Source organism: Amycolatopsis sp. CA-128772 (genome assembly GCF_002904295.1).
Lineage (GTDB): Bacteria > Actinomycetota > Actinomycetes > Mycobacteriales > Pseudonocardiaceae > Amycolatopsis.
Genome location: NZ_PPHG01000009.1, coordinates 53,588 through 109,924, shown reverse-complemented (window position 1 = coordinate 109,924; position 56,337 = coordinate 53,588). Strand labels below are relative to the sequence as shown.

49 protein-coding genes, 1 tRNA gene and 1 CRISPR repeat array (2 of these 51 only partly in view) are annotated in these 56,337 nt (G+C 70.7%); of the genes, 25 read left to right on the top strand and 25 right to left on the bottom strand.

Going from position 1 to position 56,337, the window contains the following annotated elements; all coding sequences use genetic code 11:
- Window positions 1–302, bottom strand: partial view of a MarR family winged helix-turn-helix transcriptional regulator gene (locus tag C2L59_RS04030; protein WP_103348147.1) — the 5' portion only. The gene continues 148 nt to the left of window position 1, outside the view; the window shows 302 of its 450 coding nt (coding positions 1–302); the start codon lies at window positions 300–302; the stop codon falls past the left edge of the window.
- A 24-nt stretch (window positions 303–326) separates the two neighbouring features.
- Here C2L59_RS04030 and C2L59_RS04025 point away from each other — a divergent pair, with 24 nt between their 5' ends.
- The 3 genes from C2L59_RS04025 (at window position 327) to C2L59_RS04015 (ending at window position 3,108) form a co-directional block, all read left to right on the top strand.
- On the top strand, window positions 327–1,685 hold the full coding sequence (locus C2L59_RS04025) for an MFS transporter (RefSeq protein ID WP_103348146.1): 1,359 nt from the start codon (window positions 327–329) through the stop codon (window positions 1,683–1,685).
- Window positions 1,686–1,707: 22 nt separating this feature from the next.
- Window positions 1,708–2,274, top strand: coding sequence for a carboxymuconolactone decarboxylase family protein (locus C2L59_RS04020; protein WP_103348145.1), 567 nt, complete (start codon window positions 1,708–1,710; stop codon window positions 2,272–2,274).
- Between the two features lie 63 nt (window positions 2,275–2,337).
- Complete coding sequence (locus C2L59_RS04015; RefSeq protein ID WP_103348144.1) at window positions 2,338–3,108, top strand: hypothetical protein; 771 nt, start codon at window positions 2,338–2,340, stop codon at window positions 3,106–3,108.
- Here the strand turns inward: C2L59_RS04015 and C2L59_RS04010 are convergent.
- A complete protein-coding gene (locus C2L59_RS04010; RefSeq protein ID WP_103348143.1) occupies window positions 3,089–4,033 on the bottom strand; it encodes a sigma-70 family RNA polymerase sigma factor in 945 nt (314 codons plus the stop codon). The two genes, C2L59_RS04015 and C2L59_RS04010, sit on opposite strands and share 20 nt — an antisense overlap.
- Before the next feature lie 32 nt (window positions 4,034–4,065).
- Here C2L59_RS04010 and dnaG point away from each other — a divergent pair, with 32 nt between their 5' ends.
- Genes dnaG through C2L59_RS03995 form a run of 3 tightly spaced genes read left to right on the top strand, consistent with a single transcriptional unit; the run spans window position 4,066 to window position 7,318 of the window.
- Window positions 4,066–5,979: a DNA primase gene (gene dnaG / locus C2L59_RS04005; RefSeq protein WP_103348142.1), complete on the top strand. Its 1,914-nt coding sequence runs from the start codon at window positions 4,066–4,068 to the stop codon at window positions 5,977–5,979.
- A gap of 1 nt (window position 5,980) precedes the next feature.
- Window positions 5,981–6,502: a hypothetical protein gene (locus C2L59_RS04000; protein ID WP_199198902.1), complete on the top strand. Its 522-nt coding sequence runs from the start codon at window positions 5,981–5,983 to the stop codon at window positions 6,500–6,502.
- A 48-nt stretch (window positions 6,503–6,550) separates the two neighbouring features.
- Entirely contained in the window at window positions 6,551–7,318 is a 768-nt protein-coding gene (locus C2L59_RS03995) for a trans-aconitate 2-methyltransferase (protein WP_103348141.1), read from the top strand.
- Here C2L59_RS03995 and C2L59_RS47745 read toward each other — a convergent pair.
- Window positions 7,308–7,478, bottom strand: coding sequence for a hypothetical protein (locus tag C2L59_RS47745; protein WP_003097798.1), 171 nt, complete (start codon window positions 7,476–7,478; stop codon window positions 7,308–7,310). The genes C2L59_RS03995 and C2L59_RS47745 overlap by 11 nt on opposite strands.
- 166 nt (window positions 7,479–7,644) lie before the next feature.
- Here C2L59_RS47745 and C2L59_RS03990 point away from each other — a divergent pair.
- Window positions 7,645–7,717 (top strand) — tRNA-Asn (locus C2L59_RS03990).
- Window positions 7,718–8,910: 1,193 nt separating this feature from the next.
- On the opposite strand, the gene C2L59_RS03985 is transcribed toward C2L59_RS03990, so the two are convergent.
- The gene (locus C2L59_RS03985; RefSeq protein WP_103348140.1) at window positions 8,911–10,602 is read right to left on the bottom strand and encodes a DUF2079 domain-containing protein; all 1,692 of its coding nucleotides are present in this window, start codon (window positions 10,600–10,602) and stop codon (window positions 8,911–8,913) included.
- Window positions 10,603–10,941: 339 nt separating this feature from the next.
- On the opposite strand from C2L59_RS03985, the gene C2L59_RS03980 reads away from it, so the two are divergent.
- Together C2L59_RS03980 and C2L59_RS03975 are read left to right on the top strand one after the other, a co-directional pair.
- Window positions 10,942–17,259, top strand: a complete 6,318-nt coding sequence (locus C2L59_RS03980; protein WP_233223263.1) for a PA14 domain-containing protein — start codon at window positions 10,942–10,944, stop codon at window positions 17,257–17,259.
- 15 nt (window positions 17,260–17,274) lie between these two features.
- On the top strand, window positions 17,275–17,625 hold the full coding sequence (locus C2L59_RS03975; protein ID WP_103348138.1) for a hypothetical protein: 351 nt from the start codon (window positions 17,275–17,277) through the stop codon (window positions 17,623–17,625).
- Window positions 17,626–17,766: 141 nt separating this feature from the next.
- On the opposite strand, the gene C2L59_RS47360 is transcribed toward C2L59_RS03975, so the two are convergent.
- From C2L59_RS47360 to C2L59_RS03960, 3 genes are all read right to left on the bottom strand, one after another.
- Entirely contained in the window at window positions 17,767–18,462 is a 696-nt protein-coding gene (locus C2L59_RS47360; RefSeq protein WP_158263023.1) for a hypothetical protein, read from the bottom strand.
- A 367-nt stretch (window positions 18,463–18,829) separates the two neighbouring features.
- Window positions 18,830–19,492, bottom strand: a complete 663-nt coding sequence (locus C2L59_RS03965) for a response regulator transcription factor (protein WP_103348137.1) — start codon at window positions 19,490–19,492, stop codon at window positions 18,830–18,832.
- Window positions 19,489–20,718, bottom strand: coding sequence for a sensor histidine kinase (locus C2L59_RS03960; RefSeq protein WP_158263022.1), 1,230 nt, complete (start codon window positions 20,716–20,718; stop codon window positions 19,489–19,491). Before C2L59_RS03960 ends, C2L59_RS03965 begins: the two co-directional genes overlap by 4 nt.
- Window positions 20,719–20,870: 152 nt before the next feature.
- Here C2L59_RS03960 and C2L59_RS03955 point away from each other — a divergent pair, with 152 nt between their 5' ends.
- The 3 genes from C2L59_RS03955 (at window position 20,871) to C2L59_RS03945 (ending at window position 23,700) form a co-directional block, all read left to right on the top strand.
- Window positions 20,871–21,611 carry an ABC transporter ATP-binding protein gene (locus tag C2L59_RS03955; protein ID WP_103348135.1) on the top strand — a complete coding sequence of 247 codons (741 nt, stop codon included), beginning with the start codon at window positions 20,871–20,873 and terminating at the stop codon, window positions 21,609–21,611.
- A gap of 1 nt (window position 21,612) precedes the next feature.
- The gene (locus C2L59_RS03950; RefSeq protein ID WP_103348134.1) at window positions 21,613–22,941 is read left to right on the top strand and encodes an FtsX-like permease family protein; all 1,329 of its coding nucleotides are present in this window, start codon (window positions 21,613–21,615) and stop codon (window positions 22,939–22,941) included.
- 81 nt (window positions 22,942–23,022) lie between these two features.
- Window positions 23,023–23,700, top strand: a complete 678-nt coding sequence (locus C2L59_RS03945; RefSeq protein ID WP_103348133.1) for a hemerythrin domain-containing protein — start codon at window positions 23,023–23,025, stop codon at window positions 23,698–23,700.
- Here the strand turns inward: C2L59_RS03945 and C2L59_RS03940 are convergent.
- From C2L59_RS03940 to C2L59_RS03920, 5 genes are read right to left on the bottom strand one after another with little or no spacing between them, the layout of a single operon-like run.
- Window positions 23,690–24,559, bottom strand: a complete 870-nt coding sequence (locus C2L59_RS03940; RefSeq protein ID WP_103348132.1) for an NAD(P)H-binding protein — start codon at window positions 24,557–24,559, stop codon at window positions 23,690–23,692. The two genes, C2L59_RS03945 and C2L59_RS03940, sit on opposite strands and share 11 nt — an antisense overlap.
- Before the next feature lie 11 nt (window positions 24,560–24,570).
- Window positions 24,571–26,682, bottom strand: a complete 2,112-nt coding sequence (locus C2L59_RS03935; protein ID WP_103348131.1) for a xanthine dehydrogenase family protein molybdopterin-binding subunit — start codon at window positions 26,680–26,682, stop codon at window positions 24,571–24,573.
- Window positions 26,679–27,689: a xanthine dehydrogenase family protein subunit M gene (locus tag C2L59_RS03930; RefSeq protein WP_103348130.1), complete on the bottom strand. Its 1,011-nt coding sequence runs from the start codon at window positions 27,687–27,689 to the stop codon at window positions 26,679–26,681. The genes C2L59_RS03935 and C2L59_RS03930 overlap by 4 nt, the downstream gene beginning before the upstream one ends.
- Window positions 27,686–28,234: a 2Fe-2S iron-sulfur cluster-binding protein gene (locus C2L59_RS03925; RefSeq protein WP_199198901.1), complete on the bottom strand. Its 549-nt coding sequence runs from the start codon at window positions 28,232–28,234 to the stop codon at window positions 27,686–27,688. Before C2L59_RS03925 ends, C2L59_RS03930 begins: the two co-directional genes overlap by 4 nt.
- A gap of 29 nt (window positions 28,235–28,263) precedes the next feature.
- Entirely contained in the window at window positions 28,264–29,370 is a 1,107-nt protein-coding gene (locus C2L59_RS03920) for an MFS transporter (protein ID WP_158263021.1), read from the bottom strand.
- Window positions 29,371–29,651: 281 nt separating this feature from the next.
- Between C2L59_RS03920 and C2L59_RS03915 the strand changes: the two genes are divergently transcribed.
- Window positions 29,652–30,329, top strand: coding sequence for an NADPH-dependent F420 reductase (locus C2L59_RS03915; RefSeq protein WP_103348128.1), 678 nt, complete (start codon window positions 29,652–29,654; stop codon window positions 30,327–30,329).
- Between the two features lie 100 nt (window positions 30,330–30,429).
- On the top strand, window positions 30,430–30,780 hold the full coding sequence (locus tag C2L59_RS03910; RefSeq protein WP_103348127.1) for a UBP-type zinc finger domain-containing protein: 351 nt from the start codon (window positions 30,430–30,432) through the stop codon (window positions 30,778–30,780).
- 4 nt (window positions 30,781–30,784) lie between these two features.
- Here C2L59_RS03910 and C2L59_RS03905 read toward each other — a convergent pair whose 3' ends face one another.
- Window positions 30,785–31,132: a helix-turn-helix transcriptional regulator gene (locus C2L59_RS03905; RefSeq protein ID WP_103348126.1), complete on the bottom strand. Its 348-nt coding sequence runs from the start codon at window positions 31,130–31,132 to the stop codon at window positions 30,785–30,787.
- A 29-nt stretch (window positions 31,133–31,161) separates the two neighbouring features.
- Between C2L59_RS03905 and C2L59_RS03900 the strand changes: the two genes are divergently transcribed.
- Window positions 31,162–31,770, top strand: a complete 609-nt coding sequence (locus C2L59_RS03900; RefSeq protein ID WP_103348125.1) for a type 1 glutamine amidotransferase domain-containing protein — start codon at window positions 31,162–31,164, stop codon at window positions 31,768–31,770.
- Window positions 31,767–32,747, top strand: a complete 981-nt coding sequence (locus tag C2L59_RS03895; RefSeq protein ID WP_370444714.1) for an aldo/keto reductase — start codon at window positions 31,767–31,769, stop codon at window positions 32,745–32,747. Before C2L59_RS03900 ends, C2L59_RS03895 begins: the two co-directional genes overlap by 4 nt.
- Here C2L59_RS03895 and C2L59_RS03890 read toward each other — a convergent pair whose 3' ends face one another.
- A complete protein-coding gene (locus C2L59_RS03890) occupies window positions 32,748–35,465 on the bottom strand; it encodes a LuxR family transcriptional regulator (protein WP_146060266.1) in 2,718 nt (905 codons plus the stop codon).
- A gap of 173 nt (window positions 35,466–35,638) precedes the next feature.
- Between C2L59_RS03890 and C2L59_RS03885 the strand changes: the two genes are divergently transcribed.
- Window positions 35,639–36,598, top strand: coding sequence for an alpha/beta hydrolase (locus C2L59_RS03885; RefSeq protein WP_103348123.1), 960 nt, complete (start codon window positions 35,639–35,641; stop codon window positions 36,596–36,598).
- 91 nt (window positions 36,599–36,689) lie between these two features.
- Here the strand turns inward: C2L59_RS03885 and C2L59_RS03880 are convergent, their stop codons facing one another.
- Window positions 36,690–39,428: a LuxR family transcriptional regulator gene (locus C2L59_RS03880; RefSeq protein WP_103348122.1), complete on the bottom strand. Its 2,739-nt coding sequence runs from the start codon at window positions 39,426–39,428 to the stop codon at window positions 36,690–36,692.
- 139 nt (window positions 39,429–39,567) lie between these two features.
- Between C2L59_RS03880 and C2L59_RS03875 the strand changes: the two genes are divergently transcribed.
- Window positions 39,568–40,194, top strand: a complete 627-nt coding sequence (locus C2L59_RS03875) for a TetR/AcrR family transcriptional regulator (RefSeq protein ID WP_103348121.1) — start codon at window positions 39,568–39,570, stop codon at window positions 40,192–40,194.
- 720 nt (window positions 40,195–40,914) lie between these two features.
- A CRISPR array of direct repeats spans window positions 40,915–41,186; the repeat unit is 28 nt; unit sequence GGACCAGCCCCGCGTGCGCGGGGACGAC.
- Between the two features lie 685 nt (window positions 41,187–41,871).
- On the opposite strand, the gene C2L59_RS03870 is transcribed toward C2L59_RS03875, so the two are convergent.
- On the bottom strand, window positions 41,872–42,201 hold the full coding sequence (locus tag C2L59_RS03870) for a helix-turn-helix domain-containing protein (protein ID WP_103348120.1): 330 nt from the start codon (window positions 42,199–42,201) through the stop codon (window positions 41,872–41,874).
- Window positions 42,202–42,920: 719 nt separating this feature from the next.
- On the opposite strand from C2L59_RS03870, the gene C2L59_RS03865 reads away from it, so the two are divergent.
- The gene (locus C2L59_RS03865) at window positions 42,921–43,172 is read left to right on the top strand and encodes a hypothetical protein (protein WP_103348119.1); all 252 of its coding nucleotides are present in this window, start codon (window positions 42,921–42,923) and stop codon (window positions 43,170–43,172) included.
- A 121-nt stretch (window positions 43,173–43,293) separates the two neighbouring features.
- On the opposite strand, the gene C2L59_RS03860 is transcribed toward C2L59_RS03865, so the two are convergent.
- The 5 genes from C2L59_RS03860 to C2L59_RS03835 form a co-directional block, all read right to left on the bottom strand.
- Entirely contained in the window at window positions 43,294–43,497 is a 204-nt protein-coding gene (locus tag C2L59_RS03860; protein ID WP_233223261.1) for a hypothetical protein, read from the bottom strand.
- Between the two features lie 85 nt (window positions 43,498–43,582).
- Window positions 43,583–44,014 (bottom strand): SpoIIE family protein phosphatase, encoded by a 432-nt coding sequence (locus tag C2L59_RS50220; RefSeq protein ID WP_370444713.1) that lies wholly within the window; start codon window positions 44,012–44,014, stop codon window positions 43,583–43,585.
- A gap of 417 nt (window positions 44,015–44,431) precedes the next feature.
- Window positions 44,432–45,730, bottom strand: a complete 1,299-nt coding sequence (locus tag C2L59_RS03845) for an FAD-binding oxidoreductase (RefSeq protein WP_103348118.1) — start codon at window positions 45,728–45,730, stop codon at window positions 44,432–44,434.
- Window positions 45,720–46,574, bottom strand: coding sequence for an alpha/beta hydrolase (locus C2L59_RS03840; protein ID WP_103348117.1), 855 nt, complete (start codon window positions 46,572–46,574; stop codon window positions 45,720–45,722). Before C2L59_RS03840 ends, C2L59_RS03845 begins: the two co-directional genes overlap by 11 nt.
- Window positions 46,571–47,797 (bottom strand): amidohydrolase family protein, encoded by a 1,227-nt coding sequence (locus C2L59_RS03835; RefSeq protein ID WP_103348116.1) that lies wholly within the window; start codon window positions 47,795–47,797, stop codon window positions 46,571–46,573. Before C2L59_RS03835 ends, C2L59_RS03840 begins: the two co-directional genes overlap by 4 nt.
- A gap of 87 nt (window positions 47,798–47,884) precedes the next feature.
- Here C2L59_RS03835 and C2L59_RS47735 point away from each other — a divergent pair, with 87 nt between their 5' ends.
- The 4 genes from C2L59_RS47735 to C2L59_RS03815 all read left to right on the top strand — a co-directional run bounded on the left by C2L59_RS47735 (window position 47,885) and on the right by C2L59_RS03815 (window position 50,472).
- Complete coding sequence (locus tag C2L59_RS47735; protein WP_199198900.1) at window positions 47,885–48,502, top strand: TetR/AcrR family transcriptional regulator; 618 nt, start codon at window positions 47,885–47,887, stop codon at window positions 48,500–48,502.
- Window positions 48,492–49,196: a hypothetical protein gene (locus C2L59_RS03825; RefSeq protein WP_103348115.1), complete on the top strand. Its 705-nt coding sequence runs from the start codon at window positions 48,492–48,494 to the stop codon at window positions 49,194–49,196. Before C2L59_RS47735 ends, C2L59_RS03825 begins: the two co-directional genes overlap by 11 nt.
- A gap of 32 nt (window positions 49,197–49,228) precedes the next feature.
- Entirely contained in the window at window positions 49,229–49,456 is a 228-nt protein-coding gene (locus C2L59_RS03820) for a hypothetical protein (RefSeq protein WP_199198899.1), read from the top strand.
- A gap of 167 nt (window positions 49,457–49,623) precedes the next feature.
- Window positions 49,624–50,472 carry a hypothetical protein gene (locus C2L59_RS03815; RefSeq protein ID WP_103348113.1) on the top strand — a complete coding sequence of 283 codons (849 nt, stop codon included), beginning with the start codon at window positions 49,624–49,626 and terminating at the stop codon, window positions 50,470–50,472.
- A 23-nt stretch (window positions 50,473–50,495) separates the two neighbouring features.
- Here the strand turns inward: C2L59_RS03815 and C2L59_RS03810 are convergent, their stop codons facing one another.
- Window positions 50,496–50,891 (bottom strand): HPF/RaiA family ribosome-associated protein, encoded by a 396-nt coding sequence (locus tag C2L59_RS03810; protein ID WP_233223259.1) that lies wholly within the window; start codon window positions 50,889–50,891, stop codon window positions 50,496–50,498.
- A 446-nt stretch (window positions 50,892–51,337) separates the two neighbouring features.
- On the opposite strand from C2L59_RS03810, the gene C2L59_RS03805 reads away from it, so the two are divergent.
- Complete coding sequence (locus tag C2L59_RS03805) at window positions 51,338–51,559, top strand: hypothetical protein (protein WP_103348112.1); 222 nt, start codon at window positions 51,338–51,340, stop codon at window positions 51,557–51,559.
- 199 nt (window positions 51,560–51,758) lie between these two features.
- Window positions 51,759–52,481, top strand: a complete 723-nt coding sequence (locus tag C2L59_RS03800) for a hypothetical protein (protein WP_233223258.1) — start codon at window positions 51,759–51,761, stop codon at window positions 52,479–52,481.
- Here the strand turns inward: C2L59_RS03800 and C2L59_RS03795 are convergent.
- The 3 genes from C2L59_RS03795 to C2L59_RS03785 form a co-directional block, all read right to left on the bottom strand.
- Window positions 52,463–53,881 (bottom strand): glycoside hydrolase family 43 protein, encoded by a 1,419-nt coding sequence (locus tag C2L59_RS03795; RefSeq protein ID WP_103348111.1) that lies wholly within the window; start codon window positions 53,879–53,881, stop codon window positions 52,463–52,465. The two genes, C2L59_RS03800 and C2L59_RS03795, sit on opposite strands and share 19 nt — an antisense overlap.
- A 56-nt stretch (window positions 53,882–53,937) precedes the next feature.
- A complete protein-coding gene (locus C2L59_RS03790; RefSeq protein ID WP_103348110.1) occupies window positions 53,938–55,701 on the bottom strand; it encodes a DUF1996 domain-containing protein in 1,764 nt (587 codons plus the stop codon).
- A gap of 273 nt (window positions 55,702–55,974) precedes the next feature.
- A protein-coding gene (locus C2L59_RS03785; protein WP_103348109.1) for a cupin domain-containing protein crosses the window boundary here: on the bottom strand, window positions 55,975–56,337 show its end. It continues 366 nt past the right edge of the window; only the last 363 of its 729 coding nucleotides appear in the window; its start codon lies off the right edge, out of view; its stop codon occupies window positions 55,975–55,977.

Here is a 56,337-nt window from a genome sequence, read left to right as displayed (position 1 = left end):
GTCAGCACCGCCCGTCGCGCGTCGCGGGTCGACGTCGAGCGCACGACGAAGCCGTCTCGCGCCGCTTCGGCGACCATCCGGCTGGCCACCGAGCGGTCGATGCCCAGCTGGCGCGCCACGTCCGCGACCGTCACCGCGTCGCCGGTAGCGCCGTCGATCGCCTGGATGACGAAGAGGTTCGGCACTGTCCACGACGGCGGCGCGTCGGCGGCGAAGCGCTCGACGACGTCCGGTGCCCACTGGCGCGCCCAGTGCCGGACCAGCCGGAAGAGCGCCGGGCCGCCTTCGCTTGATGCGTGCATAAGGCACACTATAATGTGTGCTTTATGCACGCATCTCGGAACCTCGCCTACGCCGGTCTCCTGCTTGGGATGGCCGTGGCCCAGCTCGACGGCCTGGTCCTCACCGCGGCCCTGCCCTCGATCGGCGCCGACCTGCACGCGCGCACCGGGCTCGTCGCGGTGACCGCCGCCGGCCTGCTGACGCTGACCGTCGCCACGCCGCTGCACGGCCGGCTGGGCGACCTGCACGGCCGCCGGGTGTCCTTCGCCGCGTCGGTCCTCGTGTTCGCCGCGGCCTCCGCGTGGTGCGCGGCCGCGCCCGACCTCGGCTCGCTGGTCGCCGCCCGCGCCCTGCAGGGGCTGGGCGGCAGCGGCCTGATCGTCACGGCGATGAGCGCGCTCGGCGAACTGTTCGACCGCGACGAGCTGCTGCGCCGCCAGGGCTGGCAGACGGCCGTCTTCGCGGCCGCCACCCTGGGCGGGCCGCCGCTGGGCGGCCTGCTCGCGGCCGGCCCCGGCTGGCGGTGGATCTTCCTGATCAACCTGCCCCTGTGCGGGCCCGCCCTGGTGCTCGGCTTGCGCGGGCTACCCGCGAAACCGCGTCGGAGCAGGGAAAAGTTCGACGTCCCGGGCAGCGCGCTGCTGACCGTCGCGGGTGCCGCCGTCGTCACGCTCGGCACCGTCGACGCGCTCGCCCGCAGTCCACTGTGGACGCCGTTGCTGGGCGGAACCGCCGTCGTGGCCGGCTTCCTGTTCGTCCGGCGTCAGCGCCGCACGCCGAACCCGCTGATCTCGCCGAAGGTGTTCGCCGACGCCGTCCTCAAGCGCGCGGTGGTGGTCAACGGCCTGGCCGGCGCCGCACTGTACGGCACCTTCACCTACGTCGCGCTGGTCGCCGCCCTGGGCGCGGGCGCCGCGGGCACGGGGGTGCTGCTCGTCGCCATGACCGCGGGACAGCTCGCCCTGTCGACGTCGTTCGCCGCGCTGGCGCGCCGGCACCCGGACATGACGGCGTGGGGCCGGTCCGGCTGCCTGCTCGGCACGGCCGGGCTCGCCACGATCGCCGTCGCCGCCGTTCTCGGGGGCTCGCCCTGGTTGCTCGGCCCGGGCCTGTTCGCGATCGGGGCCGCGTTCGCCGCCGGCACTTCCGCCTACACCGTGCTCGGCCAGACGCGGGCCGACCGGGCGCTGCTGGGCGTCACGCTGGGCTCGCTGACCTTCGCCCGGCAGGCCGGCGGCCTCGCCGGGGCCGCGGTGTTCGGCTGGCTCGCGCTGGCCACCACCGGCGAGCTGGCCGCGCCGGGCCTCGCCGTCGTGTTCGCCGCCGCGGCCGCGACGATGCTGGTGGCGTGGCTCACCGCGCCGGCTGGCACGTCTTCGGCCCCGGCCTCGTCCAGGCGGTAACACCGAGACGAAGGAGACCGAAATGCCGCGTATCCCCGCGAAGAAGACCGCCGAGGCCGGGCTCTTCCTCAAGCTCGTCTACCGGATCGCCGGCCGCCGCTACGGCGCGGTGCCCGAGCCGGTGGCCATCACCGCGCACCACCCCGGGCTGCTGCGGACCTCCGTGGTGCACGAGCTGCTGGCCGAGCGCGCGTCGAAGAAGATCCCGGCGAACGTGCGCGAGCTTGCCGTCTACCGGGTCGCGACGCGGATCGGCTGCTCGTGGTGCGTCGACTTCGGCACCATGCTGCAGAAGCACGACGGCCTGGACATCGAGCGGCTGAAGAAGATCGACGACTACGCGACCTCGCCCGCGTTCAGCCGGCCGGAGCGGCTCGCGATCGCCTACGCCGACGCGATGTCCGGCGAGGGGGTCACCGTGACCGACGAGCAGGTCGCCGAGCTCGAGCGCGAGTTCGGCCGCGACGGCGTCGTCGAGCTGACCTACCAGATCGCGCTGGAGAACTCCCGCGCCCGGATGAACAGCGCGCTCGGCGTCGTGGACCAGGGTTTCACCTCCGGCGCCGCCTGCCGGGTCCCGCTGCCGTAGGACCCCGCGAACCCGACCGCGGTGGGACGCGCCGGCGGGGTCCGCCGCGGGACCGTTCTGCGCATGCACCTCGTCGCCAGTGAACGGATCAAGCTCTTCAGCATCGCCACGCCCTGGGTGTGCGGCCTCGTCGCCCTGTTCGCGCTGGCCTTCCCGGCCGCGATCACCGCGCTCAGCGCCGGCGAATCCCGCCTGCCGCCCACCGTCGCGAGCACGCAGTTCGGCTACCAGCTCGCCCTGGTCGCCGTGCTCGTGCTGGCGGCGCTCGCGGTGACCGGCGAGTACCACTCCGGCACGATCCACGGCACCTTCCAGGCCGTGCCGAGCCGGACGCCGGTGCTGCTGGCCAAGGCCGCGCTCGTCGGCGGCTACGCGTTCCTGCTCGGCGAGGCCGGCGCGTTCGCCGCCTGGCTGGTGGCCCGGACCCTCGCCCCGGACGCCGACCTGGCCCTGGACAGCGCCGCGGACTGGCGGATCGTCGCCGGCACCGGCCCGGTGTTCGCGCTGGCCGCCGTCGGCGGGGTCGGCGCCGGCCTGCTCCTGCGGCACACCGCCGGTGCGGTCGCGCTGCTCGTCGGCTACCCGCTCATGGCGGAGAACGTCGTCCTGCTCATCCCGCGGGCCGGGCAGGCGATCCACCGGTGGCTGCCGCTGAACGCCGTCACGAAGTTCCTCAGCGGCCACGGCGAGGCGAACGCGGGACGGGACGGCGGCAACGCCACCGTCCTGTCCGACTCGCCGCTGAGCCCGGGCTGGGCGCTGGCCTACTTCGGGGCCTTCGCCGCCGTCCTGCTGGCCGCCGGGATCGTGCGGGTCAAGCGCCGGGACGCGTGATCCGGGCCAGCTTGTCGGGGTTGACGAGGTCGTAGATCGCCACGATCTTCCCGTCGCGGATGGTCATCGCCTGCACGTGCTCGTCGAGGGCGAAGAAGCCGTCCTGGCCCGGCTGCGGCGCGAGGTGCATCCCCAGGTCGCCGTTGACGAGCACCGGCGTGCCGCCGGTGAGCGTCCCGGGCGGGTACTTGCCGGCGAGGCCCAGGAAGAACCGGGCGATCTTGTCCGCGCCGACGATGAGCTGGCGGGTGGTCCGGCCCTTGCCGTTCGAGTCGCCGATCAGCACCACGTCCGGGGCGAGCAGCTCGGTCATCGCCCGGATGTCGCCGGCCTGCAGCGCGGTGACGAACATTTCGAGGATCTTGGCCTGGTCGTCCAGCGGCACGCGGGGCGCCGGATCCGCGTCGGCGAGGGCCTTGCGGCCGCGGGAGGCGTGCTGGCGCGCGGCCCCCACCGAGACGCCGAGCGCGTCCGCGATCTCGGAGAACGGCACCGAGAACGCGTCGTGCAGCACGAAGGCGACCCGCTGCTCCGGCGTCAGCTTGTCGAGCACGACCAGCGCCGCCATCCGGAGGCCGTCGTCGCGGACGGCGACGTCCAGCGGGTCCTCGCTCACCGGCCGCCCGAACGGCGTGACGACCGGCTCCGGCAGCCAGTTGCCGACGTACTTCTCGCGTTGCGCGGCGGCCGACTTGAGCCGGTCCAGGCAGATCCGGCCGACGACCGTGGTCAGCCAGCCGCGCAGGTCGCGGATCGCCGCGCGGCCGCCGTCGTCGAGCCCGGTGAGCCGGAACCAGGACTCCTGGACGGCGTCTTCGGCGTCGGCGCGGGTGCCGGTCAGCCGGTACGCCACCCCGATCAGGTGACTGCGGTGCTCCGCGAACTCCGCGGCGAGCGTGTCCTGGGCGGTGGGCGTGGTGGCCATGCCCCGAGTGTGCCGCAAAGGGCGAGACTAGAGTGGGCGGCGTGGCAGGACGGATTCGGGAGAGCGACATCGCGGAGGTGCGCGAGCGGAACCGGATCGACGAGGTCGTCGGGGAGTACGTGGCGCTGCGCCGCGCCGGTGGGGGCAGCCTGAAGGGCCTCTGCCCGTTCCACAACGAGAAGACCCCGTCGTTCAACGTCCGCCCGGCGCACGGCACCTTCCACTGCTTCGGCTGTGGCGAGGGCGGCGACGTGATCAAGTTCGTCCAGAAGATCGACCTGATCTCGTTCGTGGAGGCCGTCGAGCGGCTGGCCGACCGGGTCGGCATCCGGCTCACCTACGAGGGCGGCGGCGCGACGATCCAGCGCGACCGCGGCAGCCGCACCCGGCTGGTCGAGGCCCACCGGCTGGCCCAGGAGTTCTACGCCGAGCAGCTGGTCACCGACGAGGCGCGCCCGGCGCGGGACTTCCTGTCCGAGCGCGGGTTCGACGCCTCGATGGCCAAGACGTTCGGCTGCGGGTACGCACCCGGCGGCTGGGACAAGCTGACGAAGTTCCTGCTCAACCGGGGTTTCGAGGTCAAGGAGCTGCTCACCGCGGGGCTGTCCAAGGAGGGCCAGCGCGGCCCGATGGACCGCTTCCACCGGCGGCTGGTCTGGCCGATCCGCGACGTCGGCAACGACGTCGTCGGCTTCGGCGCGCGGCGGCTGTTCGACGACGACCGGATCTCGGCGAAGTACCTCAACACCGCCGAGTCGCCGATCTACAAGAAGTCCCAGGTCATGTTCGGCCTCGACCTGGCCAAGCGCGAGATCGCGAAGCGGCACCAAGTGGTCGTGGTCGAGGGCTACACCGACGTGATGGCGATGCACGCGTCGGGCGTGCCGACGGCGGTGGCGTCGTCGGGCACGGCGTTCGGCGAAGACCACATGAAGGTGCTTCGCCGGCTGATGATGGACGACGACGCCTTCCGCGGCGAAGTCATCTTCACCTTCGACGGTGACGAAGCGGGCCAGAAGGCGGCGCTGAAGGCGTTCGAAGGCGACCAGACCTTCGCCGGCCAGACGTACATCGCGGTCGCGCCGGACGGCATGGACCCGTGCGAGCTGCGGCTGGCCAAGGGCGACAGTGCGGTGAAGGACCTGGTCGCGCGGCGGACGCCGCTGTTCGAGTTCGTCATCCGCAGCACGCTCAAGAACTACGACCTCGACTCGGTCGACGGCCAGGTCGCGGCGCTGCAGAAGACCGTGCCGATGGTGGCGTCGATCAAGGACCGCGCGGCCCGCGACGGCTACGCGTCGAAGCTCGCCTGGTGGGTGGGCTGGCAGGACGTCGCCCAGGTGGTCAACCGGGTCCGCGGCAGCGCGGGCGCGACCGACAAACGCGGCGGGGCGCCGCTGCGGCAGCCGGCCCGGGCTCAGGCGGCGCCGGCCGCTCCCGCGCAGGACGTCGCCCGCCCGGCCCCGAAGGACCCGCGGTTCGCCGTGCAGCGCGAGGCCCTGAAGGCGGCGCTGCAGCAGCCCGCGATCGCCGGGCCGGAGTACGACGCGCTGCCCCTGGAGGCGTTCACGCACCCGGTGTACGTCGCGGTCCACGAGGCGGTGCTGAAGGCCGGCGGCGCGGGTTCGGGCCTGACCGGCCCGGCGCTGCTGGACGCGGCGGCCCCGCACTGTCCGGAAGGGACGGTCCGCCGGGTGCTGTCGGAACTGGCCGTGGAACCGTTGCAGGCCAAGGACGAGGTCGACTCCCGGTACATCTCGTCGATCCTGGCGAGGCTGCAGGAGGGCCTGGTCGGGCGGCAGATCGCGGAGATCAAGGGCAAGCTGCAGCGGCTGTCGCCGGTCGAGGCGCCGGACGACTACCGCGCGCTGTTCGGCGACCTGGTCGCGCTGGAGCAGTACAAGAAGTCCCTGGGCGAGCAGGCGGCCGCCGGCGCGTGGAGCTGAGATGAGCTTCCTGCGCCGCTTGCTGGGCGACCGCACGCCCGAGGGGTTCGCCGGTTCCCTCGCGCCGGGCGAAGACGTCGTGGACAGCGCCCCGGTCGAAGGCGGCGGCCACCTGGTCGTGACGGCGCTCGGCTTGTGGATCCCGGCCGGCGACGGGGCGCGCCGCGTCGGCTGGCACCTGATCGCCAAGGCGGCCTGGGCGGACGGCGTGTTCACGCTGACGGAGTCGGCCGAGGTGGCCACCGCGGGTTCGGCGGTCGTGCTGGCCGACCGGCCGCCGGTGCACTTCCGGCTGCCGGCGCCGGGCAAGGTGCCGCGCGAGGCCTACCAACGCGTCGAAGGCTCGATCCGCACGCGGCACCGGCAGGAGATCGGCGACGGCGGCGCGTGGTTCGTGCAGCGCAAGGTGCCCGGCCGGGACGGCAGCGTCCTGCAGGTCCGGCCGGACCCGGGTACCGACGTCACGCTGGTCGAGGCCATCGCCGAGCAGGTCGCGGCGAAGCTGGTCAACCCGGCGGAGTAGCAGTACGCTCGTACTCAGTACAGGCGTACTGTTAACCGGGAGGCCGCTGTGTGGGATCCGGACAAGTACCTCGACTACGCCGACCTGCGGGCCCGGCCGTTCCATGACCTCGTCGCCCGCATCGGCGCGTCGTCCCCGCGGCGCGTCACCGACCTGGGCTGCGGCCCGGGCAACCTGACGGCGTCGCTGCGCGACCGCTGGCCCGCGGCGGCGCTGGAGTGCAGCGACAGTTCACCCGAAATGGTGGCGGCGGCTCGCGCCCGCGGCCTCGACGCAACTCTCCTCGACGTCCGCGACTGGCAGCCGGCGCCGGACACCGACGTCGTGGTGTCCAACGCGGTCCTGCAATGGGTCCCGGACCACGCCGCGTTGCTGCGACGCTGGGCCGCTTCGCTGCCCGAGGGGGCCTGGCTGGCGGTCCAGGTGCCGGGCAACTTCAACGCCCCGTCGCACGCGCTGACGCGCGAACTGGCGGCGTCCCCGGAATGGGCGTCCCACCTGTCCGACGTGGTGCTGCGCGAGGGCGACGCGGTGTCGGCCCCGGCGGAGTACGCGGACCTCCTGGCGGACGTGGGCTGCACGGTCGACGCCTGGGAGACGACGTACGTGCAGCCCCTGCGCGGGCCGTCCCCGGTGCTGGAGTGGATCGCGGGAACGGCCTTGCGCCCGATCCGCGCGGCCCTGCCCGACTCCGAGTGGGAGCGGTTCCGCGCGGACCTGGCGCCGCGGCTGGACGCCGCCTACCCCACGCGGGCCGACGGCGTCACGTGGTTCGAGTTCCGCCGGGTGTTCTTCGTGGCCCGGATCAGCGCTTGAGCTTCTCGCCGATCTTGGCCCGGGCCACCCCGGCGGCCCCTTGCACCATGGGGTGGTCGACGACCCGGCGGTAGGTGCGCACGAGCTGCTCGTACCGCCCCCGGCCTGCCTTGGCGCCCAGCACGTACCCCAGGCCCGCCCCCAGCAGGAATTTCTTCATGCGCGTCCACACTCCACATCGTTAGGTCGTCCGACTGTCCATTGTCCAGGAAAACCACCGCGCGGGGGCGGTTGCGCTAAGTGGGGGGTGGTGCACGACGCTTCCGGGGCATGGGCTAAAGTTCTTCTTGTCGGTCGGAGAGACCGGCACCGGAAGTGAGCGGCAATCCCCTGTAGCTCAACTGGCAGAGCATTCGGCTGTTAACCGGAGGGTTCTTGGTTCGAGTCCAAGCGGGGGAGCGCAAGGCCCAGGTCGACGACCTGGGCCTTTTTGCTGCCCTCGAGTAGGGGCCGATTTAGTTGTGGCTTCAGACCGTGTCGCTGCCAGTTAACCTCTGCGACGGGCAGCAACGACTGCTGTACAGGTGGTGGGGTAGTGAGCGTCGACCGCTACCTTCTCCCGAATCGGGGATCACCTGCCGGAGCCCGTCCGCGGACGGGGTGGGAACGGGATGCCCGACGTGAACCGGCACAAGATCTGGCGTTTGCGCGGTAGCAGTCACTGGGCCACGGTAAGCCGAAGCCACCGACGGCTGGGTGCAGCACGCCGCTGGGTGATCGGGCCCGTTAGGTGGTGGCAGTCTTCTCGGCCACGGATCGGCATCGTCGATGGCGCGTTGTCTGCGGGTGACAGTCACCGTCCGTAAGTGGCCTCCGAGCAGAGCTTCCTGCGGCAGCCTGACACGCTGCGCAGAAGATCCGGCAACCACGCAAACAGCCGTAGCGAAGCACCTGATCGGCATCTTGACGTGGGTCGATTCCATCCCGACGGAGGTGACGAACCCAGAGAAGGCAGGGGCGGTGCCGCCGCGCTTCACCTGCCGCCCGGAGACCTGACGCAGACCAGCGGTGCTAGCCGGTACCCGCATGGCAAGTACCCGGCATGGGTCAATGAGATGCGTGACAAGCACCTCGGACTGCTTGTCGTGCCTTCGCCGGCGTCGAAATCAGCCCTCGGGTTGCGACTACTGCGTTGACCCGCAATGTCCGTGGGCAGCGCTGGCTGGCCGCGTGTCGGCCAGCCACCTCAGAGGACCCGCCGATCGGCTTCCCGATCACCGCGGCCGGATCATCGTAACCAGCCGCCTTCGCCGCTTGATGATCACGAACGAGGGAGCATTTATGCTCCATAAACGGCGACGATCGACGTCGATTGACACCGAATCAAAGCATGAGCGAATGCAAACCGCCCAGCTAGGTCGACTGAGGGCGACCCACGTCCAGAACCTCCAGTCAACCGAGGGCGAGGTGCTCTCTGTGGAGACCCGGTGAGGTGGCTGGAGACCCTCTGAGGGCCCTGAGGACGACGTCAACAGACCTCGGCTGGAGGGCCAAGGGGTGCGGTGCGAGTAGGGGCTCGTGTACCCAGAGCGTCCTCGGCTCCGCTACGACTCGGCGTTCTCATTGTGGACTGCGTCCTCTGGGGTGGTGCCTCAGCTGATTCGGTAGAAGTGGCCATCCTGGACGGCGAGAACGACGAGTGGCGAGTTTGTCGGACCTGCTGTCGCCCGCCAAGACGTGGCGCCTGCTGGGGCTGTTGAGCTCTGAGTGGCAGTCAGGGGTAGTCCGGTGATGCCGCCGCCGGTCACCGTGCCCGTGGAATCGGTGATGAGGATGCAGCCTGGCGGAGTTCCGTTGAGAACTGCCCAGCCGGTGATGATGGTGTCTGCGCCGGCGGTGGGGGAGTCCGTCGCCCCGTGTGCGGTCCCCGGGCGGTCGTGCGGCATCGGTTGTGCGGTGGCGAGGTTGACGTGGCTACCGAGTTCGGTGCCGCCGCAGCCGAGGGTGAAGGCGTCGTTGAACGGGTACGCCCGCAATGCGCGGGCGGCGGGTGCGGCGCCGCGTTGGATGTGAAGGGCGTCCAAGGCGGCGGGCGCGTCGACCCGAAGCGCGATGGCGGACAGGGTGAGCGGTGCGTAGCTGCGGCGGACTTCATCGGCTTTGCCACCGCCGATCGCATGCGTGATCAACGCGAGGGTGACGATTCCGGCGACGAGGTAACGCTGTGGCCACTGTGGACGGTGCAGGGTGATCAGGACGAGCAACGCGATGGTGGCGAGTGCGGCGACGAGTACATAGCGGCTGATGAGGCCTACGTTGCCTCCCGGGACGTTCGTCGTCGTCCGGCCGAGCGCGAGCATCAACCCCAGCGCGAAGGCGTAGCAGGCCAATCCCGCCCATCCGGCGTCTGCGCTGGCCGACTCGCGCAGGCGGTCCCCGATCGTCCGGTTGAGCAGCAAGCCGAGCAGCGTGATCGTCAGGCCGCCCACGATCACCGCGACGACGGCGATGTCCACTGACCACAGCCCGCCGACGGCGGCGGCGACGACCGACAGACGTCCGTCCGGGTCGAACGCCGCCGTCGCCCCCGACTGTGCCCCGGCGGGTTTGGTGAGCCACCACGCACCGACGATCACGACGCCTGCCGCCGCCGGGATCACGATCCGTGGTCGAGATTCCTTGCGCAGCCACATGATGAAGGCGACCACGAACCAGATCGGCAACGCTGCTCCGAAACTGAGACACGCGACAACGGCGGCTCCTGAAGCGAAGGCGAGGTGGCCGCGGTGGGCGCAGGCGATCGCGATCGTGCAGAAGGTCACGGCGGGCACCCAGCTGATGCCGTTCGTGCCCTGCAGCCACAGTTCGGTGGCGTGGGAGCTGAACAGCAGCCACGCCATGCCCGCGGTCAACGCGCCGCGGGCTGTTGGTGAGAGCTGTCGCGGCAGCATCGAACGCAGTGCCAGCACCGCGACGGCCAGCAGAGCGACGGTCAGGACCGTCAGGACGCGGTTGTCGCCGCCGAACCACGCCGCGTCGGCGTAGAACAGCAGCGAAGGTACGACGAACGGCTGGTCGAGGTGGTAGGTGAACACCTGGCCGAGCAGGAGGTTGCCGCTGTCGTCGGTGATCTTGGCGAAGACGTGCCAGTAGTCGAGCAGCACGTGCATCCGCGGCGCCCGCACCGCGGTCAGCAGGGCCAGGCTGACCGGGACGGCCGCGAACAACCACCACGCGACCACGCTCGGCCGCCACGACGCGCGGTCGCGGGCCGGCGCGGCGATGCGCGGGATCGGCGCGGTGACGTCCGGCCCGTGGGGCTCGGCGAGCGCTGGCTGGGTCATGGATCTCCTGCCGGAACGGATGGCTGCGGCCCGGCGATGGCGGGACCGGCAGGCATCGTAACCGGCGGCGTTGGCGCGCTTGCAAGGCGGTGACCTGGACTTTTACTGGATCGGTGAGTGCTTGGCAACTGTGGGTCTCGTCTCACCGAACCTGTGTAACAGCTGTGAATCCCTGCCGATGATTGCTGCGGGTGAGGGACGAGGACTTCCCGACCCCTGAGCAGACCGGGCACGAGGTGCGCGGCGAGCCGGGCAAGACCCTGCGGCGGCAGCTGTGTCCCGCGGGGCCATTGGGGGCGACCGCGGCGGGGTGCCGGGGTCGCCGGGGGAGGTACTGGCGTGCTGCGTTTGTCGCGTCCTGTCCATCTGGTCCGCTGGGTCAGGGCACTCGTGCTCGTCCTGACGATGACCCTGCTGCTCGGCAGCACCGAAGCGATCGCGGCACCGCCGCGTCTGACCGAGGCGCCCAAGCCGATCGACCCGCGTGAGGTCGGCCTGCTGCCATCGGCCGCACCTGCGCCGGTGGCCCCGCAGGCGCCGTCGAAGGCGGATTTCGCAGCACAGAGCCGGTTGGATGGCGGGGCGGGCACGCACTTCGACCCGCAGCGCTCGACGCCGGTGTCGCGGACGATGTTCACCACCGAGTACGTCAACGCCGACGGCACGCACTCGGTGCGGCAGTCGAACCAGCCGATGAACGTGCAGGACGAGCACGGTCAGTGGCAGCCGGTCCAGACCACCCTCGAGACGGACCCGGCGACCAAGCGCGCCGACGCCGACAACCACCCCCTGAGCCCGTCGCTGGCCACCAAGGCCGACGACGCCGCGGTGCTGCAGGTCGAGTCCGGCGGCCACACCGCCGGCTTGGCCCTGGACCAGGCGGCTCCGACGGCGGCCGCGGTGAAGGGCGACTCGGTCAGCTACCCCGAGGTCGCCGCCGGCACGGACCTGGACTACGAGGTCACCCCGGGCGCGGTCAAGGAGACGATCAAGCTCAAGCGGCCCCCGGCCGACGGGCGCTCGTCGTGGAAGTTCAAGCTCACCACCGGCGACTTGACGCCGAAGCTGGCGACGAACGGCGCCGTCACCCTCGCCGACAAGGCGGGCGCGGTGAAGATCGTGCTGCCGCCGATCGAGACCTGGGACTCCGCGGGCAACGGTGAGACCGCCCCGGCGATGACCGGCGGCAGCTACACCCTGGACAAGGCCGGCGCGGACTGGTGGCTGACCGTCGCGGTCGACCCCAACTGGCTGCGCGACTCCAAGCGCGTCTACCCGGTGTCGGTCGACCCGACCTTCACCTACGGGGTCACCGAGTCCCACTCCTACCGCTCCGACGGCACGAACTGTGACGCCTGCGGCCTGCGGATCGGCAACAGCCAGGCCAAGGGCGACACGTACAACCGCAGCGTCTTCCACATGGACTACTCGCCGCTGTTCGGCAAGACCGTGGTCGGCGCGCGGATGGACCTCACCCGCAACACCAGCGTGACCGGCTCGCTCAAGACCTGGAACGCGAACCTTTACCACGCGTCGGGCTTCAATTTTAACGGCGTCGGCGGCTACATGACCAGCGCGTTGGTCGGTGACGTCGGCAGCTTCGTCGGCGAAGGCATGACCGGGTTCATCCGCGACCGCGTCAACGCCCGCGACGGCTCCGTCTTCTTCATGATGATCGGCGCCGAAAACGCCGGCACCTGGACGTACAAGAACCTCAACGCCACGTTGACGGTCGACACCGGTTCCCCGGCCCCGGCGACCACGCTGATCGGTCCGGCGGACGGCGCGGTGTCGACGTCGCTGACCCCGACGTTGTCGGTCAACCCGGTTACCGACCCGGATGGCGAGGCCGTCAAGTACTGCTTCCGCATCGCCACCGGCGCCGACGCGAAGTCGGGTGTGGTCGTCGAGTCGGGCTGCCTGCCGACGCCGACGTGGACGGTCCCGGCCGGGATCCTGCAGGACGGCGTCGCGTACACGTGGCAGGCGATGACCTACAGCGGCGCTACCACGATCACCCCGACCTGGGTCGGTCACTTCAAGATCGACCAGCGGATCGGCGACCATGGCCCGTCGCCCACCGACGACGCTGGCCCGGTCGAGGTCAACCTGGCCAACGGCAACGTGTCCACCAGTGTGCAGACGCCGACGTTCACCGCGGCCGGCGGCAACGCGGGACTGTCGTTCACCTACAACTCCCAGCAGGTGGAGAACAAGGGCCTCAAGGCGTCCTACTTCGCCGACCTGTCGCACAACGGCATCATCAGCGACGCGCAGCAGCCGGTGCTGGTGCGCACCGAGCCGCAGGTCAACGTCGACTGGGGAACGGATTCGCCATTCGCTCCCGCGTTGCCCGCGGACTGGTTCGTCGCCCGCTGGGAGGGCTTCTTCCAGGCCCCGGTCACCGGGACCTACCAGCTGGCCGGTGTGCACGACGACGGCGCGACCGTGTGGATCAACGGTGCCAAGGTCTACGAGGTCAACGCTGCGAGCGACCTGAACTGGACGCAGGCCGCAAACGTTTCCCTGACGGCCGGTCAGCGGGTGCCGATCAAGGTCGAGAACGCGGAGGCCACCGGCGCGGCCAAGATGCGGCTGTTCGTCCGCACCACCGACAACACCGCTGTCGCCCCGCAGATCGTCCCCGCCGACTGGCTCTACACCAGCGACCTCCCGGTGCTGCCGCAGGGCTGGGCGCTGTCGGCGGACCTGGACGGCGACGGCTCGAGCTACACCGATGCCAAGGTCAGCGACCAGAACATCGTGCTGACCGACGCCTCGGGCGCCAAACACACCTGGACCAAGAAGAGCACCGGTGGCTACACCCCGCCAAGCGGCGAAGACGGCATTCTGGCCGTCGACGCGGCCGGGAAGATCACCCTGACCGACGGCGGCGAGGTGTTCGTCTTCCGCGCCGACGGCAAGCTGGAGAGCCAGACCTCCAGCATCGACTCCCGCAAACCCTCGGCACTGCAGTACATCTACGACGGCACTCCCGCGCGGCTGCGCGAGATCAAGGATCCGGTCTCGCAGCGCTCGCACATCCTGCACTACAACCGCGCAGGCGACGACTGCTACGGCGGCGTGACCCCTCCCGCCGGCGCGCAAACCCTGCCGCCGGCGCAGATGCTGTGCCGAATCAGCTACTGGGACGGTTCCGAAACCCGCCTCTGGTACGTCGGTGGCAACCAGCTCGGCCGGATCGAGGATCCGGGCTCGGAAATCACCGACTACGGGTACAACCCGGCCGGTCTGCTCGCCGGAACGCGGGACAGCCTCGCCAACGACTGGATCGCCGCGGACCCGGCCAACCGCAAGGCCAACGAAGGCGATCTGACCCACACGATCTCCTACGACACCGCCGTCAAACCGAAGGCCATCTCGGTCAACTCCGCGGTGCCCGCGATCGGCAAGGCCCGGTCGGCCCGCACTTACCGCTACGACCCGGCGAACCGTCAGACCTTTGTGGACGTCGCGGGGCTGAGCCCCGCGACCGGGTTCTTCTCGAAGGTCACCTACGACGACGCCGACCGGACCACATCCACGACCGACAGCGCGGGGAAGACGTCGGCGCAGGAATGGAGTCCGAAGGATCTGCCGCTGTCGACCACTGACGCGGCCGGACGCAAGACCACCACGGTCTACGACTACGCCGACCGTCCGGTCGACTCATACGGCCCGGCACCGGCGTCCTGCTTCACCGGTCAGCTGCCCAGCGGTACTTGTCCGGGAGGAATGTCCCACGGCCACAACGGCTATGACGAGGGCATCAACGGTCTCGCCGTGTCCTGGTACGACAACGACCAGCTCTCCGGCGCGCCGAAGGCCCACACCACCGGACTCGGTACCGCGGACGGCACGTTCGTCAAGAACTGGGGTTCGGTGGCGCCCACCGCGGGAATTCCCGCGGACCACTATTCGCTGCGCGCGGCCGGCGACATCGTCTTCCCCGCCGCTGGTGACTACACGTTGCGGCTGCTCGCCGACGACGGCGTTCGCGTGTGGGTCGACGACCAGCTCGTCATCGACGACTGGATCAACACCACGGCGAAGTGGCGCCAGGGCGTCGTGCACGCCGATTCCGCCGGTCAGGCCAAACGAATTCGCGTCGACTACTACGAGTTCGATCTCACCGCCCAGCTGGAACTGCACTGGACCACCCCGTCCGGCACTCAGCAGCCCGTTCCCGGTACGCAGCTGCGGCCGCGCTACGGGCTCAAGACCTCGACCACGGCGTCGGAATCCGACGGTGTCGCGGACAAGACGGGAACCACCAGCTTCGGTGACAGCGGGATCGACCCGGTGTACGGGCTGGCCACGTCCGGACTCGCCAACCCGTCGGGGCTGAAGGTCGCCGGCTCGGTCTCCTACGAGACGCCCGGCAGCGGCTACCTGCGCAAGACCGCCAAAACCATGGCCACCGGCGCGAAAACCACCTACGCCTACTACGGCGACACCGAGACGCGAGTCAACCCGTGCGCGGCCGGCAGCGCCGCGGTCAACCAGGGCGGCTTGGCGAAACTGACCACCTCGACGGCCCCTGCGACGGGTTCGGCCCGGGTCGACGAGCAGGTCTACGACGCCTCCGGGCGGGTTGTCGCCGAGGCGACCGGCGGGGCGTGGACCTGTACCAGCTACGACAGCCGAGACCGGCCCGTCCAGGTCAAGGTGCCCGCGAGCACCGATGCCCCGGCACGGTCTGTCACCCACGATTACGCGGTCGGCGGGGACCCGCTCACCACCGCGATGAGCGACGACAAGGGCACCGTCACCACGACGGTCGACTTCCTCGGTCGTGAGGTGGGCTACACCGACGTCAACGGCGTGCGCACCAGTACCGGCTACGACCAGGTCGGCCGCGTCACCTCCGCCACCGTAACCCCGCCCAACGCCGCGGACCTGCCGCGGACGATTTCCACCACCTACGACGACGCGGGCCGGACCGTCACCCAGAACCTCGACGGCCGGCCTCTGGCCACCGTCGGCTACGACAACGCCGGCGAACTTGCCACCGTCGACTACGCCAACGGCACCTCACTGGCGTCGACGTCGAAGGACAACGCGGCCAGGCTCCTGTCCCTCGGCTGGAAGACGAGCGACGGCAGAGATGTGGTCAGCAAGGTCGGTCGAACGTCGGCGGGGACGATCATCGACGAGTCCCTCGCCGGCGTCGATGCCCGGCCGGACGCGCCCAACTATGTCTACGACGGGGTCGGGCGGCTCACCGAGGCCTACGTCACCGGGCACCACTACACCTACGACTACACCGCGTCCGCGTCCGCGACGTGTCCCAACGGCACCCAGGCGAACGCGGGCCTGAACACCAACCGGATGCGCCTGCTCGACCAGACCGCCTCCGGCACTGCCGAAACCCGGTACTGCTACGACGCGGCCGACCGGCTGCTGGCCACCGAGGGTGCCACTGCTCTGTCCGGCTTCACCTACGACGCCGACGGCAACACCACCGGCTGGCAGGGAGCCGATGGCACGACCGCGCTGACCTGGGACGGCTCCGACCGCAACATCGGCGTCAAGTCCTCCGGCCCGAATCCTGCGCTCAACGCCGACATCGCCTACACCCGGGATGTGACCGATCGGATCGTGCGACGCGACCCGCGTGACTGCGACAACAACACAGTCGTCCGATACGGCTACACGAGCGACGGCGACACCGCGGACTTGACGCTGACCGCCGATGGTCGGCTCACCACGCTCGCGCTGACACTGCCCGGTGGTGTCCTCTACACGACGAGGGTCGGCTCCGACGGAGCGTTCACGCCGACCTACGACCACCCGTCGGTGCGCGGCGACCTGGTGTTGTCCACCGACTCCGCAGGCCACCAGATCGGTGAGCTGCGGACCTTCGACCCGTATGGGCAGCCGTTGACCGCCTCGGGTGCGGTTGACAGCCAGAACGTGCCGGACAACGGCCCGGGCTCGATGGACTACGGCTGGCTCGGCCAGTACCAGCGTCCCTACGAGCACACGGGCGCGCTGTCTGTGGTGCAGATGGGAGCGCGGCCCTACAGTCCGCTGCTCGGCCGCTTCCTTTCCGTCGATCCGGTCGACGGGGGTTCCGCCAACGACTACGACTACGTCGCCGGCGACCCGATCAACGCGATGGACCTCGACGGCAATTCCTGGTTCAGCTCCATCGTGAGTGTCGTGACCAAGGTGGCCGAGGTGGCCTCGTGGATCCCCGGACCGATCGGAACGATCGCCAGTGGGGTGGCTGCGGCAGGAAACGCCATCCAGGGGAATTGGGGAGCGGCGGCTCGGTACGGCGCGCAGGCCCTCGCAGGTGTCCTCACCGCTGGGATCGGCACGGCGGCGGTCGGTGCGGCGATCGGTGCTTACAAGGCCGTCAAGTTCGCCCGCGGCGTCGGCACGATCCTCAAGGCCGCTCGACGTTCACAAGGGTTCGTGTACAAGGGCGTCAAGGCGACCTTCCGCCAGTCCCGGGTGGCCGGACGAATCTGGGTCGGTCCCCTCGCCAAGAAGACGGTCACGAAACGCGGCAGCGTCCGCTGGGTTTCCCGCAACGGCAAACGCCAGTACCGATCTCCGGAGAACAAGGGGCGGCGTGGCTGGCAGTCCAACTTCGAGTCCGGCCGCGTCAACAAGAAGTACACCAACAACTACCATGTACGACACTGAGTGGCAGGAGGTGTCATGACGCGTGACACGTCGAACGACTTCGCGTTCGCCGACCGGATCGCCGAAGTGATGGACGGGACGCGGTTCGAGGGATACCTCCACGTCACGGTCCCGGAGCTCATCAAGAGCGCTCGTGCCGACGGTGCCACTTATGTCGACATGGTGTTCGCGCGACGGGATCCGGATGAGCCAGAACATTGGCGATACGAGGATCGCGCAGATCCGGGGACGGAAAGCGCCCTGGAGGAACTGGAGGCGGCGCGGCTCGACTGGTATGGCGAGCAGTTCGATTTGCACTGGTTGGACAACGAGGCGACGGCGAAGGTCCGTCTCGACGTGTTCCACGAGGGGGACGAGCTCGCGTAGGGTGGTGAGGTCGTACTGGGGAACTGCACGATTGCGAGTCAACGGTGCAGTTCCCCAGTCGTGCAACCCGCGGCGGAAGCACGAACTAGCTACGACGGCCAGAACATGCGCGCGGCGGCCTGGCTGTCGAACTAGGGGCGACTAAGGGCGAATTGCAGGTCTCACGAGGTTGACCGAAGTCGACTGAGGGCATGAGCGATTGTAAAGGTCCCAGCCAGATCGACTGAGGTCGACACGAAACCACTCGAACCAATAATCCGAAGGCGAGGTGCTCTCTGACGTCTGCGGGCACGGCGAGGTGTTCCGGTCGCCTGCCGGGGGTCCGGCACATGTTCGCCGCGCTCGACCTCGCGTCCGGGCAGATGTTCTACCGGTTCTGTAACCGCAAATGCTGACCGCCGCGCTGTAGCTCCGTTCCTCGAGGCACCGCTGGATCAGCCGGTCGCAGGTCCGGACGCTCTGCTCGACCTCGGCGCACGTGAGCTGCCCGAGCGACTTGATCACCCGGTTGCGGACGTAACCGCGCCACTGCCGGATGGTGTCCGGCGACCGGCCGTGCTGCCGGTACTCGACCTCGAGGTCGTCGATCCACATCGCCGCGACCTTCCCGAAGGGGGTGTCGCGGCCGATCTCCTCGGACAAGATCTCGTCGCGCATGTCGACGAGCTTGGCCTTGAGGTTGTCCCGGGCGGCGGCCTTGCTGGCGCCGCGGGCGCGGACGTGCTTGGACTCGCCGTTGGCGAGCCGGATGCGGGCGGACGCTTCGTACCGCTTTGGGCCGACATCGGCGAGGCTGATCTCGCCCCAGGCACCGACGGGTGTCGGTCGGCGCGGCATCACGCATCTCCCGACGTGCGCTGTCTTCGAAATCCAATCAGGTTTTGTGTAACACTTTCTTGGGTAGCGCCACCCGTTACCGATTCGTCTTTGGCTTCCCGGAGATTCCGTACCCGGACAGCATGGCATTGATCTCCGCTCGCTTCCTTTCGTTAGCGTCCCTGAGAAGTACGGCCGTGCGTCCCGCCGCCGCGGTCGAGCCGCGCCACTTCGTCCAAGCGGGCGGGTCGGGTTTCACGACGGACCGACTGACTGACTGCGGCAGGCGCGTGTATCCGCGGCGCAGCCCAGCGCAGACGAGGCGACCGTCGAAGCTGCTGCAAGCCAAGGTGGTCAGCCACTCTGTGCGCTCGTGCTGCGGCCGAGATCACCTCATGTTCCCCGGTGCGACGAGGCCGCTTTCGTACGCGTAGACGACTGCTTGCACCCGGTCGCGTGCGCCGAGCTTGAGGAGGATTCGGGAAACGTGGGTTTTGACGGTGCCTTCACCGATGTAGAGGTGCCGGCCGATCTCGGCGTTGGACATTCCTTGGGCTATGTCCCGCAGGACATCGGTTTCGCGGGCAGTCAGCGTGTCGAGCGTTTCGTTGAGGGTGGGGTCCTGGGTAGGGGCCGCTGCGGCGACCTGCTTGATGAGCCTCATCGTGACGGAAGGAGCCAGCAATCCCTCCCCGGACGAGACGACACGGATGGCCTTCAGGATTTCCTCGGGTGGCGAGTTCTTGATCAGGAACCCCGAAGCCCCGGCTTGCAGGGCGGCGTGGACGTAGTCATCGTCCTCGAACGTCGTCAAGATCAGAACTCGGGTGTCGGTGCTGCGGGTGACTTCGCGAGTTGCGGCGATGCCGTCGAGCCGTGGCATGCGGATGTCGAGGACGGCCACGTCCGGACGCTCGCTCAGTACGTGGGTCACCGCTTCATCGCCGTCAGCCGCTTCACCGACGAGCGTCATGTCGGCCTGCAGGTCGATCACGGTACGCAGAGCGTCCCGCATCAGTGGCTGGTCATCGGCGATCACGACGCGGATCATCGGGAGCCTGCCATGGGCAGCCGTGCGTGGACGCGATAACCGCCGCCTGGCAGGGCGCCCGCGTTCAAGGTGCCGTCGAACATTCTCACCCGGTCTCTCATTCCGGCGGTTCCGTGCCCGCGGCCGGCTTCGGCTGAGCGTTTCCCGTCGCCGGCGGATTCGTTGGTCACGGTCACCTCGACTGCGCTGTGCGTCACCAGGACGCTCACCGAGGTCGGTGCCATCCCCGCGTGCTCCAGCACATTCGTCAGCGACTGCTCCACGATGCGATACGCCGAGAGCTGGAGAGCGTCGGCGGGCATGGGGTGTCCGGAGCCGAGCCGCCAGTCGATCGACATCTCGATGGTCAGTCCTACCTCGGCGAAGTTTCCGGCGAGCCGCGGCAGGTCGGCCAACCCTGGCTGCGGGCTCAACGGCGCGGATCCGGCGGACGGGCCGTCATCGGGCGTTTCCGCGTCGGATGCTTTGAGCGCGCCCAGCATGCGGCGCATTTCGCCGACCGCGTGCCGGGCCGTGTCTTCCACCCCTCGCAACGCCGCCTCTGCTCGCTCGGGATCGGTGCGCATGGCCAGTCGGGCGGCTCCGGCTTGCACGCCCATGACGCTCACGTGGTGGGCGACGATGTCGTGCAGTTCCCGCGCGATGCGTCCGCGTTCGGCCAGCACGGCCCGGACGGCCTCCAGTTCCCGCTCGGTCTCCAGCCGGGCGGCACGATCGGTGAGGCCCGCCAGCGCCCGGCGCCGCGCTTCGACGGTGGCGCCGATGAGCCACGGAATTCCGATCGGCAGGGCGGCGGCCGCGATTGCCGCCGGAACGGTGTAGCTGCCGGCGGAGTCGCCCAGCCAGTTCGCCGCCGCCCAGGCCGTGGGGACGACACTGGCGGCCGGCAGTAGCACGCGCGCCGGCCCGGTTCCGTACGCGGCGATCGCGTACCCGGCGAAGATCAGTCCGATGTCGACAGAGCTGCCCTCGGGACCGGCGGTGAGCAGCTGCAGCGTGCTGCCCGCGACAGCGAGGGTGAACACGCTTGCAGGCCGCTGTCGGCGCCGGGGCATGGACAGCGCACCGGCGGTCAGCGTCAGCGCCGCGAGGTAGCCGGGGTCAGGCCGAGGTTGCCACGGGTGCAGCTGCGCCGCGCCGGTCACGAACACCACGACCGTGATGACGACATCGAGAGCCGGGCGCCGCAGCGAGGAGATCCGGTCGGGGTTGAGCCGGGAGTTCACGAGGCCATCCCCGCTGGACGCGTTTGCGCGCGGCGAACGCCCGCCCGGGTATGCCGTAAGACAGACCCCCGGTCGCTCCTGGGACAGACGCGCGAGCCGGTGCCGGCCGGGCAGCATTCAGCCGTCAAGGACGAACGAAGCAGGGAACCGGAATGAGTGACTACCTTCTGCAGGCGGACTCCATCACCAAGGAGTTCGCCGACGGCCGCGGCGGAACACCGACGCCGGTGTTGCGCGGCATTTCCCTCGGGATCTTCCCTGGGGAGTTCGTGGCCATCGTGGGACCGAGCGGGTCGGGCAAGTCGACGCTGTTGTACTGCCTGTCCGGACTCGAGCCGGTGACGTCCGGGGACGTCACGGTGATGGGCCGGTCCTTGAGCGGTCTCGGCCGGCGAGCGCAGGCCGCGGTCCGCCGAGAGCACATCGGCTTCGTCTTCCAGTCCTACAACCTCATCCGCTCGTTGACGGCCTGGGAGAACGTGGCGCTGCCGGCCCGGCTGGCCAAACGGAACGTCGGTGCCGAGGACGTGAGCCGGGCTTTGCACCAGGTGGGGCTGGCCGATCGTGCCTCCTACAAGCCGGCTGCGCTTTCCGGTGGCCAGCAGCAGCGGGTCGCCATCGCCCGGGTGCTGGCCATGCGCCCGGACATCGTCTTCGCCGACGAACCCACCGGCGCGCTGGACACCGAGGCGGGCGCCCAGGTGCTCGGCCTGCTGCGGGCGGTCAGCGACGGCGGCCGGTCCGTGGTCATGGTGACCCACGACCTGCAGGCGGCGGCCACGGCGGACCGGGTGCTCGTGCTGCGGGACGGGATGATCCACCGCACGTTGCGGCGGCCCAGCGCCGCGGACGTGCTCGACGCGCTCACCCACGCCCGTGCGGCGGTGGCTTGACATGCTGCGTCTCATCTTCTCCGACCTGCTCGACAACTTCCGGGTCTGGCTGGGAGTCCTGCTTGTCACGGCGGCCACGGCCGTCGTCGGCGCCGTCGTGGCGTGCGACATCGAGACCGGGTTGGTCACCGGCGGAAACGTCGCCCTGGCGCTCTACGGCATCAGTGGCACAATGATCGTCTTCAGCGTGGCGGCCGCGCTCGTCGTCCTCGGCTCGGTCACCGCCCTGGCCGTGGCGCTGCACCAGCGCGCCTACGCGTTGTGGCAACTGGTCGGCCTGCGCCCCGCGCACGTCCGGACGGTCGTCCACGCCCAACTGGCCACGCTCGCCCTCGTCGGCGGCACGGCCGGGTGTTTCCTGGCGGTGCCGGTGCTGCGGCCGTTGTTCCGCTTCAGCTTCGCGTCGAGCCCGGGGTTTTCGTCGGTGCGGCCGAGCTTCGGGGGCGTCTCGGCGGCCGCGGTGGTGGTGTTCGTCGTCCTGCTGGCCGTGGCCGCCAGTGCGCGCGGCGCCCGCCGGGCCGCCCACACGCCGGTCATCCGGACCCTGCGCGAGGCGGACGCGCCGCCGGTGACCATGAGCCGGAAGCGGTGGGTGGCCGCCGCAGCCATGGCCGCGGCCCTGGCCTGGCTCGTCAGCACGCTTCCCGGCACGGATCCGGGCCGGATGGACACACCGCTGATGCTGGTCGGTCCGCTCGTGGCCGGGATCTTCACGGCGCTGGGCCCGCTGTTCACGGCGCGGCTGGTGCGGGGCTGGACCGCCCTGGTCCCGGATTCGTGGTCCAGTGCCTGGTACCTGGCGCGCAACGCGAGCGTGAGCCACCTCAGCCGGAGCACCGCGGTGATCGACCCGCTGCTGGTGGCCATCGCGCTGGCCGGGGGCTTGTACGCCGCCGGCGACGCGACGCGCGGCGCCACCGGCGATGCCGGTGCGCTGCCCGTCGGAGCGGTCGTGCTGCTGCTCGGGGGTCCGGTCCTGCTGTCGCTGCTGGGCGCGACCGCCACCATCTTCATGTCCAGCCGCAGCCGTGAGCGTGAAGTCGCCCTGGTCGTGGCCGGTGGCGGCAGCCCGGCGACAGTGACTGCCGCCGCGGCGGCCGAGGCGGTGATCTACGTCGGGACCGCCTGCCTGCTCGGGCTGGCCGCCGTGGCGACGACGTTGCTGGCCGGCGCCTGGGGCACCGGCCAGGGCCTCGGAGTTTCGTCCGCGACCGCGGCGGCGGTCGCCGCGCTGACCGCGGGCGGGGCCCTGCTCATCGTGCCCGCGACGGTCATTCCCGCCCTGCTCGCCCTGCGCCAGGACGTGCCGCGGGCGCTCGCCGCGGAATGAAAGACCCCGTCCTGCCTCGGCGCGTGCCGAGGCAGGACGGGCCGTACCGAAAGAACTCAGCGCCCACCGAGGAGACGAACCATGCGAATCGATCAGCACAGCCCGGCGGACAAGCCGGACACCGACGAGATGAAGGTCATCCACAAAGCCCTTCGCCGCGAGATGGAACTGCTGGGCCCGGTGATCGCCGCCATACCCGCAGGCGAGCGGACCGCCGCTTCGACCGTTGCCAAGCACGCCGGCCTGATGCTCACCGTGCTGCACGAGCACCACGACAGCGAGGACCGGTACCTGTGGCCGTTGCTGCACGAGCGGCTCACCCTGGACGACAGCCTCATCGACACCATGGAAGAACAGCACGAGGCGCTGGCGAAGATCATCGCGTCGATCGAACCGGATCTGCCCGGGTGGGCGGCCACGGCGACCGCGCAGCTGCGCGATCACCTGGCCGCCCGCTTCGGGGAGCTGGCCGCGGCTCTGGGGGAACACCTGGACCTCGAAGAGCGGCGGGTCCTGCCGCTGATCCGCGAACAGCTGTCGGTGGCGGAGTGGAAGGCGCCGCAGAAGGCGGCCATGCGCAATCTGCCCGGCGACTTCCGGTCCCGGATGCTGCTGGCGGGGGTCGTGCTCGAAGACGCCACGCCGGGGGAGCGACGCTGGTTCCTGCACGAGATGCCGGCGCCGGCCCGCCTGATCTGGCGGGTCGCCGGCGTCCGCCTGTATACGGCTCATGTGCGCGCGGTGCGCCTCACCGGCTGAACTTCGCGGCGTAGGCCTGGGCGAAGTCGTCGATGGTGCGCGGGGCGCGGCCGGTCACCTCTTCGACGGTGGCGGTGGTCCCGGCGCCGTAGCCGTGGCGCAGGACGCCGTCGTAGAGGGTGGCCATGTCCTCGGCGTAGCCGGCCCCGTTGCCATCGGCGAGATACCGGCGCAGGAAGCTCTCCCGTGGGCCGTCGACGTGGCTCAGGGGCCTGCCGACGACGTCGGCGATCCGGGCCAGCGCTTGGGCCGCGGTGAGGTTCTCCGGGCCGGTGAGCGCGAGGTCGCGGTCGCCGCCGGCCGGGGCCAGAAGTTCGGCGACGGCGACGTCGGCGATGTCCCGGGCGTCGATCATGGCCATGGCGCCGTCGCCGAGCGGCAGCTCCAGCCGGCCGGCGGGGTCGATCCAGGGGATGTACTGCAGCAGGTTGTCCATGAAGAACGCGGGCCGCAGGATCGTGTGGGGGACACCGCCGGCGGTCAGCTCCTGCTCGGCCGCGTAGTGCACGCGGGCGAGGGCCAGCGGCGCGTCCGGGGACACCCCGCCGACACTGACCTTGACCACCCGCCGCACCCCGGCCTTGGCCGCGGCGCGGATCACCGACTGCTCCTGGGCGAGCTGGGTGGGCACGTTGGCCGTCACCAGGAACACCGCGTCCACCTCGGTCAGCAGTTCGGGAACGCGAGCCTCGTCGGCGAGGTCGGCTGCGACCGCTTCCGCGGCCGGCAGTTCCCGGTGCAGGGCGGTGGCGCTTTCGGGCCGGTGCACGACACCGCGCACGGCGATCCCTTTCTCGGCCAGGCGGTGTGTCACCAGGCCGCCGACCGTGCCGGCTGCGCCGGTCACGAGAACCTTCATCGAGTTGCTCCTCACAGTTGCTGCTGGATGGCACGGGAACCTGTCGGGCGCAGGTTCTCGAGCCTGATGGGCAGGTCGCGGATGCGGGTGCCCGTCGCGTGGAAGACCGCGTTCGCGATGGCGGCCGCGGCGCCGACCACGCCGATCTCGCCGATTCCCTTGCCGCCCAGCGGGTTCAGCTCCTGGTCGTGTTCGGGCAGCATGATCACGTCGATGTCGCGGACGTCGGCGTGCGCCGGGACGTGGTAGCCGGCGAGGTCGTGGTTGACGAAGTCGCCGAAGGTCGGATCGAGCTCGGCGGCCTCCATCAGGGCGCCGCCGATGCCCATGATCATGCCGCCGATCAGCTGGGAGCGCGCGGTCCGCGGGTTGAGGATGCGGCCGCCGGCGAACACGCCGAGCATCCGCTCGACGCGCACCTGCCCGGTGACGGTGTCGACGGCGACTTCGGCGAACTGGGCTCCGTAGGCGTTGCGGCTGACCTGGCGCATCGCGTTGACCTCGTCGGTGGTGTCGGCGTGCACCGTCAGCCCGGGCGTCGCGCCCGCCTCCCGCAGCATCCGGGCGGCCTTGTCGATGGCCCAGCTCCAGGAGGCGGTGCCGAGGGAGGCGCCGGCGAACGCGGCGACGCTCAGCGACGCGCGGCCCAGCACCAAGCGGATCCGCTCGACCGGGACGGCCAGGGCGTCCGCGGCGACCTGGGCGAGGACCGTGCGTGCTCCGGTGCCGATGTCGACTGCCCCGATGGCGAAGGTGAATGTCCCGTCCGTTTCGGCGGTGGCCCGGGCGGTGGAGGGCACGGTGAACACGGGGTAGCGGGAGGCGGCCACGCCGGTTCCGCGCAGCCAGCGTCCGTCGCGGCGGAGGCCGGGCCGGGGGTCGCGGTCCGCCCAGCCGAACCGTTGGGCGCCGGTCCGTAGACAGGCGAGCAGGTTCCGGCTGCTGAACGGCGTGCCGTCGGCGGGGTCCACGGATGGTTCGTTGCGGATCCGCAGCTCGATCGGGTCGAGATTCAGTTCGCAGGCCAGTTCGTCCATGGCGCATTCGAGCCCGAACATTCCCGGAACCTCGCCGGGGCCTCGCATCCAGCCGGGGGAGGGCACGTCCAGCCGGACGGCGGTGGCGGTGGTGCGGGCGTGCTCGGCGGCGTACATCATGCGCGCCGAGCTGGCGGTCTGGTCGACGTAGCCCGACAGCGTGGAGGCCAGGTGCTGGGCCTCGTGCACGATGGCGCGCAGCCGGCCCTGACGGTCGGCGCCGAGGGCGATCCGCTGGATGGCCGGTGACCGGTAGGTCTCGTGCGCGCTCATCAACGGCCGGTTCCACGCGACCTTGACCGGCCGGTCCACGAGCCGCGCGGCGAGGGCGGCGACCATCGCCGGTGGCCGGGGCGAGGCCTTGGCGCCGAAACCGCCGCCGACGTAGTCGCAGATCACCTCGACGTCCGCGGGGTCCAGACCGAACAGGTACGCGAAGGTCTGGCTCGTGTTCGAGGGCCCTTGTTCGGAGCTGTAAAGAGTGAGCCGTCCGTCCGCCCAGGCCGCGATGGTCGAGTGCGGCTCCATGGGGTGCGCGTGCTGCGGGGGCGTGGTGTACACGACGTCGACGCGGACGTCGGCCCGGTCCAGTTCGGCGTCCGCGTCGCCGCGGGCCACGTGCCCGGGCCCGAGGTCGCCGACCATGTCCGGGATGTAGGCCCGCGGGTCGTTCGGCCGGAACACCACGTCGTGCGGGTGTTCCTCGTAGCGCACGACCAGCGCCTCGGCGCCTTCCCGGGCCGCTTCGGAGGAGGTCGCGATGACCGCGGCGACGACCTGTCCCCGGTAGGAGATCTCGTCGGTCTGCAGCAGGAGCAGCTCCGGCACCGACACCTGCTGGACCGGCCCGAGATCGAAGCCGGTGTGCAGCGTGGCGGCGTTGCCGTGGTGCAGGACCGCCACGACGCCGGGCACCGCGGTCGCCGAAGCCTCGTCGATGCCGGAGACCCGGCCCTTGACGACGGCCGAGGTCACCGGCCACGCGTACAGCGCACCGTCGACGTGGTGTTCGTAGGCGTAGGTGGCCGCCCCGGTGACCTTCGCCCTGGCGTCCTGACGTTCGAGGGGAGTGCCGATCGACGTCATCGGGTCACCTCCGGATTGCGGGCGCGGTCGGCGAGGTCGGTGAGGACGGCGGCCGTCACGTCCGCGGTGAGGTCCACTTTGAACGCGTTCTGGGGCAGTGTTGTGGCCTGACGCAGTTCCGCGCGCGCCGCGCGGGCGAACAGCTCCACGCTCGGTACCTGTCCCGGCAACAGGCCTTCGGCGACGGTGGCCCGCCACGGGCGCGGCGCCACCCCGCCCCAGGCGATGCGCACCTGGTCGATCCGTCCGTCGGCGCGCAGGGTCAGCAGGGCGGCGACGCTGATCACCGCGAAGGCGTAGGACCACCGGTCGCGGACCTTCCGGTAGTGCATTACCGCCCCCTCGGGGGCTGGGGGCAGCACGATCTCGGTGATCAGGTCCCCGTGCCGCAGGACCGTCTCCCGCTCTGGGGTGTCGCCGGGCAAGGTGTGGAAGTCCCGCAACGCCACCGAGCGTGGCCCGTCGGGCCCGTGGATGGTGACGGTCGCGTCCAGCACCGCCAGGCCGACGGCCATGTCCGAGGGCTGGGTCGCGATGCAGGCGGACGAGACGCCGAGAATGCCCAAGTCGCGGTGCGCGCCCGAGCGGGCCGGGCAGCCCGAACCCGGCTCTCGTTTGTTGCAGGGCTTGCGCACGTCCTGGAAGTAGGCGCAGCGGGTGCGCTGCAGCAGGTTCCCGGCCACCGTGGCGGCGTTGCGCAGCTGCCCGGACGCGCCGGCGAGAACGGCTTCGGGCAACACCGGGAATTCCCGGCGCACGGCGGGATCACCGGCCAGGGCGGCGTTGGTCACCGTCGCGCCGATGACGGTTGCACCGCCGGGGTGGCGGCCGATACCGCCGAGCGGCAGCTCGGAGATGTCGACGAGGGTGTCGGGCCGGGCGACCCCGAGCTTCATCAGGTCCACCAGGTTCGTGCCGCCGGCGAGGAAGGCGGTGTCCGGATTCCTCGTGACGGCCGTGACGGCTTCGGCGATACCGCCGGCGCGTTGGTATGCGAAGGGTTTCATCGGTTCGTCACCGCCGCGACCTCGGTGATGGCGGCGAGGATGCCGCGGTGGGCGCCGCAGCGGCACAGATTGCCGCTCATGCGCTCGCGGATCTCGTCCGCGGTGAGCGCGGCCGCCGACTCGATGCCGGCGGCCACGTCGGGGGTGACGTGGCTGGGCCAGCCCGCGTCGGCTTCGGCGAGCGCGCCGAGCGCGGAGCAGATCTGCCCTGGCGTGCAGTAGCCGCACTGCAGTGCGTCGTTGGCCACGAAAGCTTCCTGCAGGGGGTGCAGGCCGTCGCCGTCGGCGAGGTCGTGGACGCCTTCGATGGTGACGACCGTGCCGCCCGAGGCCGAGACGGCCAGCTTCAGGCAGCTGTTGACCCGCTGTCCGTTCAGCAGGACTGTGCACGCGCCGCACTGCCCGTGGTCGCAGCCTTTCTTGGTTCCGGTGAGGCCGAGGTGCTCGCGTAACAGGTCGAGCAGCGTGACGCGGTTGTCGACCGTGGCGGTCGTGTCGGCCCCGTTGATGCGCAGGCCGATTTCGGTGTGGGGTGTGGTGTCCACCTTGAACTCACTTTCTGTGCGCGGTCCGGCTACCGCAGGCGGCGCAGGGCGGTCGCGGCGACCAGCACCGCGGCCACCGCGGGCAGCGCGAAGACGAAATAGTCGGTCGCCACCCCGACGTGGTCCACGACCAGGCCGCCGACGAACGACCCGGCCGCCAGCGACAGCTGGCTGACGGTCACGAAGAGCGCGAGCGCACCTTCGGCCGCCTCGCCCCGCATCATGTTGGTCTGCAACGAAATGGGCACGGCACCGAAGCCGATTCCCCACGCGCACAGAGCGACGAGAACCAGGGCCTGCGCGTGCCACTGTCCGAGCGCGAGCAGCGACAGGGCGAGGACGGCCGCGGCGGTGCCCAGCGTGGCGGGCAGGCTGCGGTTCAGCGTCGCCCCGGCGGTGAAGTTGCCGACGAATCCGGCGATCCCGTAGAGCAGCAGCAACACGGCCACCGTCGAGGCCGAAAACCCCGCGCGGTCACCGAGATACGACGAGACGAACGTGTAGGCGCCGAAGTGCCCGAAGAACAACAGGGCCGAGAGCATCAGCCCGACGCGCGCCCGCGGGCGGCGCAACAGCCCGAGAACATCCCCGGCGTGCAAGGGCTTGCCGGCGGGCATCCGCGGGAGCACGCGTAGCTGCAGGAGCAGGACCAGCACGCTCAGCGCGCCCACGCCGAACAGTGCCGAGCGCCAGCCCCAGTGCTGGGCGACGAGGTGGCCGACCGGCAGGCTGACCACCGTGCCCGCGGAGATGCCGGCCATGATCAGCGAGGTGGCCCGCGTCACGCGGGCTGCCGGAACGAGCCGTGGACCCACCCCGGCGCCGATCGTCCAGAACGCGCCGATCGCGGCCCCGAGCAGCAACCGGGCCATCATCACCAGCGCGAAGCTGGGGGAGAGCGCGGCCAGCAGGTCCGACAGCGCGACGACGCCTGTGAGGCCCCAGAGCACCACGCGTCGGTCCAGTGAACCGAAAGCCAAGGTGAGGGCGGGCGCCGCGACCGCGGCGAGCAGCCCTGGCAGGACGAGGGTCAGCCCGGCGGTGCCGGCCGAGACACCGAACTGCCGCACGATGTCGGGCAGCACGGCGATCACGATGAACTCGGACAGGACCAGCGTGAACGACGCTGCCGCCACGGAACCGACGGCGATCCACCCCGCTCGTCCCCCGGCGGCCGCGGGCTCCCGTGGACCGAGGCAGGCCGGCAGCGTGCCGACGGCGGTTGTTGGTTGAGGCACCGATGAGCCTTCCCGCTCGCAGACGTTGGGTCCCGCCCAGGCTGGTCTTTCCCGGCGGCCGGCGGCATCCGTCACGTGACTGCGGATGGGATCCGCGGACGTCGGCGCCGGCCGGTCGGCACCGTTCGCCGCAGTGGTAACGGTGCGCGGACGACCCGGCCGGGTAAGTCACGTGACCGATGTGGCGGTGCCCTGCCGCGGTTCACGATGGGATCCGACAGCAAAGCCACGAAAGGGAAACGATGAAGATCGGCATTCTGGGAGCGGGAGCGATCGGCACCGCGGTGGCCACCCGCCTGGCCGCGGGCGGTCACCAGGTCGTCCTGAGCAACAGCCGCGGCCCGGACACCTTGGCGAGCGTGGTCGGGAAGCTGGGGTCCGGCGTGTCGGCCGGCACCCGCGACGAGGCGGCCCAGGCCGAGCTCGTCGTCCTCGCCGTGCCGGGCGACCGCACGACCGAGGCGCTCGCCGGGCTGCCCGGCTGGGATGGCCGCGTGCTGGTGGACGCCACCAACGACTACGCCGGATCGTCGTCCGGCCCGGAGGGGGAAACCTCCAGTGAAGCGGTCGCCCGCCGGGCGCCGGGCGCACGCGTGGTCAAGGCGTTCAACCACCTGTTCGCCGCGACGCTGGCCGCGGACCCACGGCGACCGGAGGGCAACCGCGTGCTGTTCGTCTCAGGTGACGACGATGACGCCAAGAAGATGTTCACCGGCCTGCTGACCGAGCTCGGGTTCGCGCCGATCGACCTGGGCGGCTTGGCCGACGGCGGCCGATTGCACCAGGTGCCCGGCGGACCGCTGCTCGGTCAGGACCTCGTGCGGCTGACCCCGGCGGAGCAGCAGACCCGGCAGTGAGCGACACGGGCGGGGAACCTGCCGTCCGCGACCGCCTGACCAGCGTTGACCACTCCGGCCACGATCACCCGCGCGTCGGAAACCCGAGTGAAGGAGTCCCATGGAGGGGATCGACCCCGCCGCGCCGCCGAGCGGCACGGGCTGCGCCGACTGCGAAGCCATGACCCCGCCCGGCTGGTGGTTCCACCTGCGGCGATGCGCCGGGTGCGGGCGGATCGGCTGCTGCGACTCTTCGCCGAACCAACACGCCAGTGCGCACGCCGCGGCCACCGGTCACCGGTTCGTGCGCAGCTTCGAGCCGGGCGAGGAATGGTTCTGGGACTACGGCGAGCAGGTCATGTACGAAAGCGGCCCCGCGCTCGCCGCTCCCGAGCACCGTCCGCTGGGCCAGGGCGTGCCGGGCCCGGCGGCGCGGGTGCCCGGCGACTGGGCCGAGCACCTGCACCGGTGACCGGTCAGGCGTCGACGTCCGCGGCCCCCGCGAGCACGCTGCCGAGCATGCCCGGGAAGCGGGCATCGAGGTCGTCTCGGCGCAGCTGGACGGCGTGCTCCCGGCCCCGCACCCGCGTCGAGGTGATCCCGGCTTCGCGCAAGGTCTTGAAGTGGTGCGACAGCGTGGACTTGTGGATGTCCAGGTCGTACTCCTGTACCGAACAGGGGTGGTAGCGGTCGTCGGCCAGGGTGCGCAGGATCCGCAGCCGCACCGGATCGGCCAGCGCCTTGAGCACGGCGACGAAGTCGATCCGGTCCGGCTCGGGTTCCGGGAAGGCCGGGGACCGCTCACCCCACTGACTGTTTGACATGTGTCCAACTGTAGCGCACACTGTTGGACATGCATCAAACAATCACGCCGTCCGTCGAGGACAACCGCGCCGCGATCGCACCCGACGTCGAGCCGAAGGGTCGGGTCGCCATCCTGACCGCGGACCAGGTCGAAGACACCGAGTTCTTCTACCCCTACTACCGCTTCTGGGAAGCGGGCTACCAGGTCGACGTCCTGACCCCGACCGGGGAAGGCTTCACCGGCTACAAGGGTCTTCCGCTCAGAACCGGCACCCGCCCGATCGAAGGCGCGCAAGCGCAGGACTACGACGCCCTGTTCGTCCCGGGCGGCCTCGCCCCCGGCGAGCTGCGCAAGAACGAGGCGGCGCTGGACTTCGTCCGTGAATTCGCGGCCACCGGCCGGCCGGTGGCCGCCCTGTGCCACGGACCCCAGGTGCTCATCAGCGCCGGGCTGGCCGAAGGCCGCCGCATGACGTCCTGGCGGGACGTCGCCCCCGAGGTGCGCGCCGCCGGCGCCACCTACGTCGACGAGCCTGCGGTGGAAGACGGGCAGTTCATCACCGCCCGCAAGCCCGGGGACATGCCGGTGCAGATGCACCGCCTTCTCGAGGTGCTCGACGAGCGCCGTGAACAGAACGACAACAAGGAGAACGCGTGAAGCAGACGATGCTGGGTGACGGTCTCACCGTCCCGGCGCAGGGGCTCGGCGCGATGGGCATGAGTGCCTTCTACGGCACCACCGACGAAACCGAGGCGATGGCGACCCTGCGGCACGCGCTCGACATCGGCGTCACCATGATCGACACGGCCGAGGCGTACGGGCCGTTCGAGAACGAGAAGCTGATCGCCCGCGCCCTCGGTGACCGGCGCGACGTGGCCGTGCTGGCGACGAAGTTCGCCACCGAATTCGACGACGAGGGCCGTCCGCACGGCCTCAACGGCCGCCCGGAGTACGCCCGCCGCGCGGCGGAGCGTTCCCTGCGCCACCTCGGCACCGACGTGATCGACCTGTTTTACCTGCACCGGGTCGACCCCGCCGTGCCGATCGAGGAAACCGTGGGCGGCATGGCCGAACTCGTCCGCGACGGGCTCGTCCGCCACATCGGGCTCTCGGAGGTCTCGGCGGCCACCATCCGCCGGGCGCACGCGGTGCATCCTCTCGCCGCGGTCCAGTCGGAGTTCTCCCTGTTCTCCCGGGATGTGCTCGACAACGGCGTGCTGGACACGCTCCGGCAGCTGGGCATCGGGCTGGTCGCGTTCTCCCCGCTCGGCCGCGGCTTCCTCGCCGGCCGGATCACCACGGTGGACGACCTGGAGCCCGGCGACGCCCGCCGGACGCTGCCCCGGTTCCAGCCGGAGGCCATCGCGGCGAACCTGCGGGTCGTCGACCAGGTGCAGCGGATCGCCGCGGCGAAGGACGCTACGTCCGCCCAGGTCGCGCTCGCGTGGGTGCGGGCCCAGGGTGCGGTCGCGATCCCCGGAACCCGGTACCGCTCGCGGCTTGAGGAGAACGCCGCGGCCGTCGACCTGGTGCTGACCGGCGACGACCTCGCGGCCCTCCGGCGCGCGGTGACCGAGACCGGGGTCGCCGGCGAACGGGACACTGAGGCCGGTCTGGCCCGGTTGCACGCGTGATCAGGTCTCGGAAGGCTTTTCCAGCACGTCCCGAAGCTGGGTGCGCGCCGTGATGCCCAGCTTGGGAAACACCTTGTGAAGGTGTGCGCCGACCGTGCGGTGCGACAGGTAGAGCCGGTCGGCGATCTCCTTGTTGGTCAGCCCTTCGGCGGCCAGCGCCGCGATCTGCAGTTCCTGCGGGGTGAGTCCGCCCTGGACGCCGGTCCTGGCGGCGGTGGCGGGCGTGCCGCCGGCGGCGGTGAGCTCGGCCGCCGCCCGTGCCGCCCAGCCCTGCGCCCCCGCGTCCTCGAAAGCCTTGCTCGCCGCGGTGAGGTGCTCGCGGGCCTGGGCGATCCGCCGCCTCCGCCGCAGCCACTCGCCGTAGGCCAGCTGCGTGCGGGCGACCTCCATGCGCGCCTCGCTCCGCAGGCCGTGCTCCAGCGCCAGCTCGTAGTGCTCGGCGGCTTCCGGTCCGTCCAGCAACAACGCGCGGCTGCGGTGCACCACCGTCCACAGGTGCGGTGAGTCGAAGACCCGGGCGTCGGCCTCGACGCGGGTCACGAACGCCTCGGCGTCGCCGGCTTTCCCGCTGCGCAGGGCCACTTCCGTCAGGTCGGCCACGCTCATCCGGGCCAGCGGGGGGAACACCTGGACCTGCATCAACTCGGTCCAGGCTTCCTCGTACCGCTGGCTGTGGAAGGCCACCAGCCCGGCGGCCCACGAGGCCAGGGCTGTCTCGTGTCCCCGCGGTGCCTCCGTCGACAGCCGCCGGCTGCGCCGGACGGCGGCCGCGGCCTCGGCCATCTCACTTCGCCACGCGAAGGCGTACGCGGAGGCCGCCTCGGCGGCCGCGGCCACGGCCGGCAATCCGGCGTGGCCGGCGATCCGCAGCCCGAGTTCGGCCCGTTGCTGTGCCTCCTGCAGCCTGCCCAGCAGAAGCTCCGTGCTCGCGCGCGTGGCCAGGAGTTGCGCCTCGTCCACCGAGGAGCCCAGCGAGGGCAGGTAGTCGCAGCCGGCCGCCCAGGCCAGCCGAGCGGCAGGCAGGTCGTGCAGCAAAAAAGCGGCGTGGCCGAGCGAGAGCAGGACCCGCATGTCCTGTCCGACGAGTGGCACCAGCGAACGCAGCTTGGGCTTGAGGACGTCCAGCCGCCCGGCGGGATCGACCAGCGCCCGGGCGATCTCCTGAACCGGATCCCAGCGGCCCAGATCGATCGCCGCCAATTCCCGGGCGACCGCGGCGGTCTCCTCAGCGCTACGGGCACGGTCCACGCACTCCAGGGCCATCGCCCACAACAGCCGCACCCGGGCCTCCGGGTGTCCGGATCCGTCCGGACCGGCCAGCCGGCGGACCAGCACGAGCAGTTCACGGATGCTGCGAGCCGGCACACCGGAAGCCAGCGACGTGCCCACCTCGGTGCTGGCCAGCTGGACGATCGTGTCGGGCTCGGTCGCTACCGGCACCGCTTCGCGCAGCATCGCCCAGACCGCGTCCGGCTCGCCCGCCCGGCGCGCCAGCTCGGCTGCTTCCGACAGCCGCCGGACCCGGTCGTCGACGCGCGGGGAGACTTCGGCCGCCTTCTGCAGCGCGGCGGCGGCCTCGGAGCGGGCTCCGTGCCGGGCCGCGGTCTGGCCGGCGGCCTCCAGCTCCGCGGCCAGCGTCTCGTCGCGGCCGTAGGAGCCGGCGGCGCGGTGCCAGGCCGCGCGGCCTGGATCGTGGGCGGCGGCCGCCAGCGCGAGGTGGGCGGCGGTGCGTTCGCGGGACGACGCCGCGCCGTAGACCGCCGACCGGACCAGGGGATGGCGGAAACGCAGCCGGTCACCCGACAGCGTGAGCAGCCCGGACTTCTCCAGGGGATCGAGGTCCTCCCTCGTGAGCCCCAGTTCCCGGGCGGCGGCGACGAGCTCGGGCAGCGGCATGTCTTCCCCGCAGGCCGCCATCACCAGCAGGCGCCGGCTGCCGTCGGGCAGGTGCGCCGCCTGCTCCAGGAACGCCGACTCCAGCCTGCGGCTGGTCGGCAGCAAGCCCGGCAGGAGCCCGACGCCGTCGCCGTGCTCGCGCACGGCGACGGGCAGCTCCCGCAACGCGAGTGGGTTGCCGCCGGCTTCGTCGAGGATCCGCTTCCGCTCTCCCTCGCTCAGCGCGACGCCGGCGTGTGCCAGCAACTCGTCCGACTCGGCGCGGGTCAGCGGGGCCAACGGCAGGACGGCTCCGGCCGGCGCCCAGGGAATCTCGATCTCCGGGTCCTCCGCGCGGACTGTCACCAGCAGCAGGATGGGGGCGTTGGTGAGCCGGCGCGCGAGAAACTTGATCACGGCGGCGCTCGAGGCGTCCAGCCACTGGAGGTCCTCGACGTACAGCAGCACCGGCTGCTCGGACGCGGCGTCCTCGAGGATCCCGAGAGCGGCGAGCGCGACGAGGAGGTCCTGCACCCCGGCGTCGTCGGCCAGGCCGAACGCCGCCTGCAGGGCCGCGCGCTGCCGGTCGGGCAACGACGAACCGTCGTCCCACACCGGGTACAGCAGCTCGTGCAGACCGGCGAAGCCCGGGGTGGCCTCGCTCTGGTAGCCGGTACAGCGCAGCTCGCGGAATCCCGCCGCACGGGCGTGCTCGGCGACGGCCTCGGCCAGGGTGGTCTTGCCGATCCCCGCCTCACCGGCGATGACAACGGCGCGCCCCGTCGTCGTCATCGTGTCGATCAGGCGAGTCAGGACCGACAGTTCCGACGTGCGGCCGATCACGAGGCGTGGTCCTTCCTTCCGGGCTGTTCCGCACGAGCATAGGTCGGTCCGCCGGATTCGGCCGGAGGCCACAACCAACACCAGTCGCGTGACAGATGCCTCGCCGCGGCGGGCCTGGAACCGTCGGCATCACGCCCACCGCGGGTTTCGCCGCCACGAGAGAAAGAACACCGATGACCGACTCCAAGCCCGTCCTCGAACCGGACGCCCAGGCCTTCGCCGACGCCAACTCGACGCCGCCGTTCCTCTACCAGATGTCCCCCGAAGAGGGCCGCAAGATCGTCGACAGCGTGCAGGCGAACCCCGGGCAGGTGCCCGACGCCGACATCGCCGACCTGACGATCACCGGCGGCCCGACCGGCACCGTGCCGGTCCGGATCGTCCGCCCGGTCGGCGCGACCGGTGTCCTGCCCGTCATCCTCTACGTCCACGGCCTCGGCTGGGTCTTCGGCGGGCCGCAGACCCACGACCGGCTGATCCGCGAACTCGCGGTCGGCACCGGTGCGGCCGTCGTGTTCCCGGACTACAGCCTCTCGCCCGAGGCGAAGTACCCGACGGCGATCGAGCAGATCTACGCGGTGGCCGAATGGATCCGCACCCACGGCGCCGAGCAGAGCCTCGACACCAGCCGGGTCGCCGTCGCGGGCGACTCGGTCGGCGGGAACATGGCCGCGGTCACCACGATCCTGGCCAAGCAGCGCGACGGCATCTCCTTCGCCGGCCAGCTGCTGTTCTACCCGGTGACCGACGCCAACTTCGACACCGGCTCCTACCGCCAGTTCGAAACCGGCTACTTCCTCGCCCGCGAGGGCATGCAGTGGTTCTGGGACCAGTACACCACCGACCCCGCACAGCGCGCCGAGATCACCGCGTCGCCGCTGCGGGCGCGCCTCGAGGATCTGGCCGGGCTTCCCGAGGCGCTCGTCATCGTCGGCGAGGCCGACGTGCTGCGCGACGAGGGTGAGGCGTACGCGGCCAAGCTGCGCGCGGCCGGCGTGCCGGTCACCGCGGTGCGCTACCAGGGCATCGTCCACGACTTCGTCGGCCTCAACCCGCTGCGCGGCACCCGTGCCGCGCAAGCGGCCATCACGCAGGGCATCGGCTTCCTGTCCGGCGTGCTCGGCACGGCCTGACCTCCGCCAGGCACGGGCGCGCACCGGCCAGAACCCGGTGCGCGCCCGTGACCGGCTGCCCACGCTCGCCGAGGCCGGCCGGAACGACGGGTCATGCTCGGCCTTCGGGCACTCCGGGGTCCGTCATGACTTCCCTCAGCTGCGCGCGGTTGGTGATACCGAGCTTCGGGAAGATCTTGTACAGGTGCGCGCCGACGGTCCGGTGCGACAGGTAAATTCGGTCGGCGATCTCCTTGTTCGTCAGCCCGTCCGCCGCCAAGCGCGCGATCTGCAGTTCCTGCGGGGTCAGCACCCCGGCGCCCGGACGACCGGTCCGCGGACGGCGGGCCGAGAGCACCCCGGCGGCCCGAAGCTCGGCGGCCGCCTGGTTCGCCCATTCCTCGGCCCCGTGCTCGTCGAAGGCGTACAGCGCCGCGGAGAGCTGGTCTCGTGCGTCGGGCGCCCGGCGCTCCCGGCGCAGCCACTGGCCGTAGGCCAGCTGGGTCCGTGCCCGTTCCAGCGCCGACAGCCCCTCGCGTCCGCGTTCGAGCGCGGCCTCGAAATGGGCGCCGGCCTTGCTGCCGGCAGCAAGCATCCCGCGGCACCGCTGCACCAGCATGTCCAGATCCGCCGAGCGCAGCCACGCGGCGTCGCGCTCCGCGCCATCGAGCACCCGCCGCGCCGATTCGGCCTTGCCCGAACGAATGGCCGCCTCGGTGAAGTCCCCGAGCGCCCACAAGGCCGTCGTCCGGTCCGCGCTCACCTTCCGCAGCTCGAGCCACGCGTCGCGATAGCTGCGTTGCTGCAGCGCAAGATGCCCGGAGGCCCAGGCCGCGCGCGCCGTCGTCGACGTCCACAACGCGTCCGGTGCCTGCTCGCCAAGCCGGGCGAGCGCGGCGACGGCTTCGGTACGCTCCCCTCGCCAGGCGAGCCCGAGTGCGCCGGAGGCCGCTGCGGCCGCCGCGACCGCGGGCAGCCCGAGCTCGGTCGCCATCCGCTCGGCCATCGTCGCCTCCGCGACGCCCTCGTACAGCGAGCCCACGAGCACCCGCTGGCACGCCAGCCACGCCAGCAGATGGCTCTCGTCTCCCAGAGCGCCGCTGCGCTGCAGATGGGTCCGGCCGGCAGTGAACGCCGCGAGCGCGGTGGGCAGGTCCTGCACTGTTTCGGCCGCCAAACCCAGGCTCAGGAGGACCCGCGGTTCGGTCAGCACCGGCGGCAGCAACGTCTCCAGCCGCGGCCGCGCCTGGGAGGTGTAGCCGAGTGGATCCAGCAGGGCCAGCCCGATCAGCTGCAGCGGGTCTCGCAGGTCCGGGTCGGCCTTCGTCAGCTCGGCCATGACTTCGGCGGCGTTGTGCTGGCCGCCGGGCCGGAGGGCGAGCTGGACGGCCGTGGCCCACAGCAGCCGGATCCGCTCGGCGCGGTGGTCGTCCCCGGCCGGGCCGGCCAGCCGCCGGGCCAGGGCCACCAGGCCCCGTTCACTCGGCGACGGCAGCCCGGACATCAGGTTGTTCACGATCTCGGTTCCGGCCAGCTCCACGAGCACGGCCGGCTGGGTGGCCAGCGGCCTGGCCTGCCGGACCGCGCCGAGGGCGTCGTTCGTCCTGCCCGCTTGACGCGCCAGCTCGGCGACCGCGGCCAACCGCCGGGCCCGCGGTGCCGCTTCGGGCGACAGCGCCGCCGCACGCTCGAGCGCGTTCACCGCTTCCGCGAGAGCACCTCGCTGCGCGGCCCCCATCCCCGCGGCCTCCAGCTCGGCCGCGATGTTCTCGTCACGCGCGCCGGCCGCCGCCGCGCGGTGCCACGCCGCCCGCATCGGATCCTGCGCGACCGCGGCCAAAACGCGGTGCGCGTCGGCGCGCTCGATCGACGACGCCGCTCCGTAGACGGCCGAACGAAGCAGCCCGTGGCTGAATCGCACGCGGCCCCGCCACACTTCCACCAACCCGCTGCGTTCCAGAGGATCGAGGTCCTCGGGACCGAGGCCGACCTGCAGGGCCGCCGCGACGAGATCGCTCAGCGCCAGCTCGCCGCCGGCCGCGGCGAGCAGCAGGAGCCGCCGGCTCGCCGCGGGCAGGGCCGCGGTCTGGGCGAGGAAAGCCTGTTCCAGGCGGCGGGTGGTGGGCAGCAGCGGAGGAAGCGGCACCTCGGGCGCCGGTCCCCGTTCCCGCAACGCGACGGCAATCTCCCGCAGCGCCAGCGGGTTGCCGCCCGCCTCCTGCAGAATGCGGGCCCGGCGGGCCGGTGTGAGGTCCGAGGCGACACTGTCGAGCAGCAGCGCCGAGTCCGCCGCGGACAAGGGACCGAGGGTCAGAGGAATACCGGGCAAGGACTTCGCCGGCTCGGCGTCCCCGGCTCCCGTGCGAACGGTCGCCAGCAGAAGGATCGGTGCCGCACTCAGGCGGCGCGCGAGGAATCTGATCACCTCGGCGGTCGAAGGATCGAGCCACTGCACGTCCTCCACGACCAGCAACAGCCGCTGCCGCGTCGCCACCTCTTCGAGCAGGCCCAGCACGGCAAGACCGATCAGCAGCCCTTCCGGGGCAGGTCCGTCGGCCATCCCGAAGGCGGTGAACAAGGACTGGCGCTGCCGCTCCGGCAGCCCTTCGGCTTCGTCCAGCACCGGATGGAGCAGCTCATGCAGTCCAGCGAACCCGGCATGCCCTTCGCCCTCCAGGCCCGTGCAGCGCAGCTGCCGGAACCCCTCCGCGCGAGCGAGTTCGCTGAACTCCTCCACGACCCGGGTCTTGCCGATACCCGCCTCGCCCGCGAGCACCACCGCCGCCCCGCCGGCCGTCACGCTCCGGGCGACCCGCGCGAGCTCGTCCAGTTCAGCCGTCCGGCCGATCACCGCGGCTCACCCCCGGCTGCCGGGTGGGCCTGATGGGAACGCGGCGACTCGATCTTGGAAAGAGGTGGGATGACCAATCTGGGCACGGTGCTAAAGTCCGCCTGGTCGGTGGGGTGATCGTCAGAGCGCGAGGTACGTAGTGGCCAAGGGGAGATACCACTCGCCCCGCAGGCTCAGCGCGGCCGCCGCCACCCGCGCCGCGATTCTGGACAGCGCCCGCGACCTCTACATCGAGCACGGCTACGTCAACGTCACCGTCGCCCAGATCGCCGCCGCAGCTGGCGTCGCGCCGCAGACCGTCTACAGCAGTGCCGGTGGAAAGGCCGAGATCCTCCGGGAACTGCTCGTACCTGCCATTCACGACCCCAACGCCGGACAAACGCTCCTCGCCGTAGCCCGGAGCGACAACCCCCGGGAGGTCGTCGACCTCGCCGCACGCGGAACCCGCTTGGCCCACGAAGCGCACTGGGAGATGCTCGAGGCGCTCGTTCCTGAATGCCGCACCGAACCCATCGCGGCAGCCGTCCTCGAAGCCGGGAACGCTCAATACTCCACCGCGCTCGCAGTCATCGCCACCAGACTGATCGAACTGAACGCGCTCCGGCCCGAAGTGGCCGAGCACACGGCGGCCGACGTGCTGTGGTTCTACGTCGGACAGGACGCCTGGTTCAGCCTCGTCAGCCACCGCAAATGGAGCTTCGACGACGCCGAGCACTGGCTGGCCGCCGAAGCCAAGAGAGCACTGCTCGCCTCCCCCGGCACTTGAAACATCACTCATCGCCGGAGCGCTCCATCGCCGCGCGATGCAATCGCGCATCCGCGGCAACGCATCGTAACCGAGCATCAGGGCACTCTAATCGATGGACTGTCCTCTAATCAACTTTGGCCCGCCTTGGCAGTCACCGGACTGAAGCGCCAGCTCCGGACTGCGCGCGAGGACGTGCCGAGTGCTCGTCGGCACTCCAGCCGCGCAGAGCCGTGCCCGCGATCGATCCGCCCACCACACCTCTCAAGGGTAGAGATATTACCGACTCGCTCCGTAGAGTGACGCTCTGTCGCACTACCCCAGTACCCGGCCTACCCGCCAATGCCCGAACCACCGACGGCGGCTATATGTGCATCGCCCCGGCAGATGCCTTTGACAATCCAGCTGGACTCGGTGCCCACGGCGGTCTTCAACAGCATGGTGACCTCACTGTCTTCGACAGTATCGAGTTCCAAGATCACCTGAATTCGGGCGCGATGCCGGGACCGGCCATGGCGCCGGAAGCGCATGCCGGCCAAACCACGGACCGGCCCAGCCAACGACCCGCAGTGGCAGGGACCCCTCGGTGCGATTCCGCAACCTTGCGGACCGGACTGCTACCGTCGAAGGTTGCCCAAATGCGTGTCACCAGATCGCGGCGGACCGTTTTGCTCGGCACCGCCGCTCACGCCTCCTCAACATCGACGACCTCGCCTTTCTCGCCGGTTCGGCCGCGGCACGGGGACCAGCCCCGCGTGCGCGGGGACGACGAGCCGGTGAGGTCGCAGTTGAACGGTTCCATGCCACCAGCCCCGCGTGCGCGGGGACGACATCGTGACGTACTGGGTGTATGTGAAGGCGATGGGACCAGCCCCGCGTGCGCGGGGACGACTTCGGCCTCGGTCTCGACCGGGGAGCCCAATCCGGACCAGCCCCGCGTGCGCGGGGACGACCAGGCGCAGGAGCTGCGCGAGTCGCTGCAGGGGGACCAGCCCCGCGTGCGCGGGGACGACGCTTGCTGACCTGGCACGTTACCAGTCGTAACGGTGTTTTTTGTTCACCTTCGTCTTGAACATCTCGAGACTGTCTTCGGCCGATGTCGACGGCGCGACCTCTGACTAAATTGATGCGTCCCGGCGACGCGTTCCCGATGCGTCGTGATGGCCACGTGCCCTGTAGGTCCTCCATCCACGTCTGAGATCACGAACGAGGGAACATTCATGCTCCATAAACGGCGACGATCGACGTCGATTGACATCGAATCACGGCATGAGCGAATGCGAACATCCCAGCTGGATCGACTGATGTCGAGCCGCGTCCAGAGCCTCCAGTTAACCTGAGGGTTCTTGGTTCGAGTCCAAGCGGGGGAGCGCAAGGCCCAGGTCGACGACCTGGGCCTTTTTGCTGCCGTGGGTAGGGGCGAGTCAGCTGCTGGGCCGGCCGATGTCGGCGCCGCGGTCAGCGACTGAGCGCAGTAGGTGAGGAGCGGTCGAGTCGACGGATGAGCTTCGGGTGGGCGCAGCAAGTCGCAGGCTCGGTCCAGCGTGCTGTTTGATGCTTGGGTGCCTCGGATCGATAAGGCCGTCGCGAAGGTAGGCGAGGCCACGGCATCCCGCCGGCCTGGGTGCCGGACCCGGAGATCCTCTGCGGTCGAATCGAGGTGTACCACCTGCGGGCGCCGGCGGTACACCTCGCGGGTCACTCGGCGGGGTGGAGACTGGTGTTGCGTCGTTGAGCTTCGTGGAGCTGGTCTTCGAGGGAGATGATGCGGCAGGCGGCGTCGATGGCGGTGCCTTCGTCGACGAGGTGCCGGACTCGTGCAGCGATGCGCAGCTGGTGGCGGGAGTAGCGGCGATGGCCGCCGGTGGAGCGTTGCGGGGTGATCAGGCCGGCTTCGTCGAGGCTGCGCAGGAAGTTCTGCGTGGTGCCCAGCATTTCCGCGGCCCGGCCCATGGTGTAGCCGGGGTAGTGCTCGTCGTCGAACTTGTCGGCCGCGGGCGTGGCCGGGGCGTGTTGGTCAGGGATCATTCCACCTCCACATCACAAGGGACCCCGGGTGCCATGCACGGCACCCGGGGTCCCAGGGGTTGGGTTTCACCATTGTCAACCGACGCGACCGCCGGGTTCCTGTACTCGCGTCGCCCGGCCGAGAGGCGGACGAGGCGAGGATCGCTTACTCGTAACCGAGAACCACCTGCCAATCCGATGGGACTACGGTACCCGCGCGGCGTTACTGCCCAGCCGCTGCGGGCGATCCAATGATGTGCCCTTTCCCTTCTTTCCCGTGTTTCCTTCTTCTTGTTGCTGCGTACTGCTTCCGCGGTCATCACCGGCTGGAACCCTTCCACTGATCGGCCCCAGCACGCCTGATACCGCGAGCCACTGCCCGGAACCCCTTACCTTGATCGGCTCCGGCCACCTGACTGGCACTGCATACTGCGATCTAGCCAACTGCGAATACTGCTGATACTGCCGACTAACTGATTACTGCTACTACGTTGCTGCGTACTGCTCCGGTCACCAGCCGAGACCTGTTCACTGATTGGCCCCGTGCTGCCTGACCGCCTTGTCTCACTTCGCGGGTAGTTACGTCCTCTCCCGCGCCTGCTTGACGTTGTCTTTCTCGGTACGAGGAGAACTCTACACGCACCCGGCGTCGAATGTCTAACGCCGTCGACATAGATTTTACGCCATGACTCGATCGGGGTACCTCACTTCCACGGAACCGCAGGTGAGAGGACAGCGCGATGAGTGATCAGGTCGCCGGGCAGGAGCCGGTCGAGCTCGCTGCGGTGCGCAACCGCGAGGACTACGCCGACGCCCTCGTGCGGCTGATCGATCGAGGTCGCCGGGAACGGTGCATCGCCCTGTTGTCGGGCACGGAGGCCTACGCCGTGGCCGAGCTGCTGGGGCAGTACGCCCAGCTCGACCCGACGGACAAGCTGCACCAGCTCGCCGCCACCATGGCCAGCCGGATCTACAGCCGCCTCGGCGCCTGAGGGCAGGCCCCGGATGCGCTCCCGGGGCTCGGCCGCCGGTCGGTTCGGCGTAGCACCGCCGGCTCCGCGAGGGTGGTGAGCGGCTCGCCGCCGAGATGCCCGTCACCCCTCGGGATTCCGGTCACCGAGGGTGCAGGCAGGGCCTCGACCGCTCGGCCCGTGACTCGCGGGTCGCCGGGACGGGCCGCTCGTCACCGGTTTCGTGTCCGGCGGCCGCTTCCGCGACGAACCGCGCGACCGCGCCCGGGCTGGGGACGAGGTCGGGCCGGTCGAGCCGTCGCCGGGGCAGCCCGAGGTAGGCGGTGGCCGTGTCGCTGTTCTCCACCGTGGTGCTGTCGCCCGGCGAGGCACGTTCGAAGCGCCATAGGTGCCCCACCGCGGACCTGTCGTCACCGAGCGATCGATTTCGCTTAGTACGAGCGGTTACGGGATCCGGGTGGGGCAGGGGTGCGTGGTCGCCCCGACTCCCGGCGGCGCAGGATGGGGAAAGGGGCTTCATGGTTACCTCGCCGGCGAACATCGACGCGGACACCCACGCGACGCCGCGTAACGACTTCGGCGATCTGATGCGCCTCGCGCGGAGTGAAGGTTTGCTTGACCGTCGTTTTCGGTACTACGCGGCGAAAATCGGGCTCACGCTGCTCGCGCCGGCCGCCGGGTGCGTGGTGTTCGCGTTCGAACGTGCCGTCGGTGAGCAGCACGAGCCGGTCACCGGGGCGCAGGTCCAGCCGTTGCACCCGATAGAGGTACGGCCGCACGCCGAGGAGCAGAGCCGGTTCCAGCTCGACCGGCTTCCCTTCGCCGTCGCGCAGCAGCAGTGGTGAGAGGTGTCCGGCGTTCACCAGTCCGACCTGCCCCGTCTGCAGGTCGGCGCGCAGCAGCAGGCCGGTCGCCAGCGCACCTCGCCGCCGTGGTCGAGCAGGGCCTGGTTGGCTTGCTGCGCCTGTACGGCCAGGTCGTGACCGGCTCGCCGGGCCCGCGCAGCGCGCCGACCAGCAGGGTCGCCGTCAGTGCCGAGGCCACGTCGTGCCCGGCGGCGTCGGTGATCGACAGGTGCAGGATTTCGCGGTCCAAGGAGTAGGTCGCGCGCGACGACCCGACCGATTCCACGGGCGGGGCGGCCTCGGCCGCCGCCAGCACATCGCCCGGTCCCAGCACCCCACCGTCCACGGTCACCTCCGCTATCCGGAGTTCACCCGGCCACACCACCGGCACCGTCCGGACGCAAGACCGCCGGCGGCCGTGTTGAGCTCCCGAGCTCAGCCCAGCACCGTGCCCGAGTTCGCGGTGTTTCGCGTGCGCCTGCGGGAAAACGCGCCCAGGTCGATCTCCAGGCCGGTGCGCGGCGCCCGGAACCGGACGGGCGTTGCGTCGTGGTCGGCGCCGTTCTCCACCTGGTAGATCAGCTCCGCCATCAGCTGTCCCACGACCGGCGCGTTCTTGAACTGGTTGCCGCTCGTCCCGATCGCGACGTAGAAGCCCTCGAGTTCGGTGCGGTCGTAGATCGGCGTCCAGTCGTCGGCGACGTCGTAGACGCCCACCACGCCGCGCGCCCGGTGGGGCACGGCCAGGTCGGGCAGTCGTCGCGCGGCCCGCGTCACCTGGGCCTCGAAGACCGCGGCCGTCGGGTGGATGCCGGCGGTGTCCGGGTCGTCGGTCCACGGCAGCGGATCGCACTCCGGTTCCGTGCCGCCGACGAGCAGGTCCCCTCCGGTTTCACCGCGGAAGTAGGTGCCCAGATCCATGTCCGCCACCACCGGGCCGCGGTAGCCGGCCGGGACCGGCACGTGCGCCACTTCCTGCCGCATCGGGCGCACCCCGACCGTGAAGCCGGTACCCACGCCGGCCAGCCGGTTCACCGCGCCCGACCACGGACCGGCCGCGTTGACCACGACGGCGCAGGGAATCCGGGTGCCGTCCGACAGCCGCACCGACGTCACGCGTCCGCCGGCCTTTTCGACCGCGGTCACCGTGCTGCGGAAGCGGAACTCCGCCCCGCACGCCGAGGCCGCGGCGGCGAGGTTGACGGCGGCGAGGCCCGGGTCCGGGACGTACCCGGCATCCGGGGTGTACACGCCGCCGAGCGAGTGCTGCGCGTCCGCCCAGAATTCCTCGTCGTCGAGGCGTTTCGGCGGCCAATAGCGGCCGGTGTCGATACCCGGGACGCGCTCGGCCAAGGTCGCGCTGTCCCATTCTTCGTAGGGGACACCGATCTCGTCGAACAACGGCAGCCAGGACGTCCGCGGGGCGGCCTCGACGTCCAGCATGACCAGCCCGCTCCTGCGGAACACCGCAAGGTCACCGACATCGTGGCCGAGGTGGCCGGCCCAGTCGAGCCAGCCGAAGTGCGCCTCCCACGCCGTCGCCACCCCGGCGGCGGTGGAGAAATTGAACCGGACGATCGCACTCGACGCCGAGGTCGACCCCTGGCCGGCGCCGGCGGCGCGATCGAGCGCGACGACCCGGTGCCCCGCCCGTGCCAGCTCGAGGGCGATCGACGAACCGATCACCCCGGCCCCGATCACGACCACGTCGGTGCTCGCGCGCTCACCGGGCACGGCAGGTCCTGAGGTAGCTGAGGAACGACGCCTGCAGGCCGGTCACGTGCGTTTCGCGCAGGACCGCGCTGGTGACAGCTCCGCCGCGGGCGGTCAGGCGGTGCAGGACGGTGGCCGCGTTCTTCGCGAGGTTCTGGTAGACGGGCAGGTCTCCGAGCAGCTCCCGGTCGTTGACCGTCAGGTGGAGTTTGGTGGCCGGCAGGTCTTCGCCGAGCTCTTCGAGCCGCGCGAAGACCCGGCTGTCTTCACCGACGACCCCGGGGCTGCCCGCGCCGATGCTCTCGAAGAGCGTGCTGTCGCTGAGCCAGGCATAGAGGCTGAACAGGCCGCCGTAGGAGTAGCCGAAGAGGCCGTGACCGCTCGCGGCCGTGCCGTAGTCGCGTGCGATCCGCGGGTGCAGTTCGTCGGTGAGGAAGCCCAGGAACGCATCGGCGTGGGTTTCGCGGAGTTCGGCGAGGTAGGCGTCGGCCTCCTCGCGGGTCATCGCGCCGGTCCGGATCCCGGTCTCCACGGCGTCGACGAAGTCCGGGGCGATGGGCTCGCCGGGCGGCACGAGGTCCCGGTTGCGCAGGCGGGCCCAGTGCTGGGCGTCCTCGCCCGCGTAGCCGACGCTGACCTGGAGGTAGGGCCGGATCTGCTGCATGGGGTCTTTCTGGGTGACGATGAGCGGAGCCGTCTGGCCCACGGCGAAGTTGCCGTCGAGCACGTACACGGCGGGCGCCGGCGCCGTGGCCGGGTCGTAGCCCGGTGGGGTGGTGACCCAGACGCCGTAGTCGTGCCCTCCGCCGGAACGCAGCTCGAAGTAGTCGGTGTCGGCGAGGCAGCCCTGCCACATGGTGCTCATCGGAGGTCCTTCACGATTCGGCCGGCCTTGAGGACGAGGACGGCGTTGGCGGGATCGGCGAACAGCCCGGGGTCTTCGACCGGGTTGCCGTTCCACAACACGAGGTCTGCCTGCGCGCCGGGCGCGATGACACCGGCTCGGCCGGACAGGCCGAGGATCTCGGCGTTGGTCCTGGTGGCCGAGACGAGAGCGGCCATCGGTGTTTCGAGTTCGGCGCGCAGCCTGAGTTCTTCGCCGCGGCGGTCCTGGGCCGGGCCGATGAGGTCGGAACCCAGCCCGATCCGCACCCCGGCCTCCTTGGCGGCGGCGAGCGCCCCGGTCATCCGCTCGCGGACACCCAGCACCCGATCGCGGGCGGACTCGTCGAGGCCCGCTCCGGCGGTGTCGTGCAGCAGCTGCTCGGCGACGGCGAACGTGGGCACGAGGGCCACCCCGTGCGCGGCCATCAGGGTGGCCGTGGCTTCGTCGAGGTCGGTGCCGTGCTCGACGCACCGCGCCCCGGCCTCGACGGCGTTCCGGATGCCGTCGTTGTTGTGGGCGTGCACCGTCACGTAGGTGCCGCGCGCCTCGGCTTCCTGGACCGCGACGGCGATCTCCTCGACGGTGAACTGGGTGTCGGTCAGCCGGTCGTGCGCGCCGACCACCCCGCCGGTCACGCAGAGCTTCAAAAAGGAGGCGCCGCGACGGAAGGCCTCGCGCACGTTGCGCCGCAGCTCGTCCGCGTTGCCGGACATCATGGACAGGGCGCACAGGCCGGGGAGGTGGTGGCTGCTCCACAGCTCGGTGGGCTCCCACTCGGCGCCGTAGTAGCCGTGCCCGCCGACCTGGCACTGGACCGGTCCGCACGACAGCACGCGCGGGCCCCGGACCTTGCCCTTCGCGATCGCGGTGACGAGGCCGCCGTCGACCCCGCCGGTGTCCCGGACGGTGGTGAAGCCGGCGTCGAGCGTCGCGCCGGCCGCGGCGAAGATGTCCGCCGCGAGCTCGGCGGCGCTGATCCGGAAGGAGAACTGCGGCTGGATCGGGCTCGACAGGCCCAGGTGGACGTGCGCGTCGATCAGACCGGGCGTCATGGTCAGCCCCTCGGCGTCGAGGCGCTCGCCGCGTGCGCCGGAGCCGCCGACCTGGGTGATGTGCTCGTCTTCGATGCCGACGCCGACTTCGACCGGGTCGCGCCCCGATCCGTCGACGACGGTCGCGCCGACCACCTGGCACCGGCCCATGAGTCGTTCCCTCCGTCGGCGCCGGCTGCGACCATGGGGGAGCACCACGTCGTAGCCAGCATCTTTTCCAATGGATAAACTGCGGGAGTGATCCTGTCAAGCACGGAACGCAACGGCGACGCCCGCGAGCGTCTCCTGGCCCGGCTCCTTGACGCCTTCGAGGAGGGCCTCCCCGCACCGGAGGTGTCGCTCCGCGAAGTCGCCGCCAAGGCCGAGACCAGCCACGCCCTCCTGCGGTACCACTTCGGGTCCCTCCCGGGCGTCTTGGCGGCCATGCTCAAGACGCAGCGATCCCGTGACAACGAGGCTCTGCTCGCGGCCGCCCGGCAGGGCGGTTTCGACGACCTCGTCGTGGCGATCTGGCGGACCTACACGCGTCCGGAGCAGCTGTCGCGCGTCCGGGGCTTCTTCCACGTCGTAGGACTGGCTGCGTACCGGCCGGAGGACTTCCGTGAGTTCATCGACTCGCTCGACGACCTGACCAAGGTGCTGGCGTCGCTCGCGGAACGCGAAGGGCTCGACCCCGGGGAAGCGCTGACTCTGGCCACCGTCACGATCGCCGCGATGCGCGGGTTGCTCCTGCAGGAGGTCCTGACGCCGACGGCCCACCCGGAGGACGCGGTCGCCCTGATCCTGCGCATGAGCAAGGGGCCGGCCGTTTCGCGGGCACCTCGGCGAAGCGAAGGAGCTCGCGGTGGCGTCTGATGCCCTCCAAGGACCGGTGTCGGGCGGGCCGGTCCTCGCGCTGCTGGACAAGGCCATCGGCGTGCAGACACCGTTGGTGCGCAAGAACATCGCCCGCGCCCGGCAGCGCAACCCGGAGGCGACCCCGGCGGAGGTCGTGCGCACGCTGGAGCGGATGTACGTCAGCGCGCTGGCGAGCACCGGGGCGGCAGTGGGAGCCACCGCGGCCGCGCCCGCCGTCGGCACCGGGGTCGCGCTGGCGTTGTCGGCGGGGGAGGCTTTCTCTTCGCTGGAGCTGAGCACGCTGTTCGTGCTCTCGGTCGCGGCGGTGCACGGTGTCCAGCTGGACGAGATCGAACGCCGGCGGACGCTGGTCATGGGCATCCTGCTCGGGCAGTCGGGTTCCTCGACCATCGTCGGCAAGGTCGCCGAGCGCACCGGCCGGCACTGGGCGCGCCAGCTCGTCGGCAAGGTGCCCATGACGACGCTGGACCAGATCAACCGGGTACTGGGCAAGAACTTCGTCACCAAGTACGGAACCAAGCAGGGCATCATCGTGCTCGGCCGGGTGACACCGTTCGGCATCGGCGCGGTGGTCGGCGGCGGCGCCAACGCGACTGTCGCCGCCCTGGCGGTCCGCGCCGCACGCCGCGCTTTCGGCCCCGCGCCACAGTCCTGGCCCGGGTCTTGTTTCGGGAGATCGTCGCGGGGGTAATCGGGGGCCACGAATCTGCAGCCTGGGGAGTGATGCTCGTGTACCGGATCAAACCGTCCAAGCCCTCCGCCGTGTTCGGCGCGATCGTCGGCGTCGCGATGATCATTTTCGTACTGGTGCGGTTCCCTTTGGGTGAGCCGTTCGTCTGGCTGTGGCTGGCGGTCGCGGTGGGCGTCGTGGGCTTCAGCCTGTGGGCGGCGTTCGCCAAGCGTGGCGCGGAGAAGGTGGTTGTCGAGGACCGTTCTCCGTTGGGGCGTTGAGGACTCGGCCGATGTAGGCCGGTTACGGCTTTGTGTCGATGAGAGGAGCCCAGGCCGGGTGGCCTGGGCTCCTCCGCATTCCAGGTTTGCCCCGCGCGTGTGTAACAAGCACCGATCCGGTCGCGACGCAGTTCCAGGTATCCGGCGGCCGAAGGTGGAGGCGTGGCGTGAACCTGTGGGAACGGGGCAAAGAAGCCGCAGACATCGAGAAGCAGAGGAAGGCGGACGACCGCGAACTGGGCAACATTGAGATGTACCTGCGTTCGCAGGAGCATCTCGACCGGTGGGCCGAGGCCCTCGGCGCAACGCCCGCGAACGTGAAGCCTGTTCACCGGCGGGCCACTTCTGAACGCTGGAACGCCGGCGCGACGAAGGAACGGATCGAAACGACCTTCACCTGCGAAGGGCGGCAGTTCCTCGCCGAGTACGACGGGCTCTTCCGGGTCAGCCTCGCCGGCTTCGCGGCGAACACCGCCGCCGATATCGGTGAGGCCATCACCAGGATCGAGGAAACGGAACGGCGCGCCGACGCGCGGCGGCAGGAGATGCTCGCGAAGGCCGGCAGGCGCCGGAAGATGCTCCTGTTCGGTGGCGCCGGGCTGGTGATCGCTGTCTCGTTGGTGGTCGTCGTGGTGCTCGTCTACCAGGCACTGACCCGCCTGCCGATCGAGTACGCGTCCGGTGAGAAACCGGATTCACGACCCTGCCGGGCGGACAGCTGCAAGGATGACGGCAATTTCCACTGGTTCCGGGTCGGTTTCAGCACGACGTTCACCACCACCGGCGAAGACGCGTTCCGCAGCAGCCTCGAAACGGGCCCATTCTGTGACCTGAGGCTTCACTGGCAGCTGGCTCTGGACGACGTCGTCTGGCGCAGTGGGGATTTTCGCGGCGCTGCGCAGGCGGTCGACCTGGACGTTCCGCTGCGCGGGGTCCGTGAGGTCACGCTGACCACCTCCGCACCGCCGCTCGCACCGAACTGCTTTCCGGAGCTTTCCTGGCGCGCCAAGGACTGAGGCTCCCGGCGGCCCCGTCCGGATCAGCCCTGCGGCTCGCCCTCGAGCGCGCCGACCTCCTCCGGGGCCTCCGGGGGCGGCATGTGGCGGATGCTGTCGCTGCCCTTGTGGTCGTGGGCGCGGCTGTACCGGGAATCCAGCACCCGGGACAGTTTGTGCGCCGCGCCGGCGTAGGCGTCGTCCACCGTTGTTGCGTGGTGGGTGACCGCGACCGGTTGCTTGCCGCCGGGGCGGGCCTCGATCACGCACTTCTTGTCGTCCGGCTTGCTGCCGCCGTCTTCGCTGAGGTGGACCTCCACCCGGGTCACCCACCCCCCGAATCGGGCCAGGCTGTTCTCCAGGTCGGTGGTCACGTAGGTGGCCAGCCCTTCGCCGCCGTGGATGTTGTGGTCGGTGTTGACCTGGATCTGCACGAGCACCCTCCGAAGCCGGGGACAGTGATGATCTCGGTCAATACCACGATGGCGGCCGGCTCAAACCCGGCGGACCGGCGGCCCACCGGCTTCGGGTGACGCTGTGCGAGCGGTTCACCACCAGAGGGACCAGCCCCCCGGCAGTACGGGGAAGCGGCTTTGCCCGGGCCCGGCCCACCTCGAAGCTGGATTTCCCAGCCCCGGAGCCACCACCGGCTGCGGGGTCGCGAAAGGAGACGCACGTGGTTCGACGTCGATGGCCGCTGGTCGTGGCGGCCTTGCCGGCGCTGGCGATCACCGCGCCCGCCGCGCAGGCCCGGCCCGCCCCGCAACCGGCTCCCCGGGAGCGCCCGCCAGGACGGCTCGATCACCATCGAGCAGAACGACGTCGACGTCGACGCCAAGAGCTTGCTGCGGCTGACGCAGAAGTTCCGCCCCGCTACGAGCAGGTCATGGTGCTGAGCTTCACCATGACCATCGACCAGCCCGACCGGGCCGAGCCCCTCGTCCTGACCCCCAGGGAACCGGCACAGCCGGTCGGCCGGCTCACCCAGTTCCCGCCGAAGGGCGATCTCTACCAGCTGCAGAACCCGGTCGACCTGATCGACCTGGAGAACCCGGACGACACCGTCGCGACGATCCGGAAGTTCCCGGTCAAGATCGGCGGCCTGTGATCCGGCCACCGGCGGCCCCTTGATCCGGGGGGGAAGCGGGAAAACAGCAGCCCAGGCCACGCGGCCTGGGCTTCTGCTCGTTCCGGGGTGGACCGGACAAAACCGCGACAATCGCCGGCAAGTGAGGCCGGCCGGCAACTTTTCCGCCGGGTGGCGCGTAGGTCTTGCGTCGCAGCGTGGGCCGGCGAGGGGAGCTCGGGTGGCGGAAAAAGGACACTGGATCACCAAGAACGGCAACCGGATCTTCATCCGGGACGGTGGCCGGGGCAAGGGCGTGGTGGTCGCCGTCGTGGGGGCGGTGGCCATTGCCGGTGGGGCCGGTGGGGCCGGGGCGTTCGGCGGGGCCGGCGGGGCCGCGACGGAAGTGTTCGCCGGGAACTCCGCCGGGGACGTCGTCGATGCCCTGCCGGGACGCCCGCTGAAGACGCGCCGCGCCGAGGCGCGGAAGTCCGCCGAGCGCGGGAAGGCCGAGGAGGCGTGGCGGAAGCTCAGGTTCAAGGAACTCAAGCGGGCGGTGCGGCGCCTGGAGAAGGAAGGCACCTGCGCCGCGGCCGCCACGGGCAAGGTACGGGACTTCCTGGTCAGGACGCCCTGCACGTCGCTGGATCGGCTGCTGCTGGCCGTCGGGGACGGGCACGGCAACGCCGCGGTGATCTCCGTCGTGCGGGTGGGCTTCCGCTCGAAGAAGCAGGCGAAGGACTTCGAGAAGGTCGAGGCCGTGCAGGGCAGCGGCGACGTGCGGCCGCTGGAGATCGCCGCGGTGCTCGGGGTGGCCGGGGTGCGGATGACCGGGCTGCACTACGAGTCACGTCCGGAGGGCTTCGGCATGGTCGTCGCCGAAGCCGACACCGCGACCGGGCACGTCGATCCCGGCACCCTGGACGCCCTCGCCGAGGTTGCCGCCTACCTGCCGGTCAAGTAGCGGAACTCGCGCAGGGCAACGGTTCCCTCGAGGACGCGCACGCCGATCATCCGGCCGGTGAACCCCGCCGCGACCTCTGTGGACAGGTACCGTCCGCCGAACGTTCCCAGGACGTCGGCCGGGCCGTCGGCCGGCACGACCGACAGCTCCAGCAGGTCCGGCTCCACGACCTCGTGGAACGGGCCCGAAGGGGCCGGCGCGAGCGCGCGGATGCGAAGGGAGGTACGAGAACCCGCCGGGACGGCGGCGACCGTCTGGACCGCCGGGCCGATCGCCAGCGTCGCCGTGACCGTCTCGCCGTCCGCTGTCAGGCCGTACCAATGGCGGTCGTCGATGCGGACCACGAAGGCCGCCGTGCCTTCGGACACGTCGAGGTGGGCCTCCGCCGTCCACTGCTCGTCCGGGGCGCGGGTCAGCAGGAATCCCCTCAGGACCAGGCCGCCGTGCCAACGGGTGCGGGGTGCCGCGCCCGGGGCGACCCACCGCGGGTGCAGCTCGGCCGTGGGGAAGGTGTCTGTGAAACTGTTGTCCGGCAACGGAACCGTGAAGCGGTTTTCGTCGATCACCGGCCAGCCGTCCACCCAGTCCACTCCGGCCAGGAACGTCTCGCGGCCGTTGACGTGGTACTGCGGGGTCTTCCCGCGCGGACGCACCCCCAGGTACACCATCGCCCAGCGGCCGTCGGCGCACTCCACCAGATCGCCGTGGCCGGTGTTCTGGACCGGGTGCGTCGTGCTGCGGTGGGTCAGGATCGGGTTCGACGGCGCCGGCTCGTACGGACCTTCGATCGACCGGGCGCGGGCGATCGTGATCGCGTGGCCGCGTTCGGTGCCGCCTTCGGCGAGCAGCAGGTACCACCAGCCGTCGACGCGGTAGAGGTGCGGGCCTTCGGGGGCCGCCAGGCCCGTGCCGTTCCACAGCAGCCGCGGCTCGGCCAGCATCCGCCCGGTGACCGGGTCGATCGGGACGCTCGTGATGCCCGGTCGCGAGAACGACGCCCACGTCAGGTGGCAGACGCCGTCCTCGTCCCAGCAGAGGTCCGGGTCGATGCCCTCCGTTCCGCGCACGTGGACCGGATCGGACCAGGGGCCTTCCGGGTTCTCCGCCGTCACGATCAGGTGGCCTTCGTGCAGGATGTTCGTGGTCACCAGGTGGAACCGGCCGTCGTGGTGGCGGAGCGTCGGGGCGTAGATGCCCGTGTTCGCCGCTCCGGCCGACGGCGGGAGCTGGCCCGGGCGGGTCAGGGCGTGGCCGAGGAGCTCCCAGGACACCAGGTCCGTGCTGCGGCGGATCGGGACGCCCGGGACGTACTCGAAGCTGGAATTCGCCAGGTAGTACGCGTCGCCGACGCGGCAGATCGACGGGTCGGGGTGGAATCCCGGGACGATCGGGCGCGTCATGGTCTCTCTTTCCCGGGGGTCCGCCGCGAGGATGGCGCGGCGGGCCCCCGTGTGGGTCAGGCGGTGCAGGTCTTGTTGCGGTTGATGCAGTTGACAAGCTGGTTCATGATGCTCTGCGACATCACGTTCGCGAAATCGTCGTGGTCGGACAGCGGGTTGTGCTTTTCGGACGGGAACGAGTCCACTTTGTACTGCTTCTTCACCTGGATGTCGTGCGGGATGTCGTAGACCAGGGTGGTCCGCAGCTGCGGCACCGCCTTGAACCCCGCCGCGCAGCGCCCGGCCTTGTCCGGGAACACGATGTGCGTGCGGTGGTTGGCGCTGTCGGTGTTCTTGCCGTCCCAGCAGCTCGGGAAGTCGTGGATCCGCTCCACCTTGCTGCCTTCGGGGCAGATCGGGTACTTGTCGGTCAGCCGGTTCTCGAAGCCGGTGCAGGTCCACGCGGCCCGCGTGTTCTTCGTGCCGTTGATGGACGGCTTTGCGTCGCCGCTGAGCGCGCGCAGGAACTTCGGCATCGCGACGACCTGGCCCGCCGGGCTGCCGCGGAAGGTGATGCCCACCTTCGCCGGACGCTGGATCCGGCCATCGTTGTCGGGCAGCTCGTTGTTCCCGTCCGGGCCGGGCAGCGGCGGGGCCGTCGTCGCGCCGCCGTTGTTGCCGGCCGCCTGGCCGAGGCTGCAGGGCGCGAGCGCGTCGAGGCCCTGGGGGCGGGCGGCGGTGCGGCCGATGGCGATGGCCATCCGGTCGATGGTGGCGACGCGCTTGTCCTTGAGCGGGCCGAGGATGGCGTTCTGGACGAAGTTGGCGCCGCCCTGGCCCTGCGTGGTGACCAGCCGCTGGTTCGCCTCCTGGAGCTGCGTGTTCAGCAGCTGCAGGTTGCGGTCCACTTCGGCCTTGGCCGACGCCGGGACGGCGGGGAGCTTGCTCGCGACGTCCGGGCAGGTGATCTGCTGCGCCGCGCCGCCGGGCGCACCGCCGCCGTTGCTCGCCGGGTTGCCGCCGGTGCCGGCCTGCTCCCGCAGCGTGCAGGGCGCGAGTGCGTCGAGGCCCTGGGGGCGGGCGGCGGTGCGGCCGATGGCGATGGCCATCCGGTCGATGGTGGCGACGCGCTTGTCCTCAAGCGGGCCGAGGATGGCGTTCCGGACGAAGTCGGGGCCGCCCTGGCCGCGGGTGGAGACCAGCCGCTTGTCGGCCTCGTCGATCTGCGTGTCGAGCAGGTCGAGGTTGCGGTTGACCTCGGCCATCGCCGAGTCGGGGACGTCGGGCAGCTTGCTCGCGACGTCCGGGCAGGTGATCACCGGGGCGGCGCCGTCCTGGGCGGCCTGGTCGCGGTCGCCGTCCGGGGACTTCGCCGGCGGGTTCTTCTCGTCGTCACCGGTGTCGATGCGCACGACCGGCCAGAAGTAGGCCGACTTGTCCCCGTTCCGGCACGTGGTGCCGGCCGCCTCCAGGCTCTTGTTGTTCGAGTCCGCATTGGACGAAAGGTTGCCGACGTAGTCGTGCAGGTGCTGGGCGCCGTTGCGGACCCCGGGCTGGGCGACGAAGTTGTCCGGGTTGAAGTGCTGGTTCTCGTTGCGGCCGCAGTCCACGGTGAAGGTGCCGGTGGACGCGCCGCGGGCGTTCGCCGGGGCGGTGTTGTCCGGGGCGACCTTGAGGATGTCGACGTAGAGCGCGGGATCGGCCTCGTCCGCGCTGGCCTGGCCGGGTTCGCCGAAGGTCGTCGCCACCGCGATGCCGCCGCCGGCCACGGCGAGCGCGAGGGCAGCGGTCGCGATCTTGGTTCGTCGGGAGATGCGGTGCTTTCCCGTGTTTCCGGGCATGGGTCACTCCGTGGGGGGGTTCAGGGACGGGAGAATCCAGGGATTCCACTGGCCCGACACCAGTGGCACGGTTCTCTGTTAGCGATAACAATGCCCGCCCTGTGAACGGTTGACCGATTCTTTCGGGGGATCAAAGCGGGGCGGGCACGGCGTTATCGTGACCCGTGCGCGCCCCGTTGTCCAGAGCTTTGTCCCGTGAGGAAAGAGTTCGGAAATGTGCTGAACCGTGGTGAACCCGCAGCCGTGTACCCGGGTGAAGCGTGGAGTGCGGGATCAGCTGTCCAGCGGGGTCAGGCGCGGCGTTTCGCCCGGTCCGGCGGGGAAGTAGGCGAGGAACGTGACGCCGTCCTCGCCGGCGTCGAACCGGGCGATGCGCGTCGATCCGGGTTCGTGGAAGACGTCGCCGGGGGTCAGCACCGACTCGGGTTCGCCTTCGATCCGGTAGACCGCGGAGCCCGTTTCGATGCTGCCGAAAACGGGTCCGTTGTGGACGTGCAGCCCGGGGCTGTGGTGCGGGGCGATGGTGATGCGGCGGACTTCGAAATGGTCGAAAACGCGGGGCTCCGGCAGCGTCTGCTCCAGCACCAGCGTGCGGGTGACGGCCGGGACGGCGGTGGCCTCCGCCTCGCCAACCGG

Excerpts from the sequence above, each read along its gene's own strand:
- C2L59_RS04025 (WP_103348146.1), top strand. The coding sequence starts at position 327 with ATGCACGCATCTCGGAACCTCGCCTACGCCGGTCTCCTGCTTGGGATG.
- C2L59_RS04020 (WP_103348145.1), top strand. The coding sequence starts at position 1,708 with ATGCCGCGTATCCCCGCGAAGAAGACCGCCGAGGCCGGGCTCTTCCTC.
- C2L59_RS04015 (WP_103348144.1), top strand. The coding sequence starts at position 2,338 with ATGCACCTCGTCGCCAGTGAACGGATCAAGCTCTTCAGCATCGCCACG.
- C2L59_RS04010 (WP_103348143.1), bottom strand. The coding sequence starts at position 4,033 with ATGGCCACCACGCCCACCGCCCAGGACACGCTCGCCGCGGAGTTCGCG.
- C2L59_RS04000 (WP_199198902.1), top strand. The coding sequence starts at position 5,981 with ATGAGCTTCCTGCGCCGCTTGCTGGGCGACCGCACGCCCGAGGGGTTC.
- C2L59_RS47745 (WP_003097798.1), bottom strand. The coding sequence starts at position 7,478 with ATGAAGAAATTCCTGCTGGGGGCGGGCCTGGGGTACGTGCTGGGCGCC.
- C2L59_RS03985 (WP_103348140.1), bottom strand. The coding sequence starts at position 10,602 with ATGACCCAGCCAGCGCTCGCCGAGCCCCACGGGCCGGACGTCACCGCG.
- C2L59_RS03975 (WP_103348138.1), top strand. The coding sequence starts at position 17,275 with ATGACGCGTGACACGTCGAACGACTTCGCGTTCGCCGACCGGATCGCC.
- C2L59_RS47360 (WP_158263023.1), bottom strand. The coding sequence starts at position 18,462 with ATGCCGCGCCGACCGACACCCGTCGGTGCCTGGGGCGAGATCAGCCTC.
- C2L59_RS03965 (WP_103348137.1), bottom strand. The coding sequence starts at position 19,492 with ATGATCCGCGTCGTGATCGCCGATGACCAGCCACTGATGCGGGACGCT.
- C2L59_RS03955 (WP_103348135.1), top strand. The coding sequence starts at position 20,871 with ATGAGTGACTACCTTCTGCAGGCGGACTCCATCACCAAGGAGTTCGCC.
- C2L59_RS03950 (WP_103348134.1), top strand. The coding sequence starts at position 21,613 with ATGCTGCGTCTCATCTTCTCCGACCTGCTCGACAACTTCCGGGTCTGG.
- C2L59_RS03945 (WP_103348133.1), top strand. The coding sequence starts at position 23,023 with ATGCGAATCGATCAGCACAGCCCGGCGGACAAGCCGGACACCGACGAG.
- C2L59_RS03940 (WP_103348132.1), bottom strand. The coding sequence starts at position 24,559 with ATGAAGGTTCTCGTGACCGGCGCAGCCGGCACGGTCGGCGGCCTGGTG.
- C2L59_RS03935 (WP_103348131.1), bottom strand. The coding sequence starts at position 26,682 with ATGACGTCGATCGGCACTCCCCTCGAACGTCAGGACGCCAGGGCGAAG.
- C2L59_RS03930 (WP_103348130.1), bottom strand. The coding sequence starts at position 27,689 with ATGAAACCCTTCGCATACCAACGCGCCGGCGGTATCGCCGAAGCCGTC.
- C2L59_RS03915 (WP_103348128.1), top strand. The coding sequence starts at position 29,652 with ATGTGGCGGTGCCCTGCCGCGGTTCACGATGGGATCCGACAGCAAAGC.
- C2L59_RS03910 (WP_103348127.1), top strand. The coding sequence starts at position 30,430 with ATGGAGGGGATCGACCCCGCCGCGCCGCCGAGCGGCACGGGCTGCGCC.
- C2L59_RS03905 (WP_103348126.1), bottom strand. The coding sequence starts at position 31,132 with ATGTCAAACAGTCAGTGGGGTGAGCGGTCCCCGGCCTTCCCGGAACCC.
- C2L59_RS03900 (WP_103348125.1), top strand. The coding sequence starts at position 31,162 with ATGCATCAAACAATCACGCCGTCCGTCGAGGACAACCGCGCCGCGATC.
- C2L59_RS03885 (WP_103348123.1), top strand. The coding sequence starts at position 35,639 with ATGACCGACTCCAAGCCCGTCCTCGAACCGGACGCCCAGGCCTTCGCC.
- C2L59_RS03870 (WP_103348120.1), bottom strand. The coding sequence starts at position 42,201 with ATGATCCCTGACCAACACGCCCCGGCCACGCCCGCGGCCGACAAGTTC.
- C2L59_RS03865 (WP_103348119.1), top strand. The coding sequence starts at position 42,921 with ATGAGTGATCAGGTCGCCGGGCAGGAGCCGGTCGAGCTCGCTGCGGTG.
- C2L59_RS03840 (WP_103348117.1), bottom strand. The coding sequence starts at position 46,574 with ATGAGCACCATGTGGCAGGGCTGCCTCGCCGACACCGACTACTTCGAG.
- C2L59_RS03835 (WP_103348116.1), bottom strand. The coding sequence starts at position 47,797 with ATGGGCCGGTGCCAGGTGGTCGGCGCGACCGTCGTCGACGGATCGGGG.
- C2L59_RS03820 (WP_199198899.1), top strand. The coding sequence starts at position 49,229 with ATGCTCGTGTACCGGATCAAACCGTCCAAGCCCTCCGCCGTGTTCGGC.
- C2L59_RS03805 (WP_103348112.1), top strand. The coding sequence starts at position 51,338 with ATGGTGCTGAGCTTCACCATGACCATCGACCAGCCCGACCGGGCCGAG.
- C2L59_RS03795 (WP_103348111.1), bottom strand. The coding sequence starts at position 53,881 with ATGACGCGCCCGATCGTCCCGGGATTCCACCCCGACCCGTCGATCTGC.
- C2L59_RS03790 (WP_103348110.1), bottom strand. The coding sequence starts at position 55,701 with ATGCCCGGAAACACGGGAAAGCACCGCATCTCCCGACGAACCAAGATC.